The 57671-nt window shown below is 62.7% G+C and carries 51 protein-coding genes, 1 tRNA gene, 1 rRNA gene and 1 pseudogene (1 of these 54 running past the window's edge); 31 read left to right on the top strand and 23 right to left on the bottom strand.

What is annotated here, in order from left to right; all coding sequences use genetic code 11:
* From GM676_RS21930 to hutC, 7 genes are all read right to left on the bottom strand, one after another.
* Positions 1-550 carry the start of an ArnT family glycosyltransferase gene (locus GM676_RS21930; protein ID WP_155466073.1) on the bottom strand. Its footprint begins 1175 nt before the window's first position, so 550 of the gene's 1725 nt are visible here — the first part of the coding sequence; the start codon lies at positions 548-550; its stop codon lies off the left edge, out of view.
* Positions 551-644: 94 nt separating this feature from the next.
* Positions 645-914: a type B 50S ribosomal protein L31 gene (locus GM676_RS21925; protein ID WP_155466071.1), complete on the bottom strand. Its 270-nt coding sequence runs from the start codon at positions 912-914 to the stop codon at positions 645-647.
* Positions 915-1084: 170 nt separating this feature from the next.
* The gene (rho, locus tag GM676_RS21920; RefSeq protein ID WP_155466069.1) at positions 1085-2347 is read right to left on the bottom strand and encodes a transcription termination factor Rho; all 1263 of its coding nucleotides are present in this window, start codon (positions 2345-2347) and stop codon (positions 1085-1087) included.
* A gap of 120 nt (positions 2348-2467) precedes the next feature.
* Complete coding sequence (gene trxA, locus GM676_RS21915) at positions 2468-2794, bottom strand: thioredoxin TrxA (RefSeq protein ID WP_154380018.1); 327 nt, start codon at positions 2792-2794, stop codon at positions 2468-2470.
* Positions 2795-2988: 194 nt separating this feature from the next.
* Positions 2989-3405, bottom strand: a complete 417-nt coding sequence (locus GM676_RS21910) for a response regulator (RefSeq protein WP_155466067.1) — start codon at positions 3403-3405, stop codon at positions 2989-2991.
* A 1-nt stretch (position 3406) separates the two neighbouring features.
* Positions 3407-7612, bottom strand: a complete 4206-nt coding sequence (locus GM676_RS21905; protein WP_371866339.1) for a PAS domain S-box protein — start codon at positions 7610-7612, stop codon at positions 3407-3409.
* Positions 7613-7878: 266 nt separating this feature from the next.
* Entirely contained in the window at positions 7879-8601 is a 723-nt protein-coding gene (gene hutC, locus GM676_RS21900; RefSeq protein ID WP_155466063.1) for a histidine utilization transcriptional repressor HutC, read from the bottom strand.
* Positions 8602-8730: 129 nt separating this feature from the next.
* Between hutC and ada the strand changes: the two genes are divergently transcribed.
* The 4 genes from ada to GM676_RS21880 all read left to right on the top strand — a co-directional run bounded on the left by ada (position 8731) and on the right by GM676_RS21880 (position 12018).
* Positions 8731-9786: a bifunctional DNA-binding transcriptional regulator/O6-methylguanine-DNA methyltransferase Ada gene (ada, locus tag GM676_RS21895; RefSeq protein WP_155466061.1), complete on the top strand. Its 1056-nt coding sequence runs from the start codon at positions 8731-8733 to the stop codon at positions 9784-9786.
* Positions 9787-9796: 10 nt separating this feature from the next.
* Positions 9797-10597 carry a 2OG-Fe(II) oxygenase gene (locus GM676_RS21890; RefSeq protein WP_371866340.1) on the top strand — a complete coding sequence of 267 codons (801 nt, stop codon included), beginning with the start codon at positions 9797-9799 and terminating at the stop codon, positions 10595-10597.
* A 13-nt stretch (positions 10598-10610) separates the two neighbouring features.
* A complete protein-coding gene (locus GM676_RS21885) occupies positions 10611-11189 on the top strand; it encodes a TetR/AcrR family transcriptional regulator (protein WP_371866338.1) in 579 nt (192 codons plus the stop codon).
* A 103-nt stretch (positions 11190-11292) separates the two neighbouring features.
* Positions 11293-12018, top strand: coding sequence for a 3-oxoacyl-ACP reductase family protein (locus tag GM676_RS21880; RefSeq protein ID WP_155466059.1), 726 nt, complete (start codon positions 11293-11295; stop codon positions 12016-12018).
* Here the strand turns inward: GM676_RS21880 and msbA are convergent.
* Positions 12006-13850: a lipid A export permease/ATP-binding protein MsbA gene (gene msbA / locus GM676_RS21875; protein ID WP_371866337.1), complete on the bottom strand. Its 1845-nt coding sequence runs from the start codon at positions 13848-13850 to the stop codon at positions 12006-12008. The two genes, GM676_RS21880 and msbA, sit on opposite strands and share 13 nt — an antisense overlap.
* A 95-nt stretch (positions 13851-13945) precedes the next feature.
* Between msbA and GM676_RS21870 the strand changes: the two genes are divergently transcribed.
* The 9 genes from GM676_RS21870 to GM676_RS21830 all read left to right on the top strand — a co-directional run bounded on the left by GM676_RS21870 (position 13946) and on the right by GM676_RS21830 (position 27335).
* Positions 13946-15595, top strand: coding sequence for an amidohydrolase (locus GM676_RS21870; RefSeq protein WP_371866336.1), 1650 nt, complete (start codon positions 13946-13948; stop codon positions 15593-15595).
* Between the two features lie 82 nt (positions 15596-15677).
* The gene (gene hutU / locus GM676_RS21865) at positions 15678-17381 is read left to right on the top strand and encodes a urocanate hydratase (RefSeq protein WP_155466055.1); all 1704 of its coding nucleotides are present in this window, start codon (positions 15678-15680) and stop codon (positions 17379-17381) included.
* Positions 17382-17476: 95 nt separating this feature from the next.
* Complete coding sequence (gene hutH, locus GM676_RS21860; protein WP_371866335.1) at positions 17477-19015, top strand: histidine ammonia-lyase; 1539 nt, start codon at positions 17477-17479, stop codon at positions 19013-19015.
* 11 nt (positions 19016-19026) lie between these two features.
* The gene (hutG, locus tag GM676_RS21855) at positions 19027-19809 is read left to right on the top strand and encodes an N-formylglutamate deformylase (protein ID WP_155466051.1); all 783 of its coding nucleotides are present in this window, start codon (positions 19027-19029) and stop codon (positions 19807-19809) included.
* A complete protein-coding gene (locus GM676_RS21850) occupies positions 19806-21236 on the top strand; it encodes a formimidoylglutamate deiminase (protein ID WP_155466049.1) in 1431 nt (476 codons plus the stop codon). The genes hutG and GM676_RS21850 overlap by 4 nt, the downstream gene beginning before the upstream one ends.
* The gene (locus tag GM676_RS21845) at positions 21233-21808 is read left to right on the top strand and encodes a HutD/Ves family protein (RefSeq protein ID WP_155466047.1); all 576 of its coding nucleotides are present in this window, start codon (positions 21233-21235) and stop codon (positions 21806-21808) included. Before GM676_RS21850 ends, GM676_RS21845 begins: the two co-directional genes overlap by 4 nt.
* A 10-nt stretch (positions 21809-21818) precedes the next feature.
* The gene (hutI, locus tag GM676_RS21840; protein ID WP_155466045.1) at positions 21819-23027 is read left to right on the top strand and encodes an imidazolonepropionase; all 1209 of its coding nucleotides are present in this window, start codon (positions 21819-21821) and stop codon (positions 23025-23027) included.
* A gap of 61 nt (positions 23028-23088) precedes the next feature.
* Positions 23089-25740 (top strand): zinc-dependent metalloprotease, encoded by a 2652-nt coding sequence (locus tag GM676_RS21835; RefSeq protein WP_155466043.1) that lies wholly within the window; start codon positions 23089-23091, stop codon positions 25738-25740.
* Positions 25740-27335 carry a glycine betaine ABC transporter substrate-binding protein gene (locus tag GM676_RS21830; RefSeq protein WP_155466042.1) on the top strand — a complete coding sequence of 532 codons (1596 nt, stop codon included), beginning with the start codon at positions 25740-25742 and terminating at the stop codon, positions 27333-27335. The genes GM676_RS21835 and GM676_RS21830 overlap by 1 nt, the downstream gene beginning before the upstream one ends.
* A 126-nt stretch (positions 27336-27461) precedes the next feature.
* Here GM676_RS21830 and GM676_RS21825 read toward each other — a convergent pair whose 3' ends face one another.
* The 3 genes from GM676_RS21825 to GM676_RS21815 form a co-directional block, all read right to left on the bottom strand.
* Positions 27462-28421, bottom strand: a complete 960-nt coding sequence (locus GM676_RS21825; RefSeq protein ID WP_170304338.1) for a DUF4351 domain-containing protein — start codon at positions 28419-28421, stop codon at positions 27462-27464.
* Positions 28422-28482: 61 nt separating this feature from the next.
* Positions 28483-28974 (bottom strand): GNAT family N-acetyltransferase, encoded by a 492-nt coding sequence (locus tag GM676_RS21820; protein ID WP_155466040.1) that lies wholly within the window; start codon positions 28972-28974, stop codon positions 28483-28485.
* Positions 28971-29882: a DMT family transporter gene (locus GM676_RS21815; protein ID WP_155466039.1), complete on the bottom strand. Its 912-nt coding sequence runs from the start codon at positions 29880-29882 to the stop codon at positions 28971-28973. Before GM676_RS21815 ends, GM676_RS21820 begins: the two co-directional genes overlap by 4 nt.
* Positions 29883-30045: 163 nt before the next feature.
* Here GM676_RS21815 and GM676_RS31610 point away from each other — a divergent pair, with 163 nt between their 5' ends.
* Positions 30046-30183, top strand: coding sequence for a hypothetical protein (locus GM676_RS31610; protein WP_170304337.1), 138 nt, complete (start codon positions 30046-30048; stop codon positions 30181-30183).
* Here the strand turns inward: GM676_RS31610 and GM676_RS21810 are convergent.
* Entirely contained in the window at positions 30180-30617 is a 438-nt protein-coding gene (locus tag GM676_RS21810) for an Mpo1 family 2-hydroxy fatty acid dioxygenase (RefSeq protein ID WP_155466038.1), read from the bottom strand. The two genes, GM676_RS31610 and GM676_RS21810, sit on opposite strands and share 4 nt — an antisense overlap.
* Positions 30618-30673: 56 nt before the next feature.
* On the opposite strand from GM676_RS21810, the gene GM676_RS21805 reads away from it, so the two are divergent.
* From GM676_RS21805 to GM676_RS21795, 3 genes and pseudogenes are all read left to right on the top strand, one after another.
* On the top strand, positions 30674-31204 hold the full coding sequence (locus tag GM676_RS21805) for a DNA-deoxyinosine glycosylase (RefSeq protein WP_155466037.1): 531 nt from the start codon (positions 30674-30676) through the stop codon (positions 31202-31204).
* Between the two features lie 199 nt (positions 31205-31403).
* Positions 31404-31663: pseudogene (locus GM676_RS21800) on the top strand (helix-turn-helix domain-containing protein); the annotation flags it as partial.
* Between the two features lie 504 nt (positions 31664-32167).
* The gene (locus GM676_RS21795) at positions 32168-32572 is read left to right on the top strand and encodes a hypothetical protein (RefSeq protein ID WP_155466036.1); all 405 of its coding nucleotides are present in this window, start codon (positions 32168-32170) and stop codon (positions 32570-32572) included.
* Positions 32573-33060: 488 nt separating this feature from the next.
* Here GM676_RS21795 and GM676_RS21790 read toward each other — a convergent pair whose 3' ends face one another.
* Positions 33061-33537, bottom strand: coding sequence for an IS66 family transposase (locus tag GM676_RS21790; protein ID WP_229262817.1), 477 nt, complete (start codon positions 33535-33537; stop codon positions 33061-33063).
* On the opposite strand from GM676_RS21790, the gene GM676_RS21785 reads away from it, so the two are divergent.
* Entirely contained in the window at positions 33499-35091 is a 1593-nt protein-coding gene (locus GM676_RS21785; protein WP_229262814.1) for an RHS repeat-associated core domain-containing protein, read from the top strand. The genes GM676_RS21790 and GM676_RS21785 overlap by 39 nt on opposite strands.
* Positions 35082-35525, top strand: coding sequence for a hypothetical protein (locus GM676_RS21780; protein ID WP_155466034.1), 444 nt, complete (start codon positions 35082-35084; stop codon positions 35523-35525). Before GM676_RS21785 ends, GM676_RS21780 begins: the two co-directional genes overlap by 10 nt.
* A 313-nt stretch (positions 35526-35838) precedes the next feature.
* Here GM676_RS21780 and GM676_RS21775 read toward each other — a convergent pair.
* A tRNA-Phe gene (locus GM676_RS21775) sits at positions 35839-35914 on the bottom strand.
* Between the two features lie 77 nt (positions 35915-35991).
* Between GM676_RS21775 and GM676_RS21770 the strand changes: the two genes are divergently transcribed.
* The 7 genes from GM676_RS21770 (at position 35992) to GM676_RS21740 (ending at position 44358) form a co-directional block, all read left to right on the top strand.
* Positions 35992-37212: an FAD-dependent monooxygenase gene (locus GM676_RS21770; RefSeq protein WP_155466033.1), complete on the top strand. Its 1221-nt coding sequence runs from the start codon at positions 35992-35994 to the stop codon at positions 37210-37212.
* Between the two features lie 21 nt (positions 37213-37233).
* Positions 37234-37962: a DsbC family protein gene (locus tag GM676_RS21765; protein WP_155466032.1), complete on the top strand. Its 729-nt coding sequence runs from the start codon at positions 37234-37236 to the stop codon at positions 37960-37962.
* A gap of 29 nt (positions 37963-37991) precedes the next feature.
* Positions 37992-38450, top strand: a complete 459-nt coding sequence (locus GM676_RS21760) for a (2Fe-2S)-binding protein (protein ID WP_154383347.1) — start codon at positions 37992-37994, stop codon at positions 38448-38450.
* A 14-nt stretch (positions 38451-38464) separates the two neighbouring features.
* Positions 38465-40681, top strand: a complete 2217-nt coding sequence (locus tag GM676_RS21755) for a xanthine dehydrogenase family protein molybdopterin-binding subunit (RefSeq protein ID WP_155466031.1) — start codon at positions 38465-38467, stop codon at positions 40679-40681.
* A 4-nt stretch (positions 40682-40685) separates the two neighbouring features.
* On the top strand, positions 40686-41252 hold the full coding sequence (locus GM676_RS21750) for a nucleotidyltransferase family protein (RefSeq protein ID WP_155466030.1): 567 nt from the start codon (positions 40686-40688) through the stop codon (positions 41250-41252).
* Positions 41252-43063 (top strand): M61 family metallopeptidase, encoded by a 1812-nt coding sequence (locus GM676_RS21745; RefSeq protein WP_371866334.1) that lies wholly within the window; start codon positions 41252-41254, stop codon positions 43061-43063. The genes GM676_RS21750 and GM676_RS21745 overlap by 1 nt, the downstream gene beginning before the upstream one ends.
* Positions 43064-43161: 98 nt before the next feature.
* Entirely contained in the window at positions 43162-44358 is a 1197-nt protein-coding gene (locus tag GM676_RS21740; protein ID WP_371866333.1) for a GGDEF domain-containing protein, read from the top strand.
* On the opposite strand, the gene trpC is transcribed toward GM676_RS21740, so the two are convergent.
* From trpC to rpe, 7 genes are all read right to left on the bottom strand, one after another.
* On the bottom strand, positions 44309-45109 hold the full coding sequence (gene trpC / locus GM676_RS21735; protein WP_155466028.1) for an indole-3-glycerol phosphate synthase TrpC: 801 nt from the start codon (positions 45107-45109) through the stop codon (positions 44309-44311). The genes GM676_RS21740 and trpC overlap by 50 nt on opposite strands.
* Positions 45110-45111: 2 nt before the next feature.
* Complete coding sequence (locus GM676_RS21730; RefSeq protein ID WP_155466027.1) at positions 45112-45768, bottom strand: LysE family translocator; 657 nt, start codon at positions 45766-45768, stop codon at positions 45112-45114.
* 2 nt (positions 45769-45770) lie between these two features.
* Complete coding sequence (trpD, locus tag GM676_RS21725; RefSeq protein ID WP_155466026.1) at positions 45771-46808, bottom strand: anthranilate phosphoribosyltransferase; 1038 nt, start codon at positions 46806-46808, stop codon at positions 45771-45773.
* Between the two features lie 17 nt (positions 46809-46825).
* Entirely contained in the window at positions 46826-47389 is a 564-nt protein-coding gene (locus GM676_RS21720; RefSeq protein WP_155466025.1) for an anthranilate synthase component II, read from the bottom strand.
* A gap of 1 nt (position 47390) precedes the next feature.
* Positions 47391-48887, bottom strand: coding sequence for an anthranilate synthase component I (trpE, locus tag GM676_RS21715; RefSeq protein WP_155466024.1), 1497 nt, complete (start codon positions 48885-48887; stop codon positions 47391-47393).
* 199 nt (positions 48888-49086) lie between these two features.
* Positions 49087-49779, bottom strand: coding sequence for a phosphoglycolate phosphatase (locus GM676_RS21710; protein WP_155466023.1), 693 nt, complete (start codon positions 49777-49779; stop codon positions 49087-49089).
* Positions 49780-49783: 4 nt separating this feature from the next.
* Entirely contained in the window at positions 49784-50449 is a 666-nt protein-coding gene (gene rpe / locus GM676_RS21705; RefSeq protein WP_155466022.1) for a ribulose-phosphate 3-epimerase, read from the bottom strand.
* Positions 50450-50606: 157 nt separating this feature from the next.
* Here rpe and apaG point away from each other — a divergent pair, with 157 nt between their 5' ends.
* The 3 genes from apaG (at position 50607) to GM676_RS21690 (ending at position 54481) form a co-directional block, all read left to right on the top strand.
* Positions 50607-50981, top strand: a complete 375-nt coding sequence (gene apaG, locus GM676_RS21700; RefSeq protein WP_155466021.1) for a Co2+/Mg2+ efflux facilitator ApaG/CorD — start codon at positions 50607-50609, stop codon at positions 50979-50981.
* Between the two features lie 101 nt (positions 50982-51082).
* The gene (mltA, locus tag GM676_RS21695) at positions 51083-52306 is read left to right on the top strand and encodes a murein transglycosylase A (protein ID WP_155466020.1); all 1224 of its coding nucleotides are present in this window, start codon (positions 51083-51085) and stop codon (positions 52304-52306) included.
* Positions 52307-52453: 147 nt separating this feature from the next.
* Positions 52454-54481 carry a LamG-like jellyroll fold domain-containing protein gene (locus GM676_RS21690; RefSeq protein ID WP_155466019.1) on the top strand — a complete coding sequence of 676 codons (2028 nt, stop codon included), beginning with the start codon at positions 52454-52456 and terminating at the stop codon, positions 54479-54481.
* Here GM676_RS21690 and GM676_RS21685 read toward each other — a convergent pair.
* Together GM676_RS21685 and GM676_RS21680 are read right to left on the bottom strand one after the other, a co-directional pair.
* Entirely contained in the window at positions 54478-54915 is a 438-nt protein-coding gene (locus GM676_RS21685) for a universal stress protein (RefSeq protein WP_155466018.1), read from the bottom strand. The genes GM676_RS21690 and GM676_RS21685 overlap by 4 nt on opposite strands.
* Before the next feature lie 43 nt (positions 54916-54958).
* Positions 54959-56173, bottom strand: coding sequence for an MFS transporter (locus GM676_RS21680; protein ID WP_229262816.1), 1215 nt, complete (start codon positions 56171-56173; stop codon positions 54959-54961).
* 123 nt (positions 56174-56296) lie between these two features.
* Between GM676_RS21680 and GM676_RS21675 the strand changes: the two genes are divergently transcribed.
* Both GM676_RS21675 and GM676_RS21670 read left to right on the top strand, forming a co-directional pair.
* Positions 56297-57073, top strand: coding sequence for an enoyl-CoA hydratase (locus GM676_RS21675; RefSeq protein WP_155466016.1), 777 nt, complete (start codon positions 56297-56299; stop codon positions 57071-57073).
* Positions 57074-57333: 260 nt separating this feature from the next.
* A 16S ribosomal RNA gene (locus tag GM676_RS21670) occupies positions 57334-57671 on the top strand; the annotation flags it as partial.

Here is a 57671-nt window from a genome sequence, read left to right as displayed (position 1 = left end):
CGGTGCGGTACAGCAGGAAGGCGCTCATCGCCACCTGCATGGCTTCGGGCGTGGTTTCGTGGCTGTGCAGCAGCAGGCCGAGGCAGCCGAGGTAGATCAGGACGGCGGCGTCGGCCAGGGTGCGGCCGAAGTCGTCCGGCTCGGGCTGGCCGCCGAAGGCCAGGCGCAGCGGTTGCGCGTCTTGGCGGCGGCCGAGGTGGAAGGTGGCGTACCACAAGGACAATACGCCCAGCAGGAACACGCCGATGGTGCCCACGCGCGCGGCCAGCACGTCGCCCAGCAGCCAGCCGAACAGCTTGATGCCCAGCGCGCCCAGCCAGAAGGCCAGCGGGCCTTCGTCGGGCCAGGACAGGCCGGCGATGTTGGGCCACAGCCAGTCCTGCCAGCTGCCGTGCGCCATGGTCCACATGATGCCGAAGCTGGCGGCGTCGTCGTTCTTCCACGGGTCGCGGCCGATCAGGCCGGGCAGGATGTACAACAGGCCGAGGGCGAACAGCGCCCAGCGCGGCAAGGCCAGGGTGGCGGCGGCAGGAAGACGGACTGGCTTCATCGATCAGTGTGTTTTTATGAGTAGAACCGGAGTATGAGGGACCCAAACAAAAAAAGCAGCCGGAAGGCTGCTTTTTTTATCGAAGCGGCTGAAATTAGCCTGCTGCGACGGCGGTTTTCGAACCGACCGAACCGAACTTCTGGCGGAATTTCTCAACGCGGCCAGCGGTGTCGACGATTTTGTGTTTGCCGGTGTAGAACGGGTGCGATTCAGCCGACACCTCGATCTTCACCAGCGGGTAGTCTTTACCTTCGTGGTTGATGGTTTCGCGGGTCTGGATGGTCGAACGGGTGATGAATTTGAAATCGCACGACAGATCGTGGAAAACAACTTCGCGGTATTCTGGGTGACCTTCTGGTTTCATGTGTAGCCTCGGTTTGTTTGGTAGCCAAACAGCACTTCGTCGGTCTGTACTGCCTCTCGACCCGATTGCTGATCACTTGCCAGGTTAAAAAATAATGCGATCGCGGATTATACGCCCGTAAACGCAAACAGGCAACCGGTGGTTGCCTGTTTGTCATGGTTGATCAGCGATCAACCACCGCGCCGCATCATGTCGAAGAACTCGGTGTTGTTCTTCGTGGCGCGCATCTTGTCGAGGATGAACTCCATCGCCTCGATCTCGTCCATCGAGTACAGCAGCTTGCGCAGGATCCAGATTTTTTGCAGCTGGTCCGGCTTGATCAGCAGTTCCTCGCGGCGGGTGCCCGATTTGTTCAGGTTGATGGCCGGGTAGACGCGTTTCTCGGCCAGGCGGCGCTCCAGGTGCACCTCCATGTTGCCGGTACCCTTGAATTCCTCGTAGATCACGTCGTCCATGCGCGAGCCGGTTTCGATCAGCGCGGTGGCGACGATGGTCAGCGAGCCGCCTTCCTCGACGTTGCGGGCGGCGCCGAAGAAGCGCTTCGGACGTTGCAGCGCGTTGGCGTCGACACCGCCGGTCAGCACCTTGCCCGAGGCCGGGATCACGGTGTTGTAGGCGCGCGCCAGGCGGGTGATCGAGTCCAGCAGGATGACCACGTCTTTCTTCATCTCGACCAGGCGCTTGGCTTTTTCCAGCACCATCTCGGCGACCTGCACGTGGCGGGTGGCCGGCTCGTCGAAGGTGGAGGCCACCACTTCGCCGCGCACCGAGCGTTGCATCTCCGTCACCTCTTCCGGACGTTCGTCGATCAGCAGCACGATCAGGGTCACATCCGGGTGGTTCGCGGTGATGGCGTGGGCGATGTGTTGCAGCATGACCGACTTGCCGGACTTCGGCGACGCCACCAGCAGGCCGCGCTGGCCCTTGCCGATCGGCGAGATCAGGTCGATGATGCGGCCGGTGATGTTTTCCGTGCCGTTGATGTCACGTTCCAGGCGCAGCGGCTCTTGCGGGTGCAGCGGCGTCAGGTTCTCGAACAATATGCGGTGCTTGGAGGCTTCCGGCGACTCGCCGTTGACCTTGTCGACCTTGACCAGCGCGAAATAGCGCTCGCCATCCTTCGGGGTACGCACTTCGCCCTCGATCGAGTCGCCGGTGTGCAGGTTGAAGCGGCGGATCTGCGAAGGGGAAATGTAGATATCGTCGGTGGAGGCCATGTAGCTGGCGTCCGGCGAACGCAGGAAGCCGAAGCCGTCCGGCAGCACTTCCAGGGCGCCGTCGCCGAAGATCTGCTCGCCCGATTTGGCGCGTTTTTTCAGGATCGCGAACATCAGTTCCTGCTTGCGCAGGCGTGCCGCGTTGTCGATATCCAGCCCGATCGCCATCTCCAGCAATGCGGAGACGTGTAAGGCCTTGAGTTCAGATAGATGCATATTGTTGAGTGTCCCGTGACGGGAAAGTAAAGGTAGGGGAGGGAACTGCGTGGGTTGTCTCGTATTATTCAGCGGCGGCCGCGGGCGCGGCGCCGCTGGTACAACGCAGCGATATCTTACTTAGATATTGCTGTCGATGAAAGAGGTCAGCTGGCCTTTTGCCATGGCGCCAACCTTTTGAGCGGCTGCGACGCCGTTCTTGAACAGGATCAGGGTCGGGATGCCGCGGATGCCGAACTTGGCCGGGACGGCCTGGTTCGAATCGACGTCCATCTTGGCGATCTGGATCTTGCCGTCGTATTCCTTGGCGACTTCTTCCAGGATCGGGGCGATGCTCTTGCATGGGCCGCACCATTCGGCCCAGAAGTCGACCAGCACAGGGCGGTCGGATTTCAGCACGTCGGCGTCGAAGGATGCATCGGTAATGTGTTTGATATTTTCGCTCATATTTTCCTCAATCGAGGTCGGTCAGTAATAACGCCTGGGGACGGGCCTCAAACGCTGCCATGAGCAGCAGTTGGGTGCCATTTGCACGATTTCAATGTCTCGGAGGGGATGGCAACAAGGTCGGCAGGCGAGGGATGGCGTAAATAATAACCCATTTTTTGGAAATGTGCGGTTGTTTGTCGCAAGCCTCTAAACTATTTACCAGGATTAGCAGGATGCACGGCCGCCTGCGGCTGGCAGCGGGCGGCCCCGCGCTCCAGCAGGGCGCGCAAAGCGTCCATGCTCATCGGCTTGGGGCAGGCGTCCAAAATGGCCAGGCCCTGGGCCTCGGCCAGGCGGCCGGCGGTTTTCAGCACGGCGCCGTCGACCCCGGACAGCAGCACCACGCAGCCCTTGTATTGCTGCGCCGCCGCAAGACGCAGGAAGTCGATGCCGTCCATGACCGGCATCGACAGGTCGCAGATCAGCAGCGCCGGCGGCCGCAGGCGCAGTTCGATCAGGGCGCGGCGGCCGTCGGTCTCGCGCACCACCGTGTGCTCGCCCAGGGCGGCGATCATATCGGCCAGCAGTTCCAGCATGAAGGCATCGTCATCGAGCAGCAATATCCGCATCTTAGTTGTCGTCGGCGAAAGTAGTGTTGGTCATGATTTGTTCGGTGATCTGCTCCAGCAGCGACCACAGTTTTTGCAGCAGTGCGCCGGCGCGCTGGCGGTTGTCGGCATCGCTGACGGTGACCGGCAACTGCTCCAGTTCCAGCAGCAGCTCGCCCATGCCCAGCGCGCCCACGGTGCGCGCCGGCGATTTGAGGCGGTGGCCCAGCTCGCGCAGCGCCACCAGGTCGCCGCGCTGGAGCGCGCTTTCCATCTGGTTCAGGCCATCTTGCGTATTTTGCAAAAACTTGAAGGCAAACTTGCGCACCTTGTGCGGATGATAGCCCAACAGCTTGGCCAGGATGGACAAATCGATCACCGCCGGATCGCCGCCCAGGGTGGTCTTGAAGGCGGTGCGCGCGGGCCGGGATGGCAGCATGTCGGCGGCGCGCTGGTCGCGCTCGGGCAGCCAGTTGGCGATGGTCTGGTACATCAGTGCCGGCTGGATCGGCTTGGAGATGAAGTCGTCCATGCCGGCCTCGATGCAGCGCACCCGGTCCTCGCTGGTGGCGGTGGCGGTCATGGCCAGCACCCGCATGTCGGCCAGGCGCGGGTCGGCGCGGATGCGGCGCGTGGCTTCCAGGCCGTCCATCAGCGGCATCTGCACGTCCATCAGCACGCAGTCGAAGACGGTCTGGCGCAGCAGCTCCAGCGCCTCCATGCCGTTGGCGGCCAGGCATACCGAGGAGCCCACGTCTTCCAGCATCTCCAGCGCGATCTGCTGGTTGAAGGTGTTGTCCTCCACCAGCAGGATGCGGGCGTTTTTCAACGCCGACATCACGGCGGCGCTGCGCGAGGAGGCCAGCAGCTCGGCGGCGGCATCCTTCACGCGGTCGATCAGGGCCGGCACGGTGGCGCTGCTGATGCCGAGGCGCGCGGTGAACCAGAAAGTGCTGCCTTGTCCCGGGCGGCTGCGCACGCCCACCTCGCCGCCCATCAGCTGCGCCAGCTGCTTGCAGATGGCCAGGCCCAGGCCGGTGCCGCCGTATTCGCGCGTGGTGGAGGTGTCGGCCTGCTGGAATTGCTGGAACAGTTTTTCGATCTCGGCTTCCGACAGGCCGATGCCGCAGTCGCTCACTTCAAAGCGCAGCAGGCAGCCGCTGGCGTCGCCCACCACCTGGCGCACCCGCACTTCGATGCGGCCTTTCTCGCTGAACTTGATGGCGTTGTTGGCGTAGTTGATCAGGACTTGCCCGAGCCGCAGCGGGTCGCCGCGCAGCACCTTGGGCAGGGTCGGATCGAGGTCGTACACCAGTTCCAGCTCGCGGCTGGCGGCTTTCGGCGCCACCACGGTGTTGAGCGTCTGGATGACATGGTCGAGGGCGAAGTCGACCTGCTCGATTTCCAGCTTGCCGGCCTCGATCTTCGAGATGTCGAGGATGTCGTCGATGATGCCCAGCAGGTGCTCGCCGGCGAAGCGGATCTTTTCCAGATAGTCGCGCTGGCGCGGATCGAGCTCGGTCTTCAGCGCCAGGTAGGCCATGCCGATCACGCCATTCATCGGCGTGCGGATTTCGTGGCTCATATTGGCCAGGAACTGGCCCTTGGTCTGGCTGGCCTCCTCGGCCACCAGACGGGCGTGATCGAGTTCGCGCGTGCGCGCCGCCACCCGTTCCTCCAGATGCTCGTTCAATTCGCGCAGCGCGTCCTCGCCGCGTTTGCGGTCGGTGATCTCGGTCAGGCTGGCCACCACCAGGTGCACGGCGCCGCTGTCGTCCGGAATCGGCTCGGCGTTGACCGACAGCCAGCAGCGGCTGCCGTCCGGCTGCGTCAGGCCCATCACCACGTCGCGCACCGACATGCCGGTGATCAGCGCCAGTTGCACCGGGTGGCTGTTGGCGTCGTAGGGCGTGCCGTCCTCGCGCACCCCGGCCCACAGGCCGCCGGCGCTCAGCTCCTCGGTATGCGCCAGCATGCGCGCGGCGGCGGCGTTGCGCTCCAGGATCTGGCCGGCGCCGTCGATCATCACCAGGCCGTTGGTGACGGCGTTGAAGATGGAGGCGATGCGCTGGCTGGATTCGTGCAGCGCGCTTTCGGCTTGGCGGCGCCCGGTGATATCGGTCAGCATGGCCAGCATGCCGGCGTAGTGGCCGGAATCGGCGTTCATCACGGTGGTCGACAACAGGCACCAGACCGTGCTGCCGTCGCTGCGCAGGAAACAGACGTCGCCCTGGCTGGCCTCACCGGACAGGCGGCGCTGCAAGTGCTGCTTGAGCAGGGCGCGGCCGTTGTCGTCCATGAAGTCGGTCATTGCGCGGCCCATCATCTGCTCGATGTCGTAGTCCAGCATGTGCGCCAGCGTCGGATTGACGAAGGTGGTGCGGTCATCGGCGTTGGTCATCCAGATGCCTTCGGCGGCGGTCTGCACGATCTGGCGATAGCGTTCGGAGCTGGCGTGCAGCGCTTCCTCGGCGCGCTGGCGCTGGGTCATGTCGCGCAGCGCCATGATCACCAGCTCCTGACCGCCCAGCTCCACCGGCGACATGTGCACCATGGCCGGGAAGCTGCTGCCGTCGGCGCGCACCGCGCACAGCACGCGGCCCGGCAGGTTGGGACGCGAGAACAGCTCGCGCACGCGGCCATTGGTGCGCATGGCTTCCGGCGCCAGTTGCTCGATCGAGCGCCCGGCCATATTGCCCTCGAAACCGAAGCTGCGCGCGCAGGCCGGGTTGGCGTGGCATACGCGCCCGCTCTTGTCGGCCACCAGCACCGCGCCGGGCGTGGCGTCCACCACCGCGCACATGCGCGCTTCCTCGGCGGCGGCGCGTTCGTTGATGTCGGCCAGGGTGCCGGCGGCGCGCAGCGGCAGGCCGGCTTCATCGCGCTCCAGGATCATGCCGCGCGCCAGTACCCATTTCCAACTGCCGTCCTGGACGCGCATGCGGTGCTCGCTGCGGATATGGCCGGTGGCGTCGCTGGTGCTGGACAGGTAGTCCTGGATTTCGCGCTCCAGCCGCGGGCGGTCGTCCGGGTGCACATACTCCAGCCATTCCGCCAGCGTGGGGCGGAAGGTATCGGCGCTGTAGCCGAGCAGCTCGCAGTAGCGCGGCGACAGGATCAGGGTGCCGGAGTTGAGGCGCCACTCCCAGCTGCCCTCGCCGGAGCCGGCCAGCGCAAAGCTGGCCAGGCGTTCGGCGCTGCCCAGTTGCGCGCGCGCCGCCTCCAGCGCGCGGGCCTGTACGCGCAAGCGCCAGGCGCCGGCCAGCGACACCACCACCAGCAGCGCGCCGACCATCAGGCCGCCGTAGCGCAGCAGGGGATTGCCGTCCGGCGGCTGGTACAGGAAGCCGTCGAGATTGAAGCTGGCCGGCAGCATGCCCTGCCCGGCGTAGGCGCGGGCGATGGCGCGCCAGCGTTCCGGATTGCTGTATCCCGGTTCGATCAGCGGCTGCTCCAGCAGCGGGGCAATGCGCTGCGCTTCGAAGATCAGGTGTTCGCGGCTGTGGCGCTCCGGGTAGCGGGCGCGTATCAGGTCGGCGATCTCGCCCGGGTGCTGCATGGCGTAGACCCAGCCGCGCAGCGTGGCCTCGCGCAGCGCCTGCGCGCGCGCCGGGTGTTCGCGCAATTCGCTCTCGGTGGTGTACAACACGTCGCCGTAGAAATCCAGGCCGTGGCTGCGCGGCGACACCAGTTCGTAGGCCAGGTTCAGGCGGTCCAGCACATACGGGGCCTCGGTCTGGTAGACCGACATGGCGTCGACCCGGCCCTCGGCCAGGTCGTCGTAGTTGTAGCTGTGCGGGATCTGGTAGATGCTTTCCATGCGCACGCCGGATTTTTTCAGGAAGACCGTCAGTTCCTCGTTATTCGGCGCGATCATCAGGCGGCTGCCTTCCCATGGGCGCGGCTTGCCGTTGGCGTCCAGGCGGCGCAGCAGGGTGGCGCCGGAGTGCTGGAAGATGGAGGCCAGCACCACTACCGGCTGGCCGAGATTACGCGCCAGCAGCAAGGTGGTGTTGCCGACGCCGTACTGGGCCTGGCCCTGCATCACCGATTGCAGCGGATCGTTGCCGGGGCGCGCCTCCAGCAGGGTGACATCGAGGCCGGCGTCGCGGTAATAGCCCTGGTCCTGGGCGGCGTAATAGCCGGCGAACTGGAACTGGTGCTGCCATTTGAGCTGGACGGTGACTTTTTCGGCGGCGCCGGCCGGCGTCAGAAAAAGCGCGAGCACGCACGCTGTCAGCTGATGCGACAAACGTTGCCAAGTAGCCTGGCGCAAGCGCGGACGGCAGTGAAACAAGAGTTTCCCTTTCGGTGATCTATGCGTGCTGAGTGTGGGGAACTATAGCATCGAAGCCGGGGCTGTTGGCGGGCGCGTGGCAATCAGCCGATTGCGTCGGGAATGAGGACCAAACAGCCGCGGATTTAACATTCTTGGGCTGTTTTCGTGACAAACGGTGAGAATGCGGCGGGCGGGGTGGCTTGCGCGCTGCTAGCTTATTGGGTGAAGCTGCCGGCGAACTGGTAGCGGTGGCCCGGGTGCCACATGGTGGCCAGGGTGGCGATCATGCCGCCGGAGCGGGTCTGGCGCTTGAGCACCAGGCAGGCCTGCCTGGTGTCGATGGCCAGCATGTCGGCGATGTCGCGCGGGGCGGCCAGCGCCTCGATGCTGTAGCTGGCGCCTTGCAGGGGCGCGGCCTGCATCAGGTATTCGTTGGGGGTGATGTGGGCGAAGTCCTGCTCCATGTAGTCCGGCGCGCACTGCGGATTGACCCAGCGGTCCTCGACCTGGATCGGCACGCCGTTCTCGAAGTGGACGATCACCGAGTGGAACAGCAGGTGGCCGGCCGGCAGGTCGAACTGCTTGGCCATCAATTCGCTGGCCTTGACGCGCTCCAGCTGTTGCAGGCTGCTGCGGTGGGCGTGGCCGCGCGCCCGCACTTCGTCGGCGATGGATTTAATCTCCAGCAGGGTGGCCTGGTATTTTTGCTGGGCCACGTAGGTGCCGGAGCCCTGGCGGCGGGTCAGCACCTGTTCGGCGGTGAGTTCGCGCACGGCGCGGTTGACGGTCATGCGGGAGACGCCGAACTGCTTGACCAGCGCCTGTTCGGACGGGATCACATCGCCTTCCTTCCACGTGCCGGCGGCGATTTCCGCCAGCAGGTAGTCTTTGATGCGCTGGAAAATAGGTGTGCTGTCCTGGGTAACTTGATCGTCCAAACCGCTGTCTCCTGGTAAGAGCGATCATTCTAGCATCGCCTGCTTGTACAATTCAAAAGCAAGAGGCGGAGTGCATGGTTTTTCGGTGCTGGCTACGATGGCCACATTCCACCAATCACGGAGTCTGAGATGGGCAAGTATGGTAACGATGAGAAGCGCTGGACTGCGGTGCAGCAGCGCGACGCCGGCGCCGACGGCGTGTTCTGGTATTCGGTGCGCAGCACCGGCGTGTACTGCCGGCCCTCGTGCGGGGCGCGTCCGGCCTTGCGCAAGAATGTGGCGTTTCACGACAGCCGCGAGGCGGCCGAGCAGGCCGGCTTCCGGCCCTGCCTGCGCTGCAAGCCGGACCAGCCGCCGCTGGCCGAGCGCCAGGCGGCCATCGTGGCGCAGGCCTGCCGTCTGATCGACGAGGCGGAGGAGGCGCCGGATCTGGACAGTCTGGCCGAGGCGGTGGGCGTGAGCCGCTTCCATTTCCATCGCATGTTCAAGGCGGTGACGGGGATTACGCCCAAGGCTTACGCCAACGCGGCGCGGGCGCGGAAGGTGCAGGCCGGCCTGGCGGCGCAGGCCACGGTGACGGATGCGCTGTATGCGGCCGGCTTCAATTCGAGCGGGCGGTTTTATGCGCAGTCGGAGGCGGTGCTGGGCATGAAGCCTTCCACTTTCCGCGCCGGCGGGGCGGGCGAGCAAATCAGGTTTGCGATTGCCGAGTGTTCGCTGGGACCGATACTGGTGGCCAGCACGGAGCAGGGCATTTGCGCGATTCTGATCGATGACGATCCGGATTTTCTGGTGAAGGATTTGCAGGATCGTTTTCCGAAGGCGGAGCTGATCGGGGCGGAGCCGGAGTTCGAACAGGTGGTGTCGCGCGTGGTGGGCATGGTCGAGCAGCCGTCGGTGGGATTGGATTTGCCCTTGGATGTGCGCGGCACGGCGTTCCAGCAGCGCGTGTGGCAGGTGCTGCGGGCGATACCGGCCGGGCGGCGCGTGACCTATGCCGAACTGGCGCAACTGGCCGGCGTGCCGCGTGGGGCGCGGGCGGTGGCTTCGGCCTGCGCGGCCAACGCGATCGCGGTGGCGATACCGTGCCACCGCGTGGTGCGCAACGATGGATCGATCTCCGGCTATCGCTGGGGCGTGGACCGCAAGGCGGAGTTGTTGAACAGGGAGGTGATCAGTGAGTAATGTGAGTAATGTGAGCAATGGCGAGCTCGATTTCGGCGACGCGGCGGCGGAGCGCAAGGCGCGCCCCACGCTCGCCGCCCGCCCGGCCACGGCAGGGGCGGCGGCGGGGATCGCGGTGCACGTCGCCGGCCTCGATTGGCAGGGCATCGCCGATGAGTTGAATGCGCACGGCTACGCCATCCTGCCCGGCATGCTGGGCGCCGAGGAGTGCGCCGCCATGGCCGCGCAGTACGGCCAATCGCAGTTGTTCCGCAGCCGCGTGGTGATGTCGCAGCACGGCTTTGGCAGCGGCGAGTATCAGTACTTCCGCTACCCGCTGCCGTCCATGATCGCCGCCCTGCGCCATGCCCTCTACGGCCCGCTGGCCGCCATTGCCAACCGCTGGCACGAGCTGATGGACCTGCCCGACCGCTTCCCCGCCGAGCACACCGACTTCCTGGCACGTTGCCACGCCGCCGGCCAGACGCGCCCGACGCCGCTGCTGCTCCAGTACACCGCCGGCGATTACAACTGCCTGCATCAGGACCTGTACGGCGACCACGTCTTCCCCCTGCAAGCCGCCGTGCTGCTGTCGCAACCGGGAAAAGACTTCGAGGGCGGCGAATTTGTCCTGACCGAACAACGCCCGCGCATGCAGTCGCGCGTGGAGGTGGTTCCGCTGAAACGCGGCGACATGGTAATCTTCGCCGTCAACCATCGCCCGGTGCAGGGCACGCGCGGCATCTACCGCGTCAACCTGCGGCATGGCGTGAGCCGGCTGCGCGCCGGATCGCGCCACACGCTGGGCATCATCTTCCACGACGCAAACTAACCAAGGAACACCTGTGGCAAGGCAAAGAGAATTCGACCGTGTCGAAACACTGAACAAGGCACTGGAAGTCTTCTGGCAAAAAGGCTACGCGGCCACCTCCACCAGCGACCTGCTGGACGCCATGCGGATCGGCCGCCAAAGCATGTACGACACCTTTGGCGACAAGCGCTCGCTCTACCTCGAAGCGCTACAGCGCTACAATGAGGCCAGCGTCAACGACCTGCTGCGCCACCTGAAAGGCGACAGCGGCCTCGCCGCCATCGGGCATATGCTGCAAGCCTTCGCTTCCCGTCCCAAACGCGACAACGCCAAAGGCTGCATGGGCGTCAACGCCATCGCCGAATTCGGCACCGGCGACGAGGAAGTCAACGCCCTGCGCGACGCCAGCGCCAAACTGCTCAACCACGCCGTGGAAGCACAGTTGCGTGCCGCTGCGGCGGCCGGTGAAATTCCGGCCGATACCGACATCGGCCAGGCCGCGGCCTTTGTCGCCGCCACCCTGTCTGGCATGAAAATCAGTGCCAAGGCCGGTGCCTCCATCGCCACCCTGCGCGCCATCGCCAGCTTCGCCGTGCAGGGGCTGCGCGGTTAACGCATCAGACAAGTATCACAAAACGTTTACTTGACCGTTCGATCCAGAAATTCTACCATGGCCTTGGTTTTTGACTAATTGATCCAAAACGAAAGGAAATATCATGAAAGTAGCTCTGGTAACCGGCGGCGCGCGCGGCATAGGCGCGGCCATCGTCAAACGGCTGGCGCAGGACGGCGCGGCCGTGGCCTTCACCTACGTCTCCTCGCCCGACAAGGCCAACGACCTTGCCGCCACCATCAACGCCAATGGCGGCAAGGCGCTGGCCATCCGCGCCGACAGCGCCGACGCCGTCGCGGTGAAGGCGGCCGTGGCCAAAACGGTGGAACACTTCGGCGCGCTGGACATCCTGGTCACCAACGCCGGCATCCTGAATCTGGCGCCGATTGAGGACTATCCACTGGAAGACTTCGACCGCATGGTCGCCACCAATGTGCGCGGCGTATTCGTCGCCATGCAGGCGGCGGCCAAAGTGATGAAGGAGGGCGGCCGCATTGTGACCATCGGCAGCATCGCCAGCATTCGCGTGGCCTTCCCGACCTCCAGCGTGTACTCGATGACCAAGGGCGCGGTGGCGGCGCTGGTGCGCGGCGCGGCGATTGACCTGGCGCCACGCGGCATCACCGTCAACAACGTCCAGCCGGGGCCGACCGAAACCGATATGAACCCGGCCGACGGTCCGCACGCGCCGGCGCTGCAAACCATGATCCCGGCGCGCCGTTTCGGCAAGGCGGAAGAGGTGGCGGGAATGGTGGCGTATCTGGTGAGTGGTGAAGCCGGCTTCGTAACGGGCGCCAGCTTCACCGTGGACGGCGGCTATACCGCCTGAACGCTTTTCTGCGTTTGATACAGGCGGGCGTAGATGCCGTTCTGCGCCAGCAGCGCATCGTGGCTGCCCGATTCGGCAATGCGGCCGCGATCCAGCACCACGATGCGGTCCGCTTTCTCTATGGTCGACAGGCGGTGGGCGATGACCACCGTGGTGCGGCCTTTCATCAAGACTTCCAAAGCCTGCTGCACCAGGCGCTCGGATTCGGTATCCAGCGCGCTGGTGGCTTCGTCCAGAATCAGGATAGGCGCGTTCTTGTACAGCGCGCGCGCAATCGCCAGACGCTGGCGCTGGCCGCCTGACAGGCGCGTGCCGTTTTCTCCCACCTGCGAGTGGTAGCCCTCCGGCTGGCGCACGATGAATTCATGCGCATGTGCCGCGCGCGCCGCCGCCTCGATGCGCTCCATCGACGGCGCCGGATCGCCGTAAGCGATATTGGCCGCCAGCGTGTCGTTGAACAGCACCACGTCCTGCGACACCAGCGCGATCTGCTGGCGCAATGAGGTCATGGTGTAGTCGCGCAGGTCGACGCCGTCCAGCTGGATGCTGCCGCCGCTGACATCGTAGAAACGCGGCAGCAGGCCGGCCAGCGTGGTCTTGCCGCTGCCCGAACTCCCCACCAGCGCAACCGTCTCGCCGGCGGCGATATCGAGCGATACATGGTCCAGCGCCGGACGCGCATCCGGGTCCAGCGGCGCGCCGTCCGCACCGCGATAGTGGAAGCTCACGTCCCGCACCGACAGGCGGCCCTCGGCGCGGGCGATGGTCTTGGTGCCTTGATCGGCTTCCGACTCCATGTCGATCAGGCCAAACACCGATTCGGCCGCCGCCAGTCCGCGCTGCATCGGCTCGTTAATCTTGGTCAGGTTCTTGATCGGCGACTGCATCGCCATCAGCGACGACATGAAGGCCACGAAGGCGCCCGGCGACAGCGCGCCGGCCTGCGCGCGCAGCAGCGCGAAGTAAATCACCGACGACAGCGTAATCCCGATCAGCATCATGATGATGCCGGAGTTGAGCGCGGACGTCGCCGCGTGCTTCACAGCCAGTTGGCGATTCAGCTTGACCACGTTGTCGAAGCGCTCCTGCTCATATTTCTGGCCGCCGAAAATCTTCACCACGCGCTGGCCGCTGATGCTCTCGTCCAGCACATTGGTCAGATCGCCCATGGCCGCCTGCGCGCTTTTGCTCAACTTGCGCATGCGGCGGCCGGCGAAGGTGACGATGGCCGCCACCAGCGGCAGCAGGCCAAGGCAGAACACCGCCAGCTGCCAGTCGATGGTGAACAGGGTAATCAGGTAGCCGGCGGTGGCCACGGTATCGCGCACCGCCACGTTGACCACCGTGAGGCCGGCCTGCGCCACCTGCGCCGCGTCGAAGGCTACGCGCGACAGGGTGGTGCCGGTGGAGGATTGATCGAAGTAGCCGTTCGGCAGGCGCATGATGCGGGCGAACATGACTTCGCGCAGGTTGGCCTGGACCCGGCTGCTCAGCCACGCGGCGCCGTATTCGCCGGCGAAGCTGGACACCATGCGCATCACCGCCAGCCCGAAGATCACCGCCGGAATGGTCCACAGCGCGGCCTTGGTCGGATCGGCCGGCAGCAGATGGCCCAGCGCCTCCTGCACCCAGGCCAGGATGCCGGTGGCCGGGGCTTTGGCCGGGCCGAAGGTGTGCGAGGGGGCCAGCGCGTCCACCACGTTTTGCAGCTGGCGGATCAACAGCACGTCGGTGGCAGCGGCCAGGCCGACCGCGAACAGCGTGACGACGGCGATCCACGCGTAGGGGCGGAATTCTTTGAGCAGGCGGAGATAAAGTAGGCGGCTGGACACAGGACTATTCGCGAGAGCTAATACTTTTCACATTGTACCCGGCCGGCCGTCAAATTCCGCTACACTCTGAAACTTGCTGCTGAATGGAGAAATCGATGCGTCTTCCCCTTTTAATCGCCGCCGCCCTGGCCCTGCCGGCCCATGCCGACACCATCATCGACCGTGCCAATGGCTACACGCTGAACGCGGCCGGCCAGCTACAGCGCTTTACTTCGCTGGCTTTCGATGACCTGGGCCGTATCGTGGCGGTGGGCAGCGAGGCGCAAACGGCGGCCGCGCTGCCAAAGGCGGAGCATATCGACGTGCAGGGCAAGACCGTGCTGCCAGGCCTGATCGACGCCCACGGCCACGTGTTTGAACTGGGCGAAATCGCCTCCGGCGTGGAGCTCTACAGCCCCACCTCGCTCAACGCGGCGGTGAAAGCGGTGGCGGATTTCGCCCGCACGCACCCGAAAAAGGCCTGGATCGTTGGCTTTGGCTGGAATCAGGAGATCTGGAAACTGGGCCGCTTCCCCACCGCCGCCGAGCTGGATGCGGTGGTCAACGACCGCCCGGTGCTGCTGCACCGCGTCGACGGCCACGCCATCTGGGTCAATACCAAGGCGCTGGAAATGGCCGGCATCGACAAGAGCACGCGCGATCCGGCCGGCGGCAAGATCGAGCGCGACGCCAGCGGCAAGCCGACCGGCGTGCTGGTTGACGCGGCCATGGAGCTGGTCAACCGCGTGGTGCCGTTGCCCACGCCGGCCGAGGCGCGCGCCACGCTGGATGTGGCGCTGGCGCAGTTGTCCAAGGTCGGCCTGACCAGCGTGCACGATGCCGGCATCAAGGTGGTGCAGGACGATATCTACCGCGACTACGCCGATCACGGCAAGCTGACCACCCGCATCTACGCCATGATTGGCGACACCACCGCCGATTTCGACGAGCTGTCCAAGGACGGCCCGCTCAAGTCCTACGCCAACGACGTGTATGCGCTGGCGGCGGTCAAGCTGTATTCGGACGGTGCGCTCGGCAGCCGCGGCGCGGCGCTGCTGGCGCCCTATACCGACATGCCGTCCACCAAAGGCCTGTTGTTCTACCCGGACGCCGAGATGCGCGCCAAGATGAACAAGGCCATGAAGGCCGGCTATCAGGTCAACATCCACGCCATCGGCGATGCCGGCAACCGCCAGATCCTGGACGCCTACGCGGCCCTGATCCCGCAGCACAACAATGTCGGCCTGCGCCATCGCATCGAGCACGCGCAGGTGGTGGCGCTGGAGGATATCCCGCGCTTCAAGCAGCTGGGCATCATCCCGTCGATGCAGCCGACCCACGCCACCTCGGACCAGAATATGGCCGAGCAGCGCGTGGGCCATGAGCGCATCAAGGGCGCGTATGCATGGCGCAGCTTCCTCGACCAGGGCTCGCGGATCGCCTGCGGATCGGACTTCCCGATCGAGTCGCCCAATCCGTTCGAAGGCCTGCACGCGGCGGTCACGCGCCAGAACAACGCCAACGTGCCGCCGGGCGGCTGGTACAAGAATCAGGCCATGACGCTGACCGAAGCCTTCCGCTGCTTCACGCTGGACGCGGCTTATGCGGCGCACCAGGAAAACGTGGTCGGTTCGCTGGAGCCGGGCAAGTGGGCCGACTTCATCGTGGTCGACCGCGACATCTTCAAAATCGTCCCCGAACAGCTGGGCAAGACCACGGTGCTGCAAACCTGGATGGGTGGAAGGCGGGTCTATAGCCGCCGCTGACGCGATAGAAAAAACCTGTTGACTTGGTTGTATATACAACTTATGCTGCGAGGATATTCACAACCTCGCAGCAGGAGATCTTATGAGCAGCCACTTCGACAACGACCCCCGTTACGACGCCAGCCGCGAGATCCGCGCGCCACGCGGCCCTGAGCGCACTTGCAAGAGCTGGGGCGCGGAAGCGGCCTACCGCATGATCCAGAATAATCTGGACAAGGAAGTGGCGGAGAATCCCAGGCATCTGGTGGTCTACGGCGGCATCGGCCGCGCGGCCCGCAACTGGGCGTGCTACGACCAGATCCTGGCTTCGCTGCGCGAGCTGGAAGAGAATCAGACCCTGTTGATCCAGTCCGGCAAGCCGGTGGGCGTGTTCCAGACTCACGAAGACGCGCCGCGCGTGCTGATCGCCAATTCGAATCTGGTGCCGAAGTGGGCCAACTGGGAGCACTTCAATGAACTGGACCGCAAAGGCCTGTTCATGTACGGCCAGATGACGGCCGGTTCGTGGATTTACATCGGCACGCAGGGCATTGTGCAGGGCACTTTCGAGACCTTTGCGGAAGCGGGCCGCCAGCATTTCGGCGGCGATCTGAAAGGCCGCTGGGTGCTGACCGCCGGCCTGGGCGGCATGGGCGGCGCGCAGCCGCTGGCCGCGACCATGGCGGGCGCGGTGTCGCTGACCATCGAGTGCCAGCAGAGCAGCATCGATTTCCGTCTGCGCACCCGTTACCTCGACAAGCAGGCCGCGTCCATCGATGAGGCGCTGGAGATGATCAAGCAGCACAAGGCCAATGGCGACGCGATTTCCATCGGCCTGCTGGGCAACGCGGCCGACGTGCTGCCGGAGCTGGTGCGCCGCGCCAAGGCCGGCGGCATCGTGCCGGATGTGGTGACCGACCAGACCTCGGCGCATGACCTGATCAATGGCTATCTGCCGCAAGGCTGGACCGTCGAGCAGTGGAAGGCGGCGCAGCAGGATGCATCGCGCCATCCGGAGTTGAAGGCCGCCGCCACCGCGTCGTGCGCGGTGCACGTGCAGGCCATGCTGGACTTCCAGTCGCTTGGCGCCAAGGTAGTCGACTATGGCAACAACATCCGTCAGGTGGCGTTTGACCACGGCGTGAAGAATGCTTTCGATTTCCCGGGCTTTGTGCCGGCTTACATCCGTCCGCAGTTCTGCGAGGGCCGTGGCCCGTTCCGTTGGGTGGCGCTGTCCGGCGATCCGGAAGATATCTACAAGACCGATGCCAAGATCAAGGAGCTGTTCCCGCATCACGCGCAGGTGCATCGCTGGCTGGACATGGCGCGCGAGCGCATCGCCTTCCAGGGCCTGCCGGCGCGTATCTGCTGGCTGGGCTTGGGCGAGCGTCACATCGCCGGCCTGGCGTTCAATGAGATGGTGCGCAAGGGCGAGCTGAAAGCGCCGATCGTGATTGGCCGCGACCATCTGGACACCGGCTCGGTGGCCAGCCCTAACCGCGAAACGGAAGCCATGAAGGATGGCACCGACGCCGTTTCCGACTGGCCTCTGCTGAATGCCCTGCTGAATACCGCCGGTGGCGCGACCTGGGTGTCGCTGCACCATGGCGGCGGCGTGGGCATGGGTTATTCGCAGCACTCCGGCGTGGTGATCGTGGCCGATGGCACCGACGCCGCCGCCAAGCGCCTGGCGCGCGTGCTAGTGAACGACAGCGGCTCGGGCGTGATGCGTCACGCCGACGCGGGCTATGAAACCGCGGTCGCTTGCGCCAAGCGTAATGGCCTGAATCTTCCTATGGTCCTGTAAGACGGGAGGGCGCCCTTGCAAAGGCGCCCCGTTCCGCAGGCGGGCGGCGGGCCGCCCGAATTCCCTGCTCCACCTATGATCAAATGAGCTTAACGATGACTTTGACTCTCAAACCGGGCGCCATGACGCTCTCCGAACTGCGCTCCGTGTGGAACGCCGCTGGCCCGCTGTCGCTGGCCGAAGAAGCCTATCCTGTGATTGAAGCCTCGGCCGCCGCTGTGCAGGCCATCGTCGCCAAAGGCGACGCGGCTTACGGCATCAACACCGGCTTCGGCCTGCTGGCCAAGACCCGCATCCCGGACGACAAGCTGGAACAGTTGCAGCGCAATCTGATCCTGTCGCACTCGGTGGGCACCGGTGAGCTGATGTCGGACGCGGTGTGCCGCCTGATTATGCTGATGAAGATCGGCAGCCTGGCGCGCGGTTACTCGGGCGTGCGTCCGCTGATTATCGAGTCGCTGATCGCGATTTACAACGCAGGCATCATGCCGGCCATTCCGGCCAAGGGATCGGTCGGCGCGTCGGGCGACCTGGCGCCGCTGTCGCATATGACGTTGGCGATCATGGGCGTGGGCCAGGTGCGCGTCAAAGGCGAGCTGCAAGATGCCGCCGCCGCGTTGCAAGCGGCCGGCATCGCGCCGGTGGTGCTGGCCGCGAAGGAAGGCCTGGCGCTGATCAACGGCACGCAGGTGTCGACCGCGCTGGCGCTGCATGGCCTGTTCATGGCCGAGCGCCTGCTGGAAGCGGGCATGGTGGCGGGCGCTTTGTCGCTGGACGCGGCCAAGGGTTCGGATTCGCCGTTCGACGCGCGCGTGCACGAGGTGCGCGGCCAGCCGGGTCAGATCGCCGCCGCGTCGATTTATCGTCAGCTGGTGTCGGACAGCGCGATCCGCGCTTCGCACCTGGTCGGCGATGAGCGTGTGCAGGACCCGTACTGCCTGCGCTGCCAGCCGCAAGTCATGGGCGCGTGCTGGGACATCATCAACAACGCCGCGCGCACGCTGCTGATCGAGGCAAACGCGGTGACCGACAATCCGCTGCTGTTCAAGGATGGCGAGCTGTCGGTGGTGGTCTCGGGCGGTAACTTCCACGCCGAACCGGTGGCGTTTGCCGCCGATACGCTGGCGCTGGCGATCGCTGAAATCGGCTCGATTTCGGAGCGCCGCATTTCGCTGCTGATCGATGCGACCTTGTCCGGCCTGCCGCCGTTCCTGGTGCGCGATCCGGGCGTGAACTCGGGCTTCATGATCGCGCACGTTACCGCCGCCGCGCTGGCGTCGGAGAACAAGTCGATTGCGCATCCGGGCAGTGTGGACACGATTCCTACCTCGGCCAATCAGGAGGACCACGTCAGCATGGCGACTTACGCTGCGCGCCGCCTGGAGGATATGGCGCAGAATACCGCGACCATCGTCGGTATCGAGTTGCTGGCGGCGGCGCAGGGCATCGATTTCCATCGCCCGTTGACCACTTCGCCGCATCTGGAACATGTGCATGAGCAGCTGCGCCAGAAGGTGCCGTTCTATGACGTGGACCGCTTCTTTGCGCCCGATATTGAAGCGGCCAAGGGCATGGTGTTGCGCGGCGAGTTGAGCGCGTCGTGCAAGGAGTTGTTCACGGCGCTGCATCCTTAAGGAGAGTCGGCATGGATTATCAGTTCAAAGCAGGCAGTATTCCCTTGCTGGTGTCCATGCCGCACGTGGGCACCGACATTCCGGGCGACGTGCTGGCGGCGATGACGCCGGCCGCTGTCGACAGGCAGGATACGGACTGGCATCTGGTTCGTTTGTATGCGTTTCTGGGCGAGATGGGCGCGTCGGTGCTGTCGGCACGCTGGTCGCGTTATGTGATCGATTTGAACCGGCCGCCGGAGAATACCAATTTGTATCCGGGGCAGGATACGACGGGTTTGTGCCCGGTCGATACCTTTCATCGCGAGCCGCTTTATCTGCCGGGTCGCGCGCCCGACGAAGCTGAGGTTCAGCGCCGCTTGCAGGCGTACTGGAAGCCGTATCACGATCAGCTGCGCGCGGAGCTGGATCGCTTGCTGGCGCTGCACGGGCGCGTGGTGCTGTGGGATGCGCATTCCATCGCCTCGCACGTGCCGCGCTTCTTCGAGGGCAAGCTGCCGGATCTGAACTTTGGCACGGCGGATGGCAAGAGTTGCGCGCCTGGCCTGACCGAGGCCGTGGTGGCGCGCGCGGATGGCGGCTATACCATCGCCGTCAACGGCCGCTTCAAGGGCGGGCATATCACGCGCTTTTACGGCGAGCCGGCAAAGGGCATCCACGCGATTCAGCTGGAGATGTGCCAGTCGACCTATATGGATGAAGATGCGCCGTATGGTTATCGTGAGGATCTGGCGTCGCAGGTGCGGCAGCCGTTGCGCGCGATGATGCAGGCAGCTGCCGATTGGGTGCGCGCATGAGTAAACTGTTTGCGCGCCACGCGCTGCTGCCAGACGGCTGGGCCAAGGATGTGCTGATCGAGTGGGATGCCGCCGGCACCATCACGGCGGTGACGCCGGGTGTTGCCGATGCGGGCGCAGCCAGCGCACGCGCCGTGGCCACCGCGTCCGCGGCGCCCGGCGGTATGCCCGCCGCGTCGGCTGGTGTTGAGTGCGTGGAGTACGCGCTGCCGGGCATGATCAATCTGCACTCGCACAGCTTCCAGCGTGCGCTGGGCGGGCGTACCGAGAAGGCGGGCGACAGCAAGGACAGTTTCTGGACCTGGCGTGACCTGATGTATCGCTTTGCGCGCAACATCACTCCGGAGCATATTGAGGCCATCGCCGCGCAGCTGTTCAGCGAATGCCTGCGCCATGGCTACACCTCGATGTGCGAATTCCACTACGTGCAGCGCACGCCGGACGGCGGCATGTATGCGCGCCCGGCGGAAACGGCGGAACGTGTCATTGCCGCCGCACGTTTGACCGGAATCGGCATAACCATGCTGCCGGTGTTGTATAGTTATTCCGGCTTCGGCGAAAAGGCGTTAAAACCTGAGCAACAACGTTTCCGCACCGATGCGCAGGATGTGTTGCGCATCGTGGAGGCGCTGGAGCCGCTGCGCGATGCGCAGACCGAGGTCGGCGTGGCGCCGCATTCGTTGCGGGCCGCTGCGGTGGGGCAGATACAGGAAGTGCTGGCGACGCTGCCGAAGGCGCGTCCGGTGCACATCCACATCGCCGAGCAGATGGCGGAAGTGCAGCAGTCGCTGGACTGGAGCGGCCGCCGTCCGGTGCAGTGGCTGCTGGAGCATCTGGAAGTGGACCAGCGCTGGTGCCTGATCCACGCCACGCATCTGACGGACGTTGAGGTGAGCGGCATGGCACGCAGCGGCGCGGTGGCGGGCCTGTGCCCGACTACGGAAGCGAATCTCGGCGATGGCCTGTTCCCGCTGGAGAGTTTCCTGGCACAGGGCGGCGTGTTTGGCATCGGCAGCGACAGCCACGTGTCGCAAAGCGCGGTGGAAGAGCTGCGCTGGCTGGAATATGGACAGCGCTTGCAGCACCAGCGCCGCAATATCGCGGTGTCCGATGCGCAGCGCAATGTGGGGGATTTCCTGTGGCAGGGCGCGCTGCGCGGCGGCGCGCAAGCGGCTGGACGGTCGGTCGGCGCCCTGGCGCCCGGCCTGCGCGCGGACATCGTGGTGCTGGATGACGCGCATCCGAATATGTTTGGGTTGGCGCTGGACGAGGTACTCGGCAGCCTGGTCTTCAGCGGCAACGACAATCTGGTCAAGGACGTCATGGTCGGCGGCCAGTGGGTAGTGCGCAATCAGCAGCACGTGGCGCAGCAGGCGATCGCTGCGCGCTTCAAGCAGACTTTGGCCGAACTGAGGGAGTTCCGATGACCCAGCTAATCCAGTATGCAAACCTGCGCTCCGCGCCGTGGAAGAACGGCGGCGGCAGCACCACCGAAATCGCCGTCTCGCCAGCCGGTGCGCATCTCGATGATTTCGAGTGGCGCGTCAGCCTGGCCACTATTGCGCAGGATGGTCCATTCTCCGCCTTCCCCGGCATCGACCGCTCGCTGGCGCTGGTGGACGGCGACGGCGTGCTGCTGGATTTCGGCGACGAGCGCTTTGTGCTCAGTCCCAGCGAGCCGCTGATCGAGTTCGCCGGCGAAGACGCGGTGCATGCCACCGTCACCGGCCAGCACACCACCGATTTCAATGTCATGACGCGGCGCGGCGCGTGCCGCCATCGCCTGGAACTGCGCACTGTGCGCGGCAAGGAAGCGCTCAAGCGCCGCGCCGGCACCACGCTGCTGTTCCTGGCCGAGGGCGAAAGCCTGACGCTGAGCAGCGCGCGCGAACGCATCGCCATGGTGCGCTACGATACGGTGGTGCTGGAAGCCGACGACGATTGGACCATGGAAGCGCAACAGGCCACCGTTCTGGTGGCCGATATTATTTATAACTAGGGCAGCAAGTATGTGGGATGTGTTGTTTACGAACGTGCATCTGGCCACGATGGCCGATGGCTACGGTGAGATTCGGGACGCCGCCATTGCGGTAAAAGACGGCCGCATCGCCTGGCTTGGGCCGCAAGCCGGGATGCCTGCCGCGCAGGCGGTCACTGTGCATGACGGCGGCGGCAGCTGGCTGACGCCCGGCCTGATCGACTGCCACACCCACATCGTCCACGCTGGCAATCGCAGCGATGAATTCGAGGCGCGCCTGAATGGCGCCACATACGAGGACATCGCCCGTGCCGGTGGCGGCATCATGTCCACCGTGCGCGCCACGCGCGCGGCGTCGGAGGATGAGCTGCTGCGGCAAAGCCTGCCGCGCGTGCTGTCGCTGCTGGCCGAAGGCGTAACCACCATCGAAATCAAATCCGGCTATGGCCTGACGCTGGCGTCGGAAGCCGCCATGCTGCGCGCCGCGCGCCGTATCGGTCGCGAACTGCCGGTGAGCGTGGCGACCACCTTCCTGGGCGCGCACGCGCTGCCGCCGGAGTTTGCCGGCCGCGCTGACGATTATGTTGATGAAGTCTGCAAGATGATCGCACCGCTGGCCGCCGAAGGGCTGGTGGATGCGGTGGATGCGTTTTGCGAGCGTATCGGCTTTTCCTATGAACAGACGGAGCGCGTGTTCAAGGCCGCGCAGGCGGCCGGCCTGCCGGTCAAGCTGCATGCGGAGCAGTTGTCCGATCAGCGTGGCGCGGCGCTGACGGCGCGTTACCAAGGTTTGTCGGCGGATCATCTGGAGCATCTGAGCGCCGAAGGCATCGCGGCCATGGCCGCCGCCGGCACGGTGGCGGTGCTGCTGCCCGGCGCTTACTACTTCCTGCGCGACACCACGCCGCCGCCCGTCGCCACCATGCGCGCCGCCGGCGTGAAGATGGCGGTGGCCACCGACTGCAATCCCGGCACCTCGCCGATGACCTCCCTGCTGCTGGCGATGAATATGGCTTGTACCCTGTGGCGATTGACGCCGAAGGAGGCGCTGGCCGGCTGCACGCTGCATGCGGCGCGCGCGCTTGGGCTGCATGACGAAATCGGCAGCCTGGAAGTGGGCAAGCGTGCCGATTTCGCGCTGTGGCGCATTGCGCGTCCGGCCGATCTGTCTTACGCCATCGGCCTGAATCCGTGCCGTGGGGTCGTCAACGCAGGCAAATTGCGCTCTCCGGCCTTGTAAAAATCCGTCGCTTCTTGCGGGCTTTCGGTTACATTATCCGGATGTCATCGAAGGAAGCGTTATGTTCGTCCCGAATTCCCTGCGCGCCGCCGTGCTGGCTGCGCTGAGCGCCCACGCAGTCGCCCAAGAACCTGTACCAACGCCGCCCGTGCCGCATGCGCCGGAGGCGCCCGCCGCCGCAGCGGCCACGCCGCAACCGGCGGTAACCACGCCCACGCCAGCCGCCTTGCCGGTTGCCGCACCCCGGCCTTTTATCGACATCGTACGCGGCGCCCAGCATTTGCCGGGTTTTCTGAGTCTGTACCAGAAAGAGGAAAAGGTCTGGATCGAGCTGCGGCCCGACCAGTTTGACCGTCCGATGTTCATGTCGGTGAACATGCCGAACGGGATCGGCGAGCGTGGCATCTATGGCAGCCAGATGGGATTGAGCCAGGTGGTGGTGTTCCACCGCGTGGGGAATATCGTGCAGATCATCGCCAAGAACACGGACTTTGGCGCCAGGGGCGGCACGCCGCAGGCGCTGGCGGTGCAGCAGGCGTTCTCGGACAGCCTGCTGGCGATTGCGCCGGTGGCCAGCAGCCCGCATCCGCAATCCAAGTCCATTCTGGTGGAAGCCAATATCCTGCTGTTCGGCGACATCCCGTCGATGACCACGCGGCTGGAGGCGGCCTTCCGCATGACGTATGTGATGGATGCGCGCAACAGCAGCTTCCTCACCATCCGCTCGGACGAGAGCATGACCGGCTTGCAGGTCAATGCGCATTACTTCACGCCGCGCATACCGGCCCCGCCGGCGGTGATGCCACCGGTGCCGGCCGCCGTGCCGAATCCGCCGTCAACGCTGCCGGACCCGCGCAGCATGTTCCTCGGTTTTTACTACAGCTTCATGCCGCTGCCGGCGCAGGCCATGCATGGCCGCCGCGCGGACGACCGCATCGGCCATTTCGTCAGCACCAGCCAGGATTATTCGGATGATGTGACGCCGACCACGGCGGTGCACCTGGTGGAGCGTTGGCGGCTGGAGAAGCAGGACCCGGCGGCGGCGCTGTCGGAACCGAAGCAGCCCATCGTCTACTGGATCGACGCCAATGTGCCGGAGAAGTACCGCGAATCGGTGCGACACGGCGTGCTGGCGTGGAACGCGGCGTTTGAGCGCATCGGCTTCAGGAACGCCATCGTGGTAAAGCAGCAGACCGAGAAGGATTCCTTCGATACCATGGACGCACGCCATGCCTCGATCCGCTGGTTCGTCGGCAGCGATGTCGGCTTCGCCATCGGGCCCAGTCAGGTCGATCCGCGCAGCGGCGAGATCCTGGATGCGGATATCGCCATGTCGGACGTGTTTGCGCGCACGGCTCGGCGTGTGATCGGCGAGGACAGCATCTCGCTGCTGCCGACGCAATCGGCGGAGGCCCGCTGCGACTACATGCAGGAGTCGGCGCAGGAGATGGGCTTCGCCATGGATGTGCTGGAGGCGCGCGGCCTGCTGGACATGAGCGGCCCGGAAGCGAATGCGGTGGCGCAGGCGTATGTGAGGTCGGTGGTCATGCACGAAGTCGGGCACACGCTGGGCTTGCGGCATAACTTCCGCGCGTCGACGATCTATACCTTGCAGCAGTTGCAGGACCCGGAGTTCACCAGGAAGAACAGCATGACCGGGTCGGTGATGGATTACACGCCGTTCAACCTGTCGCTGAAAGGCGAGAAGCAGGGCGAGTATGTGGCCTCCACGCTGGGACCTTACGATTACTGGGCGATCGAGTATGCCTACAAGCCTATCGAGCCGGCGCAGGAGAAGGAGGAACTGGCGAAGATCGCCGCGCGCTCGAATGAGCCGCAACTGGCGTTCGGCACCGACCAGGATGCGAACGGCTTCAATCTCGATCCTGACGTGAATGTGTATGACCTGGGTAGCGATCCGCTGGCTTACTTCCAGCGTCGCCTGGCGATTTCACGCGAGTTGTGGGACCGGGTGCAAAACCGCACGCTCAAGCCGGGCGAGAGTTACGAGGTGCTGCGCCGCAGCTTCGATTACGGCTTCCAGCAATTTGTGCGCACCTTGCCGGTGGTGGTGAAGTATGTGGGCGGCGTGACCTATCTGCGCGATCACGCCGGCACTGGCCGCGCGACTTTTACGCCGGTACCGTTGCCGCGCCAGCGCGCGGCCTTGCAGATGCTGACCAATAGCCTGTTCAAGGCGGACAGCTTCCAGTTTTCACCGGCCACCATCAGCCGCCTGGGGGCGGATCATTTCGCCACACGCGGCCGGCCGGATGTGTCGGTCGGCGCGCGCGTGCTGTCCTTGCAGGCGGCGGCACTGGATCAGCTAATGTCGGACGGGGTGGCGATCCGCCTGCTCGATTCGCAGGAGAAGGTGGAGGACCGCAAGCAGGTGCTGAGCCTCGCCGAGCTGTATTCGAATGTGCAGGACGCGGTGTGGAGCGAACTCAAAGCCGGCAAAGATATTAGCGGCATGCGGCGCAATTTGCAGCGCGAGCATTTGAAGCGGCTGGTGGCGGCGCTGTTGCGTGTGTCGGCCGGAACGCCGGCCGATGTGCGGAGCCTGCAACGCGAGAATGCCTTGCAGTTGCAGCGCGAGATGCAGGCGGCGCTGGCGAGGCCGATCAGCCGCGAGGCCAAGGCGCATTTGTCGGAAAGCGTTGAGACGCTGGGGCAGGCGCTGAAAGCGTCGATGCTGCGCGCGGGCGCCTGATGGCGGCGCAGGCGTTGAAGTGGTGGCTGCGCGCCGTGCTGGCTGGCCTGGCGTTGCCGCTTTGCGGTGCAGGAGCGGCGGCGGGCGATACGCTGCATATCGGCTCGAAGCGGTTCACGGAGTCGTATATTCTCGGCGAGATGCTGGCGCAGGTGGCGGCGCCGCATGCGCAGGTCGAGCATCTGCAAGGCCTGGGCAATACGGCGATTGTGCTGGCGGCGTTGCAGACAGGGCGGATCGATGTCTATCCGGAGTATATCGGCACCATCGATCTGGAGATCCTCAAGCACAAGCAGCCATCGTCGATGACGCAGATGCGCAAGGAACTGGCGGCCATGGGCCTGGGCGTGGCGGTGCCGCTGGGCTTTAACAATACCTATGCGCTGGCGATGCGCGGCGGCGGCGATGGACCGCGCAAGCTGAGCGAGCTGGCGGCGCAGGGCGGGTTGCGGTTTGGCTTGTCGCATGAGTTTATCGGGCGCGCGGATGGCTGGCAGGGATTGGCGGCGCGCTATGGCCTGACGCAGCGGCCGGAGGGGCTGGATCATGGCCTGGCTTACGAGGCGCTGAAAGGACGGCAGGTGGATGTCATCGATATCTACTCGACCGAGCCGCGCATCGGGCAGTATGGCTTGCGGGTGCTGGAAGATGATCGCGGCTACTTCCCGCGCTATGACGCGGTGCTGTTGTACCGGCTGGAGGCGGCGCAGCGTTTTCCTGCGGCGTGGAAGGCGATCGGCCAGCTGGAAGGGCGCATCAGCGAGGCGGACATGATTGCGATGAACGCCGCCGCTGAAATCGATGGCAAGAGCTTCACGCGCGTGGCGAGCGACTGGCTGGCGGCGCATCCCTTGCACCCCGCACGCCCCGCCGGTGCGCCGCAACCCTCGCCCGAAGCCGCATCGCCGCCGCTAGCCGCAGGCGGGCCCGCCGCTGTCCCTGCTGCGGGCCGGGGGCTGATGGCGAAAGTCTTCGATGAAAATCTCTGGCGGTTGACGCAGCAGCATCTGACGCTGGTGTTGCTGGCGGTGGCGCTTGCCTGTCTGATCGGCGTCCCGCTGGGCATCCTGGCCGCCGCCTTGCCGCGCCTGCGGCAACTGGTGCTGGGGCTGACAGGCGTGCTGCAAACCGTGCCGTCGCTGGCCTTGCTGGCGCTGCTGATACCGCTGCTGGGCACCATCGGCACCGCGCCGGCGTTGGTGGCGCTGGTGGTGTATGCGCTGCTGCCCATCGTGCGCAACACCTGTATCGGCTTGCTGCAAGTGCGCAAGGGCTTGAAGCTGGCGGCGCAGGCGCTGGGCCTGCGTCCGCTGCAAAGGCTGCTGCACATCGATCTGCCGCTGGCCTTGCCGGTGATGCTGGCCGGTGTGAAAACCGCCGCCGTGATGAGCGTGGGCACGGCCACCATCGCCGCCTTCATCGGCGCCGGCGGCTACGGCGAGCGCATCACCATCGGCCTGGCCCTGAACGACAACGACATGCTGCTGGCCGGCGCTATCCCTGCGGCAATATTGGCATTGCTGACGCAGGGCCTGTTCGAGCTGCTGGAGCGAACAGTAACTAACAGGTATCACCTTTATGTAAAGTCGCCGTAATGATTTGTAAGGCCTGCGGCGCCGGGCGGACCAGGGCGATATAGTGAACCCGTTGATTCAATCTCCCTCCCACTGACAACGGGTTCCGCCCATCCAGCGCTTGCCGCTGGGTGGGATTTTTTTGCATTACTCCCAAATTTGCTTCAATGATTGGGCTTCATCCAGAGCATCGCTCCAGGCCTCTAATTGCGCCAGACTGGCTGTGGCCAGTTTCTTGCGAGTGGTCTGTGACAATGGCCCGAAACGTTTGACGAGCAGCCGTTCCAGAAGCACAACCGCCCCCTCCCTGCGTCCCTGCTCCAGACCTTGTTCCAAACCTTTCTTGATCCCATCGTCAAAAAACATTTGCTCCAAAGGGTTGAGTAACTTCATTTCGTGCTCCTTTCCCAACTTGCGGGCAGCTTGCCAATAGCGTCGTTGATAAGGCTCGGGCAAGGTCATCATCCAATTGATCGCGTCGAATAAAACCAGTATGCGCTTTTTGTTCCAGCCATGCCGAAACAGGAGTGCGGTCAAGTGTAGCTTGGCGGCGTAGAGTTTTTTCGGATCATGGTGGGCCTGCTGCGAACGCCAGTGGGCCAGTGTCAACCAGGCAACCGGATTGCTCGAAGCCTCCAGTGCCTCGATGTCGGTGACGTAATCGAGCAGCTTTGCGCTGCCGAAAGAAAACGCCGTCGCCGTGCCCTCGAACTGCTGGTCGAAGCTGGCTGGGCGCCAGCGAGGATACTCGTCCGCGAGCAGCACCAGACTGGCCAGCGGCAAATCATATGTTTCGCTGATGCGGTAGTTGTAGTCGTGCATGCGCTTTGCCATTGTGGCGTCTCGCTGAGTCTGGATTTCTATGTGCACCAGTCCTTGTCGCCCGTCGCGCATTCGTACCTCTGCCAGTATGTCGGCCACCATGACATTCGGCGCACCGCTAAAGCCCGAGCGAGCAAATTCTTTGTCGCGGAAGCGCGGTCGTTGCCGCCAGTCGATGCGAGCGCTGAAGTCAGGAAAGTAAAAGTCGAGGAAGGCGCGCAAAGCATGCTTTAGCACGGCTTTCCACGGCAAATCGTAACGGGCGGACGGGACGGTATTCGGCATCGGCCCAGTCTGCATTCATACCGTGCCGCGCCGTATGAGGAAGTTCAATCTACGGTTGATTTTATGCCTGCGACGACAGCTGCGTCAGGGCGTCGCCGGTGACGCGGCAGATGCGCCAGTCGGGCATGACGGTGGCGCCCATGTTTTGGTAGAAGGTGATGGCGTTGGCGTTCCAGTCCAGCACCGACCATTCGAAGCGGCCGCAATCGCGCTCCACCGCCAGTTGCGCCAGCGCCACCAGCATTTGCTTGCCGTAACCCTTGCCGCGATGCGCCTGTTGCACGTACAGGTCTTCCAGGTACAGGCCTTTCTTGCACAGGAAGGTGGAGAAGTTGTGGAAGAACAGCGCGAAGGTGACCACCTCGCCACCGGTTTCGCCGACCAGCGCCTCGCACACCGGCTTGTCGCAGAACAGGCTGTCGTGCAGGGCCGCTTCGTTGGCGACCACCATGTGCTCCAGCTTTTCAAACACGGCCAGCTCGAAGATCATGCCAAAGATGGCGGGGACGTCGGCCGGCGTGGCCGGACGGATGGTCAGTTCGGAGGTACTCATCGGGTTTTTGCGGTAGTGGAGGAAGTCGGTTTCAGCACCCAGGCCACGCTGGACAGGCATAGCACCATGCCTATCCATTCCAGCGGACCGGGACGGTAGTGTTCAAGCTGGATCGACAGCAGCACCGAGATCACCGGCGTCACCACGCCGATGTACACGGTCTTGTCGGAGCCGATGCGGTGGATCAGGGTGAAGTAGGCGGCAAACGCGATCACCGAGCCCAGCAGCGACAGGTAGAGCAGGCCGCCCCAGTATCTGGCGGTGGACGGCATGACGAAGGACTGGCCGCTGACCAGCACCCACAGCGCCACCAGCAGGCTGCCCCACAGCATGGACCAGGCCATGGTCAGCAGCACGTTGTCGGATTGCTCGCGCACTTTGATCACCAGCACGTTGCCGACCGAGCTGGCGATGGTGGCGCACAGCGCCAGCACCAGGCCGAGCAGGAAATGACCATTGCCACCGGACGAGATCTCATTCCATGCGTCATGGATGGAGTGGTAGAACAGCAGGGTGACGCCGGCAATGGCGACCCCGCCGGCCGCCCATGTGCGGGGACTGAGCGGGGTGCGGAAGACCAGATGGTTGAGGATGGGGTTCCAGAACACCATCAGCGCGAACAGCACGGCCACCAGCCCGGAGACCAGGTATTGCTCGGAGGTGTAGGTGCAGATGTAGCTGACGGCAAAGGTGGCGCTGCCTTGCAGGATCAGCCAGCGTTGCGCGCGCCATGGCAGCGGCAGCTTGTGGCCGCGCGCGGCGCACCAGGCAAACAGCACGGCCGATGCCAGCGCGAAGCGATATACCACGGACACGGCCGGCGGCACGTCACCGAGTTGCAGCGTAATGGCGAAAAACGTGGAGCCCCAGATCAGACAGGCGGTGATGAATAGCAGTGGAGAAGACATCAAACCAGTATAGCTGGCCGGGGCGTATCTTGCCTAGCGGCCAGCGTTTTGTTGCGGCGCAACGGATTAATGTATAAGTTGTAACGGGAGTGTAAATTCAGCGGTGCTGGCCGAAAGACCAAGTATAGTGAATTCATACTTCTTTTCATTTCGGGAGAGCGCCATGAATACCGCGCTGCAAGTCAAAGTCGTCACGCTGTTGGGCTATGTGGCCCTGAGCACCGCTTTGGTGCTGCTGCTGGCCGACGATGAGATGCAGGGCGCGGCGCAGGCCTTGTTCGCCCATTCCTGGTTCCGTTAATAGGCCCAGTGCAGGCGGCGGTACAGGAAGCTCAGCACGAACAGCGGGCCGATCAGCAGGAAGCGCAGGTCGTCAAAAAAGGACGGCTTCTTGCCCTCGATCTTGTGGCCGATGAACTGGCCTATCCACGCCAGCACGAAAATGATGATCGACAGCGGCAGCACGCTGGCCGGCGGCAGGGCGGCCAGGATGGACAGCATCACGGCCGCCATCAGCAGCATGCCGAGCGCGAACGGCCTGGACAGCTTGAAGTAGTACCACATCGAGGCCACGGTGAAGCCCAGCGCCACCAGCGGATGCAGCGCCCATAGCAGGCCGAGCAAGGTGAACACGATGACCGGCACGCAGACGAAGTGGATCACTTCGTTGGTGGGGTGGAGGTGGCTCTCGCTGTACTTGGCCAGCAGGGTGTCGATGGCGCGGTTGTCCGGCATGGTGGTCTCCTTGGGCGTTTTGTTATCGGCTGATTCTACACCTGTAGAATACGCCCATGACTGATGATTTGCGCAAGCGTTGTTTCGATCCGGTGGTGGATGAACGCACCCGGCTGCTGGTGCTGGGCAGTTTGCCCGGTGAAAAATCGCTGGCCGTCCAGCAATACTATGGCAACCGCCAGAACAAATTCTGGGCGCTGATGTCCGAGGTGCTGGATGTGGCCTTGGTGCCGCTAGCGTATGAGGCGCGGCTGCAAACCTTGCTGGCGCATGGCGTTGGCCTATGGGACGTGGTGGCCGAAGCCCACCGCCCGGGCAGCCTCGACAGCGCAATCCGCGACCGCAACGACAACGACTTGCCGGCGCTGCTGGCGCGTTATCCCAATATTCACACCATCGCCTTCAACGGTGGTACCGCAGCCAGGCTGGGCTTGAAGAGATTGGGCAAGCAGGCGCGGCGTTACCGCATCTTCAATCTCCCCTCGAGCAGCCCGGCATACACGCTGTCCTACGTCGCGAAGCGCGATGCCTGGCTAGCGCTGCGACTCGGCCTTGGCGTGGTTGAGCGGCTGAACAGCGAGCCGTAAACCCATGGCTTCAATACTGCTCGCCGGCGTCTTGAGAGAGGGATTGTCTTGCTTCGACAGCGTGCGAGTCGGCCTCCCACGTCGCCATTTGTTGGGAAACTGCCGCGATGGCAAGTGCGGAGGCATACTATGTCTTAATATTTGATAGTAGTTCAGATCTGATCCTACAGTAGGGCCTCGGCAAGGGTACAAGGTCGGTCTGCTAAATTTAGCGACTGAGCTGGGCAATGTATCGCGTGCCTGCAAGGTAATGGCATTTTCCCGTGATACTTTCTATCGATATCAGTCGGCTGTCGAGGGGGGATTGATGCCCTGATCGATGCCAATCGCAAAAAGCCCAACATCAAGAATCGGGTAGACGAGGACACCGAGACTGCGGTTCTGGCCCTCACGTTGGAACAGCCGGTGTACGGCCAGCTGCGGGCCTCTAACGAACTGCGCGGTCGGGGTGTGTTTGTCTAGCCCTCCGGCGTGCGCTCGATCCGGATCACTCAACAATCACGGCCGCTTCACCTCTGGCATTTACTACCTTTGCACCAACAACGGTCCAGTGGCCTTGGCGTTTCTGTAAGACAAGTGGCACATTAGAAGCCGTGCAGTCATTCATGGTGCGTCCGAAGTTTGCACCATACTTCCCTTTACTGGACCGAGTTGCGCTGATGCGTCTGCATACACCCCGTAGCCACCGGTCAAAAGAACCACATCTGCTTCCGCCAAAGACGCATATTGCAAAGACGCCAACTACACCCTGGGCACGCTACGATTTAAGCGGGAACCCTATTACGCCGGAAATGGCGCATCCAGGGAACGAACCGGGAGTCCCCAAACCGGCGGCCCCTCCTGTAGTGCCATCGCCGACTTGGTGGATGCGTCTTGGCGTCGCAATCGGTCTACTGCTTTATTCAGGGGATGTACATTAACATACAGGCAGTAGCTTAAATGACTTCGAAAATTGGAACGGTAATGGACAAGGAACCTGCGTCGTTGGAGGAATCATTTCACAACTGCTTCTTTTATTTTGTACAGGCGGTTGACGTCTTGTCGTTGAGTGCACCAGAGCAATGTGAAGCCATGGGCAACTTCAATGTTGCCCAAGAAATTCAGCAAGATGTTCATGATAACGGCATTGCGCTGATAAATTGGCCTGTCGCCTATCTATCCTTGAATGAAAGAAATGCGATAACGAAATTGTTGAGTTTGTTAATGGAGCTTCCAGAAGCTGCCTTGTCGCGGGGTGACCATAAGAAGGCCATGAGCCACCCTGGATGGACCAATCTTCGTATTGCCGCAAGGGAATTGCATGCACAGCTCGAACATGCCATTAAGAGAAATGGTGATTTCTTTAACACTGTAAAACGTAGTCTGTAAGCAAGGTAACTCTTCTAATTTACCGAACTTCGGCGGCCAGAGCCGATAAAAAATCGCCCCCGGCCGGGATTCCAGACGGGGCGATTTTATTTTTTATTCGCGAGGAGGCTGCATCGTGGGGCTGGGCTACGCTTCTTTTTGAGAATTCTGCTGAAGAGCACCTGTTGCCGGGGGGTGTTTTTTACTTTGTAAGCATGCCCTCGTCTCTTTTGATGGAGATTATCGTTAATGTAATGCCTTCGTTATTAGATAATGTAATTGCATTTCAATCGATATGGACGGCGTTGGGGGCGTTGCAAGTGGCTGCGGTTTGGTTTGTGGCTTTGCGATTTAAATCTCCGGCAACTTGAATCGACCAGACACAAGAACTGTAGGCTCCCCAAACAAAAACGCCAACCTGCATGGGTTGGCGTTTTACTTGCGGTGTTCTTGGTGGCCCGGGGCGGAATCGAACGTAAGCGTTCAACCGCCCCACCTGTTCAGCAGGATCAGGACTGCGTAGAGTTCGGAAATGGCAGCAGCGAGTCGACCTGGCTGTTGGGGCACGTCGGGAGACGTTCCAATACATCGGCCAGCCAGCGTGCCGAATCAAGTCCGTTGAGCTTGGCCGTCGCGAACAAGCTCTGGATGGCGGCTTCCCGGTGGCCTGCGCGTTCGGAGCCGGTAAACAGCCAGTTCTTTTTGCCGATGGCGATGGGACGGATGGCGTTTTCGATAGCATTGTTATCGATCGGCAGCGTGCCCGAGCCGGCATAGCGTTCGAGCGCCGGCCAGCGCTTGAGCGCGTGCTCGACGGCCTTGACCGTGCCGCTGCCGGTGGCCACGGTGCGTTCAGTCGCCAGCAACCAGGCGTGCAGTTCGGCCAGTACCGGTATGGCAAGGCGTTGACGCAGCGCCTGGCGCTGCGGTGGATCAAGTCCTGCACCTTGCTGCTCGATCGCGTACAACGCGCCGATGCGCCGCAGCGCCTCGGCGGCGACCGGACTGCCGCTAGCGGCGTGTGCGTCGAAGAATTTGCGCCGGATGCTACAACGGGGCGCAAAACCACCATGACGTATGCGGGAGGAGTGGCCCTGACGTACGGCTACGACGCCTACGGTCGCGTTTCCGGAATTACCAGCAATATCGCTGGAGCGGCCACGATCGCTGGTTCTTTCTTGCGACAACCAGCAACCAACTTGCTCTATGCTTGGAAATATGGGAACGGCTTATCGCGCTTGATTACGCTTGATGCTGACGGACGTGTCACGAAGCTCGATGGCGGTGCAGTCCACAAGCTCACCTATGGATACACGACCAACGCCGATACGGTTCAATCGATCACGGATGGCATCTATTCCACACAAAGCGAGACCTTGCTTTACGATGCGAATGAGAGGTTGTCCACTGTGACGCGCAGCGGCGACAATCAATCCATTACTTGGGACGCCGCTGGCAACCCGCTGACAATGAGCCGGGCTGGCGTGTCCAGTACGGTGACGGTGTCGCCATCAAGCAACCGCCTGGTTTCAGTCAGCGGAGGCATCTCTCGATCCTTCACTTACGATAACGTTGGTAAGGTGACGGCCGATGGGGTGCATAACATCACCTATGACAACTTCAACCGTACTCAGACGATGACCGTCTCCGGCGTGACGACGACCTATACCAGTAATTTGCTGAATCAACGTGTTTTGAAGGGGACTACGCGCTATATCTACGATGACGAAGGGCGATTGATTTACGAAACTGGAACCACGCCCACCAGCTATATCTGGCTGGAGTCAAACCTCATCGGGATTGCACGCGGCGGTACGTTCTATGCGCTGCATGCTGACCACCTTGGCCGTCCTGAGGTGCTGACCAATACGTCCGGTACGATTGTCTGGCGTGCAAATAACACGGCGTTTGATCGTACCGTAGCAGTCGATACGATTGGGGGGCTCAATATAGGCTTCCCTGGTCAATACTACGATGTGGAGTCTGGGCTCTGGTACAACTGGAATCGATACTATGACCCCGCGACTAAGCGTTATATGCAAAGCGACCCGATTGGGCTCTCAGGCGGCATAAACACATATGCATATGTGAGAGGCAACCCCCTCTCAATGATTGATTTGGCGGGATTGGCCCCCGGTGACGTGTATGCGACGTTGGATATGGCGGCAATCGCTTTCGCTGCGGAATACAATCCTCAATCAATCAGCGAGGGAAAAGAATATTTCTCATATTTGTACAAGGTCGACAACGGTTTTACGTATGAGAAGGGCACTCCACTAGGCTCTCATGGCGGCGCTATAGGGAGCCCGAGCTGGTTCAAAACAGACGTTGGGATGATACATACACATGGTAAATTTCTTTCAAGCTCCGATAATTACTTCTCCGAGGGTGACATGATTACAGGAAATGCATTGCAGTATCCCATCTACGTGGCCACGCCCAATCTGTCACTGCTGAAGTATTACCCGAACAAAAACAAGAAATTACGCGGTCGTGTTGAAATGATCTTGCTTCCTGGAGGAGGGAAACCATGTCCTTAATTTTGCGGCGCTCTTTTCGGCATGTGATTGGCGGAATGCTTCTCGCGCTCGGTATGTTGCTCGTGCCAGCCGCAGGGCGTGCGTCGTCTGAGCAGCCGCTAGTCTTGTCTAGCTTCTCGCTGGTAACGACGAGTCCTACTGACGCGCGACCTATCAAGGTGTGGGGAACGCAGTCAGCCTCTGGGGTCGAGGCGCTTAACATCGAGGCGTTTGATCGCAAGTTTCGTCTTAGTGCAGCACAGTTGAGTGAACTGCGCGGGCTGACTGTCAACAATGTTCAGCTTTCTTTCGATAGCGCGATGATCAAACGGCTGCCCGATCGTTTGTTGGTACAGCTAGCGCTGGGCCGCATTGCTGATGGGTTGATCAAAACCAAGGTTGTGTACGTGCATTCCAATGGCGAGTTGTCGATGCGCAGCCCTTTCGAGCAATAGTAGCATGTAGGCGGAGGTGATATGATAGCCGACACTTTGCGCGAATGCCCACGGCTACCGCCATGGGCTGCATCCATTACGAATGTTGGCTGCTTCTTTCCGAAAACGCGTGCGGAGCGCGCCAGAGTGCTGGGGGCTTGGCTTTGTCGCGCCAGCCCCATCGCCAGGTCATATTGACCTGGCGATGGCGTAACCGGTATTTGGTCGGTTGAGTAGGGGACGGATCGGGAATAGATCTGTAGCTTAGGAAATTTTTACACCCAAAGCAAAAACGCCGATCTGCACGGATCGGCGTTTTTGCTTTGGGTGTTCTTGGTGGCCCGGGGCGGAATCGAACCACCGACACAAGGATTTTCAATCCTCTGCTCTACCAACTGAGCTACCAGGCCAAGGAGCAGAATTATAGCATGCGGCTGGCAAAGCGCAAGGGGCAATTTCCATTTCCTACAAACGCTATAATGGCCGGATGAATAAGCCCACCTCTCCCGCCGCGCCGCGCGTGACCGAAAGTGATATTTGCATCGTTGGCAATGGCGCGATTGCCAAGACCGCGGCGCTGGGCTTGGCCCAGGCCGGCCTGAGTGTGACGCTGCTCGGTCCTCCGGCCCCGCCGCCGGCGCCGCCAGCGGCCGATCCGGGGTGGGACGCGCGCGTTTACGCGCTCAATCACACCGCCCACAAGCTGTTGTCCTCCCTGCGCGTGTGGGATGCGCTGGACCACGCCCGCGTGGCGCCGGTCGACGCCATGATCGTGCAGGGCGATGGTCCGCAAGCCGGCGGCCTGGCTTTCGACGCCTACGGCGCCCACGCCGACACGCTGACCTGGATACTTGAAGACCGCAATCTGAATCAGGCGCTGGACGCGGCGCTGCGCTTCGCCCAGAACGTGAAGATGGTCAGTGGCCGCGCCACCGGCTTGCTGCGCGCCGCCGACAGCGCCAGCGTACATCTCGACGACGGCGGCAGCATCAAGGCCGCGCTGGTGGTCGGCGCCGACGGCGCGCAGTCCTGGGTGCGCGGCCAGTGCGACATCGGCCTCGATTACCGCAGCTACAACCAGTGCGCCGTGGTCACCAATTTTGAATGCGAATTGCCACACCACGGCGCGGCCTATCAATGGTTCACCGGCGCCGAAGGCATCGTGGCCTTGCTGCCACTGCCCGGCAACAAGGTATCGCTGGTATGGTCCGCGCCCGAGCAACTGGCCGATACGCTGCGCGCCGAATCGGCGCAGCAGATCGCCGACCGCCTCGCCGTCTATGCCCGCGAGAAGCTGGGCGCCCTGACGCCGCTGCAACCGGAGCTGGTGCGCGACTTCCCACTGCGCCTGGTGCGCCCGCACGCGATGATTGCACCGCGCGTGGCCCTGATCGGCGACGCCGCCCACGTGGTCCATCCGCTGGCCGGCCATGGCATGAACCTGGGCTTCGCCGATGTGGCGCAGCTGGTGAAAACCCTGTCCGAACGCGAGCCGCACCGCGGCATCGGCGACGACCGCGTGCTGGCCCGCTACGAGCGCGCGCGCAAGGAAGATGTGCTGCTGATGCAGCTCACCACCGATGGTCTGGCGCGTCTGTTCGAGGCGGATATCGAGCCTCTGCGCGTGGTTCGTAATTTCGGATTAAACTTGTTGGATAAATTACCTGTGCTGAAGCGCCGCCTCATCTCTCACGCGATGGGCAAGTAATCAGTCGTTACCGGAGAAGTTATGAGAAAGAGTAAGATCGCGTTGCTGTCGTTGTCCGTGTTGATGGCATCCTGCGTCGGCGCGCAAAACCCGCCCAGCACTGAGGCCATCAAGAAGCTGATCGAGCCGCGCCTGGGCGTGAACGTGAAAGTGGATTCGGTCAAGGAGACGCCCTACGCAGGCCTGTATGAAGTGCGTATCGGCAGCGACATCCTGTACACCGACAAAACCGCCACCTATCTGATCAACGGCCACGTATTCAACCTGACCACCGGCGCCGACCTGACGCGCGAGCGCATCGACGAAATTTCGAAGATCAAGTTCTCCGACCTGCCGCTGGATAAAGCCATCAAGACCGTCAAGGGCGACGGCTCGCGCGTGATCGCCGTGTTCGAAGACCCTAACTGCGGCTACTGCAAGCGCCTGCGCCAGACCACGCTCAAGGAAACCGACAACGTCACCATCTACACCTTCCTGTACAACATCCTGTCGGATGATTCGTTCACCAAGTCGAAGAACATCTGGTGCTCGGCCGACCGCAGCAAGGCATGGGATGACTGGATGGTGAGCGGCAAAGCCGCACCGGTGGCCGCCGCATCGTGCGCCACGCCGAACGACGAGGTGCTGGAACTGGGCCGCAAGCTGGGCGTGTCCGGCACGCCGGCGATCTTCTTCGCCGACGGCTCGCGCATTCCGGGCGCCATCGACGCCAAGACGCTGGAGGCGAAACTGGGCAAGGTTAAGCAGTAATCACAACGCAGCGACAACAGGAGACTTGAATGATCACTTTGAACATCAACGGTAAAGATGTGCAGGTAGACGCCGATCCCTCGACGCCGATCCTGTGGGCCTTGCGTGACAACCTGAATATGACCGGCACCAAATTCGGCTGCGGCATGGCACTGTGCGGCGCCTGCACCGTGCACCTTGGCGGTCAGCCGATCCGCTCCTGCGTGACGCCGATTTCGGCCGCCGCCGGCCAGAAGATCACCACCATCGAGGCCATGGAAACCGACAAGGTGGGCAAAGCCGTGCAGGATGCGTGGGTCAAGATCGACGTGCCGCAATGCGGCTACTGCCAGAGTGGCCAGATCATGAGCGCCACCGCGCTGCTGCGCACGAATAAAAATCCGTCGGATGCCGACATCGATAACGCCATGAGCGGCAATATCTGCCGCTGCGGCACGTATCAGCGCATCCGTGCCGCCATCAAAGACGCTGCCAAAGCCATCGCCTGAGGATGGAGACCATTATGCGTATCGAATGGCTTAATCAAGGCACGATCGCCAGCGCTTCGGCATCGGGCATGTCGCGCCGCGTTTTCATGAAAGCCGGCGCCGTGGTCGGCGGCGGTTTTGTGCTGGGCTTCGTGGTGCAGGGCGGCGGACGTTTCGCCAACGCGCAGCAGCCGCCGGCCAAGGTGTATGAACCGAACGCATTCCTGCACATCGCACCGGATAACACGGTGACGGTGCAGGTCAACCGTCTGGAGTTCGGACAGGGCGTGCAAACCGCGCTGCCGATGCTGATCGCGGAAGAACTGGATGCGGATTGGTCGAAAGTGAACGGCGCGCTGGCGCCGGCCGGCGACCAGTACAAGGACCCGGCGTTCGGTATCCAGATCACCGGCGGCTCGGGCAGCGTGGCCCACTCGTACTTGCAGTACCGCGAAATCGGCGCCAAGGCGCGCGCGATGCTGATCGCGGCGGCGGCCGAGCAGTGGAAGGTGCCGGCGGACCAGATCAAGACCGTCAAGGGCACGCTGATCGGTCCTTCGGGCCAGACGGCCACTTACGGCGCGCTGGCAGAAGCGGCCATGAAGCAACCGGTGCCTGCCACCGTCAAGCTGAAAGACCCGAAAGACTTCACCATCATTGGCAAGCCGGTGAAGCGCCTCGACGCGCGCGCCAAGTCCAGCGGCAAGCAGCAGTTCGGCATGGACTTCAAGGCGCCGGACAGCAAAGTCGCGGTGGTGGCGCGTCCACCGGTATTCGGCGCCAAGGTCGCCAAATTCGACGCCAGCAAGGCCAAGGCCATCAAAGGCGTGATCGATGTGCTGGAAGTGAAGACTGATCGCGGCGGCAGCGGCGTGGTGGTGATCGCCGAGGGCTACTGGCCGGCCAAGACCGGCCGCGAAGCGCTGGCCATCGACTGGGATACCAGCGGCGTGGAGAAAGTCAGCAGCGACAAGCAGCTGGCCGAGTTCAAGACGCTGTCGCAAAAGCCGGGCAATCCGGTGCGCAAGGCCGATACTTCCAAGCTGGCTGGCGCGGCGAAGAAAATCTCCGCTGTGTATGAATTCCCGTATCTGGCGCACGCGCCGATGGAGCCGCTGAACTGCGTGGTCGATCTGCGCAAGGATGGCTGCACGGTGTGGGCTGGCTCGCAGTTCCAGACCATGGACCAGGGTGCGATTGCCGCCACCGCCGGCTTGAAGCCGGAGCAGGTGACGTTGAATACCATGATGGCGGGCGGTGGCTTTGGCCGCCGCGCGGTGCCGACTTCCGACTATCTCGTTGAAGCGGTCAACATCGCCAAGGTATGGCAGGCCGCGGGACACAAGGAACCGGTTAAAGTCATCTGGAGCCGCGAGGACGACGTCAAGGGCGGCTACTACCGTCCATCCCACGTGCACCGCGCCGATATCGGCGTCGATGCCAAGGGCGAGATCGTGGCGTGGAATCATGTCATCGTCGGCCAGTCCATCCTGACCGGCACGCCATTCGAGCCGATGATGATCAAGGATGGCGTCGACGCGACCATGGTCGAAGGCATGGGGGAGCCGTACGAAGTGCCGCTCAATCTGAGTGCACACTCGGTCAAGGCCAATGTGCCGGTGCTGTGGTGGCGTTCGGTCGGTTCGACCCACACCGCCTTTGTGATGGAGACCCTGATCGACGAAGCCGCGCACGCGGCCAAAATGGATCCGGTGGCCTATCGCAAAAAGCTGATGGGTGAGAAGGGCAAGCGCCACATCGCCGCGCTGGAGCTGGCGGTCGCCAAGTCGGGCTACGGCAAGAAGGCTTTACCTAAAGGCCAGGCTTACGGCGTGGCGGTGCATGAATCGTTCAACACCGTGATCGCCTACGTGGTGGTGGCTTCGGTGAAGAACGGTCAGCCGAAACTGCACTCGGTCACAGCCGGTGTCCACTGCAACACGGCGGTCAATCCATTGACCATTGAAGCGCAGATCCAGGGCGCGGCGCTGATGGGCCTCGGCATGACCTTGCCGGGCGCCGCCATCACGTTGAAAGACGGCGTGGTCGAACAGCAGAACTTCAGCGACTACACCGTGGCGCGCATGACCGACATGCCGAAGATCGCCGTGCACATCGTGCCTTCCAACGATCCGCCGACCGGCATGGGCGAGCCAGGCCTGCCGCCGCTGGCGCCCGCATTCGCCAACGCGCTGTTCAAGTTGACCGGCAAGCGCCTGCGCAAGCTGCCGTTCGACCTGGCCAGCGCCTGACCGGATGGCTTTAGTCGGCATCCTGCTTGCAGCCGGACGTGGTCGACGTTTCGACCCGTCCGGCGTGGAAAACAAACTGCTGCAAACGCTGGCCGACGGCGAAATCGTCGTCGCCGCCAGCGCGAAGAATATGCTGGCCGTGCTGCCGCGCGTGCTGGCCGTGGTGCGCGAGGGCGACGACAAGCTCGCCGCGCTGCTGGGCCGCCTCGGTTGCGAGGTGCGCGTCTGCGCCACCGCCGATCTGGGCATGGCCGAATCCCTTACCACCGCAATCGATTACACCAAGGGCGCCGAAGGCTGGCTGATAGGACTGGGCGACATGCCGCACGTCCGGCCGGATACCATGCGCGCGTTGGTCGCTACAATAGAACGCGGGGCGCGCATCGCGGCGCCCGTGTTTGAGGGACGGCGCGGCAATCCGGTCGCCTTCAGTGCATATCACCTGCCGTTGCTGCTGGCGCTGGAAGGCGATCAGGGCGCGCGCGCAATTTTAAAAAGCCACTCGGTAAGCGAAGTGGTCGTCGACGATGAAGGCGTGGTGCGCGACATCGACACAAAACAGGATTTATGATGAAAAAAAATCAACCGGCTATCGCCTATACCATCGTCGGCCATGATCTGGCGGCGCACTTGTTCCATGTTTCGGTGACGGTGGCCGCGCCGGCCGAAGGCGGACAGATTTTCGCGCTGCCGGCGTGGATCCCCGGCAGCTACATGATCCGTGAGTTTTCTCGCAATATTGTGCGCATCCGGGCCGAATCGAAAGGCCAGCCGGTCGAGCTGACCAAGCTGGATAAGCACTCGTGGCAGGCCGCCCCGCTGGCCGACCGCGCGGCGCCGCTGACGCTGCACTATGAAGTCTACGCCTGGGATTTGTCGGTGCGCGCAGCGCATCTGGACCAGAACCATGGCTTCTTCAACGGCACCAGCGTGTTCCTGCGCGTGCTGGGACAGGAAGAACAGGCGCACGTGGTGGACATCCAGCGTCCGGCCGACGAGGCGGCGGCGGCGTGGCGCGTCGCCACCTCGCTGCCGGAACTGAAAGCGAAACGTTATGGTTTTGGCACTTACATCGCCTCCAACTATGATGAACTGATCGATCATCCGGTGGAGCAGGGCGACTTTGCGCTGGCCACCTTCAAGGCGCATGGCGTCCCGCACGACATCGTCATCACCGGCCGGGTGCCGAATCTGGACCTGGCGCGCCTGAGCGTCGACCTGAAAAAAATCTGCGAGACCCAGATCGCCTTCTTCGAGCCCAAGACCAAAAAAGCGCCAATGGACCGCTATGTGTTCATGACGATGGCGGTGGGGGACGGTTACGGCGGGCTGGAACACCGCGCCTCGACCGCGCTGATCTGCAACCGCAACGACCTGCCGACCGCCTCGGCCAAGGGCAAGGAAATCAGCGACGGTTACCTGCAATACCTCGGCCTGTGCAGCCACGAATACTTCCATACCTGGAATGTGAAGCGCATTAAGCCGGCCGCGTTTGCCCCTTATAACCTGCAAGTCGAGAATTACTCGCCGCTATTGTGGCTGTTCGAAGGTTTCACCAGTTATTACGACGATTTGATGTTGGTGCGCGCCGGCCTGATCACTGAGCCGGCTTATTTCAAATTGCTGGGCAAGACCGTAGGCAGCGTATTGCGCGGCAGCGGACGTACCAAGCAAAGCGTGGCCGATTCCAGTTTTGACGCTTGGGGTAAATATTATCGCCAGGATGAAAATGCACCGAATGCGATTATCAGCTATTACACCAAGGGGTCTTTAATTGGCTTGGCGCTGGATTTAAGCATACGTGCTAAAACCGGTGGAAAAAAATCGCTGGACGATGTCATGCGCGCGTTATGGCAGCGTTATGGCCGCGATTTCTATAACGGCGGTGGCCGTGGCGTTACGCCGGCCGAAGCGGAAGCCTTATTCGATGAAATTAGTGGCGGCCGATTCAAGCCCTTCTTCGATAAATACATTCGCGGCACCGAAGACTTGCCGCTGGCTAAATTGCTGGCGCCATTTGGCGTTAAATATAATGACGAGCGTAAATCATCAAAGCCGAGTTTCGATGCGAATCTCGGCCGCGATGGAAATGACTGCAAACTGTCTGCCGTCCATGAAAATGGCGCTGCTCACCGCGCCGGATTATCGGCCGGCGATATTCTGATTGCAGTCGATGGCTTGCGCGTAACTGCCACCAATCTGGATAATCTGCTGTCGCGCTATGTTGTTGGCGATGCGGTGGAAGTCCATGCCTTCCGCCGCGACGAATTAATGGTCTTCGATTTAACTCTGCAAGGCGAGCGCGTTCCCGGCATTACCCTGAGTCTGGAAGCGTCGGCCAGGAAATCGACTGGCCCGCTTCGACCAAGTGCAAGCCGGTAAATTTTTCTCAAAACAGCCGCGCCCCTATGGCGCGGCTTTTTTTTACGTTACACTCATGCTAATTTTTAGCACGTAAAAGCTCAAAACTGGCATACATAGTGATTTTGCTCGACCCCTCCACCGTCATCGTGATGGCGACCCTGATGGCCGGCGCCATGAGTGTCGTGCTGTATTCCGCGCACCTGAGTTTCCCCAAGGAGATTCAAGGCATGCGCGAATGGTCATTCGGCTTGTTGTTGCTAGTGGCCGGGGCCATGTTTTATAACCTGGGTGACAGCACGTATATCCCCAAAATGTGTGCGAATTCGGTGCTGATCTGGGCACTGGGGTTTATGCTGATCGGTACAGAAAAGTTTTACGAGCTGCGCCCATCGTGGATGCTATTTCACGGCATTTGGCTGGTGAGCATGCTGACGATCGGCTATTGGCTGATCTTCGTGCCGAATTTCAGTTATCGGGTAGCGGCGTTCTCTTATCTGGCGTCGATATTCTACTTGCGCCTGATTTATCTAATCTGGAAGCACGGCGAGCCGCATTTTTCAACCCGATTTTTCCGGGCATTAATGATAGTGCAGGCTTTGGTGGTATTAACACGCGGCGTGTTAGCTTCAATAAATGGTGAGGCCCATATTAATTTGCTGGCGATTGGCCCATTTCAGAGTATTTACCTGGCCACCGGTCATTTCATGATTCTGCTGATGACGGTGGGATTCATGACGGTGTGCACGCGCCGTCTGCAAACCATATTGGAAAGACGTTCCACGCTCGATCCATTAACCGAGGTATTAAATCGCCGTGGGTTCGCCGATATCTATGCCAAAGAGCATGCCTTGATGCGTCGCGAAGGCACATTCATGACCATGCTGAATATCGATATCGATTACTTTAAAAAAATCAACGACTGCCACGGCCATGCCGTTGGCGACCGCGTATTAATCGATGTGGCGCAGGTAATCGCCAAGGCCTTGCGCGCGTCCGATCATCTGGCGCGTTTTGGCGGCGAGGAATTTGTGGTGCTGCTGCCGGCCACCGGCCTGGACCGGGCGCTGCATATCACCGAGCGCATCCAGACGGCGCTGCGTGCGCCGCGTCCGGACGTGCCGTCGTACACGGTCAGCGTCGGCGTGGCCTGCCAGACCAGCGCGGAGGAAAGCCTGGATGGCATCCTGGTCCGCGCCGACAAGGCGTTATATTGCGCTAAGGAAAGAGGGCGCGACCGCTATGAGATCGCGCCGGATGCGGCTTTTACTGGAACAGGCGTGCCAGCTCGGCACCAGGATCGGGCGCGCGCATAAACGCTTCGCCGACCAGGAAGGCATGCACGTTGGCGTCGCGCATGGTTTTGACATCGGCCGGAGTCAGGATGCCGGATTCGGTGATCACCAGCTTATCGACTGGCATGCGGTCCAGCAGGCCGAGGGTGTTTTGCAGCGATACCTCGAAAGTGCGCAGATTGCGGTTGTTGACGCCCACCAGACGGGTTTTCAGCTTCAGCGCGGCAGTCAGCTCGTCGCCATCGTGGGTTTCCACCAGCACGTCCATCCCCAGTTCGTGGGCCACGGCTTCCATTTCCGCCATCAGGCCGTGATCCAGCGCCGACACGATCAGCAGAATGGCATCGGCGCCCATCGCCCGCGCTTCGTAGATCTGGTAGATGTCGATCATGAAGTCCTTGCGCAGCACCGGCAGCGAGCAGGCGCCGCGCGCCTGCTGCAAGTACGCCACCGAACCCTGGAAGAACTGCTCGTCGGTCAGCACCGACAGGCACGCGGAGCCATTGGCTTCGTAGGTGGCGGCGATTTCTGCCGGGCGGAAGTCGGCGCGGATCACGCCTTTCGATGGCGACGCCTTCTTGATTTCGGTGATCACGCCCGGCTTGCCGGCGTTGATTTTGGCGCGCAGGCTGGCTTCAAAGCCGCGCAGGCCGGCGCGCAGTTCGGTGTTGGATTCCACCTCGTCGCGCAGGCTGGCGAAGCTGCGGTGTTTTTTGGCGGCGGCGACTTCGTCGGCTTTCACCGCGAGGATTTTATTCAGAATGTCAGACATGATTAACGTTGCTCCGAGAGTGCAAGGCGCACGCCGAGGGCCAGGAACAGGCCGCCCATGGTGCGGTTCAGCCACAGCGACACCAGCGGCTTGATGTTCAGGCGCGTGCTGGCGAAGGCGGTGAAGAGGGCAAGGCCGTGGCAATACAGCATGCCGTTAAAATTAAAGATCGCGCCCAGGATGATGAAGGCCAGCGGCTTGTTGCTGGAGTCCGCCGCGATAAACTGCGGCACAAACGCCAGGAAGAACAGCGCCACTTTGGGATTCAGCACATTGGTCAGAAAGCCCTGGAAGAAGATTTTGCGCCAGGCCAGCGGCTGGGCGGCGCGTGCGACGACATCGGCGTCCGCATCAGCGGCGCTGCCGTCGCGCAGTTTGGCGCGCAGCATGCCGACGCCCATGTAGACGATGTAGGCCGCGCCTATCCATTTCACCACCGTGAAAGCGGCGGCGGAGGTGGACAGCACGGCCGACAGGCCCAGCGCCGCCGCGAAGATGTGCACCATGGTGCCGGCGCCGATGCCCAGCGCGGCGGCCGAACCGGCGCGCCAGCCCTGGGTGGCGCTGCGCGTCATGATCAGCAGCGAATCGGGACCGGGCATGATGTTCAGCAGCAGGCCCGAGATGATAAACAGCGTCAGGTCATGGATGCCGAACATGGTCAGCTCCCCTTGCCGAGCGACTGGGTGACTTCGACGAATTGCTCGATCTTGCGCAGCGCGGCGCCGGAATGAATCGCTTCGCGTGCGCGCTTCAAGCCATCTTCAATCGAACTGGCCACACCGGCTGCGTACAGCGCCGTGCCGGCATTCAGCGAGACGATATCGTAGGCCGCACCCGGCTCGCCGCGCAGCGCTTCCATCATGCGCTGTTTGGACTCGGCCGCATCGGCCACGCGCAGATTGCGGCTGGCGATCATCGACATGCCGAAATCTTCCGGATGGATTTCATACTCGCGGATCTCGCCGTCGATCAGCTCACCGACCATGGTGGAGGCGCCCAGCGACACCTCGTCCATATTGTCCTTGCCGTAGACGACGATGGCATGCTGCGCGCCCAGGCGTTGCAGCACGCGCACCTGAATACCAACCAGATCGGCGTGGAATACGCCCATCAGAATATTCGGTGCGCCGGCCGGATTGGTCAGCGGACCCAGAATATTGAAGATGGAACGCACGCCTAGTTCCTTGCGCACCGGCGCCACGTGCTTCATGGCGGCATGGTGGTTGGGCGCGAACATGAAGCCGATGCCGGTCTGCGCGATCGATTGCGCGATCTGCTCCGGCTTCAGATTGATATTCGCGCCCAGCGATTCAATCACGTCCGCACTGCCGGACGACGACGACACGCTGCGGCCGCCGTGCTTGGCGACGCGCGCGCCCGCCGCCGCCGCCACGAACATGGCCGTGGTGGAGATATTGAATGTGTGCGCGCCGTCGCCGCCGGTGCCGACGATGTCGAGCAGGCCGGTGGTGTCGGCCATCGGCACCTTGGTGGAGAACTCGCGCATCACGGTGGCGGCGGCGGCGATTTCGCCGATGGTTTCTTTTTTCACGCGCAGGCCCATGGTCAGGGCGGCCACCATGGTCGGCGACATTTCGCCCGACATGATCTGGCGGAACAGGTGCAGCATCTCGTCGTGGAAAATCTCGCGGTGTTCGATGCAGCGCAGCAGTGCTTCTTGATGGGTGATAGGCATGGCTTTTCCTTCTTTAATCAGCGTACGAGGAAGTTCTTCAACAGTTGGTGGCCGTGTTCCGACAGGATCGACTCGGGGTGGAACTGCACGCCCTCGATGTCGTATTCCTTGTGGCGCACGCCCATGATTTCACCGTCGTCGGTCCATGCCGTCACTTCGAGGCAGGACGGCAGCGAGCTACGCTCGATGGCCAACGAGTGATACCGGATCACTGTGAAGGGAGAGGGGATGTCCTTGAAGACGCCCACGCCCGTATGCGCGATTAAAGAAGTTTTGCCATGCATGACCTGCTTGGCGCGGATGATTTTGCCGCCGAACGCCTCGCCGATGGCCTGGTGGCCAAGGCACACGCCCAGAATCGGCTTCTTGCCGGCGAAGTGCCTGAGCACTTCGATGGAGATACCGGCTTGCGACGGGTCTTTCGGTCCCGGCGAAATGCAGATGTGGTCCGGATTCAGCGCCTCGATCTCCGCGATGGTGATTTCATCATTGCGGTAGACGCGCACGTCTTCACCCAGCTCGCCGAAGTACTGCACGATGTTGTAGGTGAAGGAGTCGTAGTTGTCGATCATCAGCAGCATATTAGAACTCCCCATCCAGACCATCTTGCACTTGCTCGGCGGCGCGCAGCACGGCGCGCGCCTTATGTTCAGTTTCCTGCCATTCCATCTCGGCGATGGAGTCGGCGACGATGCCGGCGGCGGCCTGCACGTACAGGTTGCCGTCCTTGATCACGCCGGTGCGGATCGCGATCGCCACGTCCATCTCGCCGCCGAACGACAGATAGCCGCAGGCGCCGCCATAGATGCCGCGCTTGGAGATTTCCAGCTCGTCGATGATTTCCATCGCGCGCACTTTCGGCGCGCCGGTCAGCGTGCCGGCCGGGAAGGTGGCGCGCAGCACGTCCAGATTCGACAGGCCGTCTTTCAGCTTGCCCTCGACGTTGGAGACGATGTGCTGCACGTGCGAATATTTTTCGATGATCAGGCGGTCGGTCACTTTGATGCTGCCGATTTCCGAGATGCGGCCCAGGTCATTGCGCGCCAGGTCGATCAGCATCACGTGTTCGGCGATTTCCTTCTGGTCGGCCAGCAGTTCCTTGGCCAGTTCGGCGTCGCGTTCCGGCGTCGCACCGCGCGGGCGGGTGCCGGCGATAGGGCGCAGCGTGACTTTTTTCTGGCCGTCCGGCGCGGTCTCGTTGCGCACCAAAATCTCCGGCGAGGCGCCGACGATCTGCATGTCGCCGAAATTGTAGAAGTACATATATGGCGACGGGTTCAGCGAACGCAGCGCACGGTACAGGCTCAGTGGCGAATCGACATACGGCTTGCGGATGCGCTGGCCGATCTGCACCTGCATCAAGTCGCCGGCCAGCACGTATTCGTGGGCGCGGGCCACCGCTTTCAGATAGTCTTCCTTGGCGAATTCGCGCACGGCTTCGGTGCGTACCGAGGCGCTGGCCACCGGTACTTCCACGCCACGGCGCAGCATCACGCGCAGCTCTTTCAGGCGCTGCTTGGCCTTGGTGTAGGACTCCGGCTGGGTGGTGTCGGCGTAGACGATCAGATACAGCTTGCCGCTCAGGTTATCGATGACCGCCAGTTCCTCGGTCACCATCAGCTGGATGTCGGGCAGGCCCAGATCATCCTTCGGCTGCGTGTTCGCCAGCGTTTTCTCGATGTGGCGCACGGTGTCGTAGCCGAAGTAACCGGCCAGGCCGCCGCAGAAGCGCGGCATGCCGGGGCGGATCGCCACTTTAAAGCGTTTTTGATATGCCTCGATGAAATCCAGCGGATTGCCTTCGTGGGTCTCGATCACCGCGCCGTTTTTCACGATCTCGGTGCGGCTGCCGAAGGTGCGCAGCAGGGTGGTCGCCGGCAGGCCAATGAAGGAGAAGCGGCCGAAACGCTCGCCGCCCACCACCGACTCCAGCAGGAAGGTGTTCTTGCCGGCGTTCTGGGTCTGCGCCAGTTTCAGGTACAGCGTGAGGGGCGTTTCGAGATCGGCGAAGGCTTCCGCGATCAGGGGGATACGGTTGTAGCCATCCGTGGCCAACGATTTGAATTCGAGTTCGGTCATGTGTTCTCTCCATGCGCTGGCTGAGGTGTGCCAGCGTAGTGGTGCATCAAAAAACCTGTCGCGCGCAAGCGGGCGGACGACAGCAATCAGTTCGGCTTAGTTTTGCCAGGATTGCCAGCGTCGCCACAGCCAGGCCTCAATCGAGCCTGGTTGGTTGACGATGTGTTTTTTGGTGAGAGACGACATTTTGGTCAGTTGTTCAGCTATTGGTGTGATGTGAACGAATCAGGCTAGCCGCTTCTAGCAGCGTGGCTACTATACCATCGGAATCCGTGTCGTGTATAGACTCTCCGTGGTTATATCCATATGGGACTGTCAAAACCGGGCAACCCGCAGCCCGCGCGGCTTGCGCGTCATTCGAGGAATCGCCGATGGCCACCACCTGGGACGGCGGCAGGTCGAAGTCGGCGCACACGGTTCGCAGGGGCAGCGGGTCCGGTTTCTTGCGCGGCAGCGAGTCGCCGCCATAGACCACCTCGAAGAACTGGTCCAGGCCTTTCAGCTTCAATAAGGGCGTGGTGAAGCTGATTGGCTTGTTGGTCACGCAGGCCAGTCGCAGGCCGTGGGCCTTCATGGCGGCCAGCCCCTCGGTCACTTGCGGGAACAAGGTGCTGTAGTTGCCGTTGATGGCGAGGTAGTGGCGCTGGTAGGCGTCCATCGCTTGCGCAAAAGCGGCCTCGATGCGGTCCGCGTCCCAATTCAGCGCCAGGACGGAGCGGATCAGGTTTTCCGAGCCTTTGCCGACCATCAGGGCGATCTGCTCCTGCGTGATCGGGCCCAAGCCCAGCTCTTCGCGCATGCCGTTGATCGCGACGTGGAAGTCGGGAATCGTGTCCAGCATGGTGCCGTCAAGGTCGATGATCGCGGCGCGCACGCCTGCCAGTACGCTCATCGGCTTATACCTTGGCCAGGTTGGCACGCATGGCGTCGATCACGGCCTTGTAGTCCGGCTGGCCGAAGATGGCCGAACCGGCAACAAAGGTGTCCGCACCGGCTGCCGCGGCGGCGGCGATGTTCTCGATCTTGATGCCGCCGTCCACTTCCAGCAGGATGTCGCGGCCGGATTCGTCGATCAGGCGGCGCGCTTCGGCGATTTTCTTCAGTGCCTGCGGAATGAAGGATTGGCCGCCGAAGCCCGGGTTGACCGACATGATCAGGATCATGTCGACCTTGTCCATCACGTGCTCCAGGTAGCTCAGCGGGGTGGCCGGGTTGAACACCAGGCCGGCCTTGCAGCCGTGGTCGCGGATCAGTTGCAGCGAGCGGTCGATGTGCTCGGACGCTTCCGGGTGGAAGGTGATGATGTTGGCGCCGGCCTTGGCGAAGTCCGGAATGATGCGGTCGACCGGCTTGACCATCAGGTGCACATCGATCGGCACATCCACATGCGGACGGATGGCCTGGCACACCAGCGGGCCGATGGTCAGGTTGGGAACATAATGGTTGTCCATCACGTCAAAGTGGATGATGTCGGCGCCGGCGGATACGACGTTGCGCACCTCTTCGCCCAGGCGGGCGAAATCGGCGGACAGGATGCTGGGAGCGATGCGGTAGGTGGTCATGGCTTGGGCTTGCAATAAAAAAGATGCGCTATTTTACGCTGCTCCGGACGCCAGCGCCCGTTTTCAGGCGCGTCCTCCTTGCACGCGGGACGGATTTGCGGTGCAATGGGTACCTGGCGATATACAATCGCCAAGTTTGCTATTTAGAGGAATGTTGATGTCCAATTATGAATTTACCGTGTCGGTCAGAACCCAGTACCTGCCGGAGCAGTCGGACCCGGAACGCACGAATTTTGTGTTTACGTACTCGATCACGATCAAGAATACCGGCACGGTGGCGGCGCAGCTGATCTCGCGCCATTGGATCATCACCGACGCCAACAACCACATCGAGGAAGTGCGCGGACTGGGCGTGGTCGGCCACCAGCCGCTGCTGCAACCGGGCGAACAATTCGAATACACCAGCGGCGCCGCCCTGCAAACACCGCAGGGCTCGATGGTGGGCGAGTACTTCTGCGTGGCCGAGGACGGCCACCAGTTCGAGGCCAAGATCCCGGAATTCGTGCTGTCGCTGCCGCGCACCCTGCATTGAGCCGCTTACTTCTTGCCCTTCATGGTCCACCAGACGATGAACACCAGCAGGAAGAACGCCACGCCCGCTTCAACCATCAATAGCCACATAGTTATCCTTTTATGTCTCTCACGTCCCGTAGTCTACTCGTTCCGCTGAGCGCCGTCGCGCTGGTCCTGGCCGCCTGTACCTCCACGCCGCTGCCGCCGGAGAAGCCGGCCCAGCCGCCGGTGCAGCCGCAACCGCAGCCGCCGGTCCAGCCGGCGCCGCCAACGCCACCCACTCAGCCGACGCCACCGGCCAAGCTGCAAATGGTCCCGGCCACCTTCGCCGCGCTGCCGGGCTGGGACAAGGACGACCTGCGCGCCGCCTGGCCGGCCTTTACCTCGTCGTGCACGGTGCTGGTGAAGCAGTCGCTGTGGAAAGAGTCCTGCACCATCGCCCGCTCGGTCAACGGCAACGACGAGCGTGCCATCCGCACCTTCTTTGAAACTTTCCTTGAGCCGAATCAGGTCATCGCCCCGGACGGCGCCACCGACGGCCTGATCACCGGCTACTACGAGCCGCTGCTGCACGGCGCCCGCAAGAAGGGCGGCCCGTACCAGACGCCGCTGTACAAGGTGCCGGACGATATGGTCACCATCGACCTGGCCAGCGTCTACCCCGAACTGAAAGGCATGCGCCTGCGCGGCAAGGTGGTGGGCAAGAAGGTGGTGCCGTACGCCACCCGCGCCGATATCGAATCGGCCAGTTTCAGCGGCAAGGAACTGCTGTGGGTGGACGACCCGGTCGAGTCCTTCTTCCTGCAAGTGCAGGGCTCGGGCCGCGTACAGCTGAGCGACACCGGCGAAACCGTGCGCGTGGCGTACGCCGACCAGAATGGCCATCCCTACAAGTCGATCGGCAAATACCTGGTGGAGAAGGGCGAGCTGACGCTGGAGCAGGCTTCGGCGCAGGGCATCAAGGCGTGGATCGCCGGCCACCCGACCCGCATGCAGGAGCTGTTCAATGTGAACCCGAGCTATGTCTTCTTCAAGGAAGAAAAGCTGCCGGACCCGAAAGTGGGGCCGAAAGGCTCGCTGGGCGTGCCGCTGACGCCGCAGCGTTCGGTCGCCATCGACGCCACCCAGCTGCCGCAGGGGGCGCCGGTGTTCCTGTCCACCACCCAGCCGAACAGCGACATCCCGCTGCAACGGCTGGTGATGGCGCAGGATACGGGCGGCGCCATCCGCGGCGCCATCCGGGTCGACTACTTCTTCGGCTTCGGCACCGAGGCGGCCGAGAACGCCGGCCGCATGAAGCAGCGCGGCAGCATCTGGGTGCTGCTGCCCAAACAGGTGAACTGACGCACACGGGGCGGTGACGGGCGCACGGTTCGTCACTTGTCATATGCATGTCATCCCGGGTCGCTACATTGGGCGCTTTCGATCTTACCGAGAGCGACCATGAAGAAACAGCACGATAGCGTACCGTCGGCCCCACAAAGGCGGACGATGTTGAAAATGGGCCTGGCCTCCGCCTCCGGCCTGTCGATGGGCGGGCTGCTGACCGCCTGCGGCGGCGATAGCGGCAGCAGCAGCGTCACCAGCGGCGAGACGGTCGCGCCCAGCACGCAGATTTCCAGCTTCGCGCTGGCGGTTTTGCCGGACACCCAGTTCTACTCCCGCTATGCGACTTCGTCGGAAAGCAATCAGTACGAGCGCCATTACGGCAACGAGCCGTACGCGGCGCAGACCAACTGGGTGGCGCGCAACGCGCAGGCGCTCAACATCCCATTCCTGATCCATCTGGGCGACGTGGTCGACCAGGTCGGCAAGCCGGAGCAGTGGAAAGTGGCGGACAGCGCCATGCAGGTGCTGGAGGTGGCCAAGGTGCCGTACTCCATCCTGGCCGGCAACCACGATGTGCTGAACGATATCGATTACGACAGCGATCCCACCAAAGGCACCGACACCCAGCGCGTGCTGGCCAACGAGCCGTATCTGCAATGGTTCAGCGCCAGGCGCGCGCAACGCCAGGCCACCTTTGGCGCGCGCGACAGCACCGGCTTCCACGAGTACCATATTTTCAAGGCGCAGGATCAGCAATTCCTGGTGTTGTCGCTGTCATGGCGCATTTCCGACGCCGGCATCGCCTGGGCCCGCAAGGTGCTGGCCGACCATCCGACCCTGCCGGCCATCCTGGTCAATCACCAGCTGCTGAATATCGCGCCGGACGCGGTCAGCCCGCTGGAAACCGGCTACGGCAAGATGTTGTGGGAAAAGCTGATACGCGATAACGACCAGATCTTCATGACGCTCAACGGCCACCATCATGGCGGCGCGCGCCTGACCAAGACCAATGACTTCGGCAACGCGGTGGAGGAGATGGTGGTCGATTATCAGATGGCCTACCAGGGCGGCAACGGCCTGATGCGCCTGTATGAGTTCGATCTGACCAATAACCAGATCAAGGTGCTGTCGTTCTCGCCGTGGGTGCCGATGAAACCGGCCGAGACGCTGAACGCCTTCGACCGCGCGGTGCTGACCGAGCCGAATCACAGCTTCACCATCAACATGAATTTCGCCAGGCGCTTCGCCCGTTTCAATCCGGGCTTCAGCGCCGGCAAGGCGACGGTGGCGTCGTCGCTGGTCGACCAGGCCAAGGCGCTGGTGCTCAAGGGTTACACCGAGCCGGCTGTGGTGACGCCGGTCGCGCCCAAGGATGCCGAGGACTATCCGAAGGTCGCCTCCACGGTGGCGCACTGGCGCTTCTACGGCGGCGCGGATGGCGCGCCGGTGGTGCCGGGCACGCGCATCGCGGACGTTACCGGCGCCAATCCGCTCACGCGCGATCAGCTCAACCGTGGCGGCGTGGTCGGCGCCGATGCCGGCGACATCGTCTGGAGCAGCGACCACCACCGGCTGTCCTCGGCGCCGGGATCGGTCAGCTTCCTGAATACCGACAAGAACGCCCCACGCCTCAGCTATTTCCTGACCGACGCGGCGGCCGCCATCAACGCCCAGACCTTTGCCAGCAGCGGCTACACGATCGAAGCCTTCATCAAGATCAACCCGGCGTGGGACAAGGCCAAACACGCCTGGATGAACATCATGACCCGCGACGGCAAGCGCGGCGACCTGCCCGGTTTCATCGGCGGCGACCCGGAATCGCCGCCGCTGCTGTTCGCGATTTCCAGCCTGCGCGAAGTGCAATGGGAAGTGGTGCCGGACATCGGCGGCCAGCGCGACGCCATGGCCAGCTGGTCGGGCGAGATCATCGCCGGCAACTGGGTGCACATCGCCATCGTCAACGATCCGGCGACGCACGACACCGTGATGTATGTGGAGGGCGCGCCGGTGCTGCGCAACAGCAGCAATGTGGCCGGGCTGGCGACCTTGTCGGCCTCGTCGCCGTGGGTGGTGGGCGGCGGCTCGTGGGATGGTCAGCGGGCTGACGGCTTCTTCGGCAATATCGGCGAAATCCGCGTGGCCAGCGGTGCGCTGCCGGCCAGCCAGTGGCTGACCGCGCGCCGCGGCTAGCGCAGCACCAGCACGGGCAGCGTGGTGTGGGAGAGCACGCGCTGCGTCTCGCTGCCCAGGAACAGCTTGTTCAAGCCTTTGCGCCCGTGCGAGGCCATCATGATCAGGTCGCAGCCGTACTTTTTGGCGGCTTCCACAATCTCCTCGCAGGGATTGGGCGACATCGCTATCACCCCTTCAAACGGAATGCCGGCCGCGCTGGCGGCCGCCGCCACCTTGTCGATATGGTGGCGGGCGGCGTTCTGGATTTGCGTTTCGTACTGGCCGGTGTCGATCATGGCGCCGCTATCGCCCAGCGAGGGCAGCAGCATGGGCTGGATCACCGTGACGGCGACGATGCGCGATTGATGCAACTTGGCGAAATCGACCGCGATGGCGGTGGCCTTGTCCGACAGGTCGGAACCGTCGGTGGGCAGCAGGATGGATTTGAACATGACTGGCTCCCATGAGTGGACATGGAACCAGCCTACTGGCTAGTCAGCTTTTCTGGCGCACGGATGGCGACAGGGCCAGCAGCAGGATCAGCACCACGCTGCCGGCCGCCACGCAGGCCAGGCCGGTGCGCACGCCGAAATGCTCGCCGATATAGCCGGCCGTCAGCGCCCCCACCGGGGCGATCGCCACCGTCAGGAAGCGCATGGTGGAGACCATGCGTCCCAGGTACTCGTCCGGCGTGACTTTCTGGCGCATGGTGGTGTAGGGCAGCAGGAACAGCATCACGCCGCAGTCGAGGAACAGCGACATGGCGGCGCAGGCGATCGCGCTGGCCAGCGGGTAGCCGAACAGATTGGCCGGAATCAGCGGATTGACGATGTAGGCGAAAGCACACAGGCCGGCGCCGGTCAGCATGGCGCCGGTGGCGCCAAAGCGCGCGGTCAGCGGCTTGAGCAGCAGGGAACTCATCAGTACCCCGAGCGCGCCGACCATCTGCGCCACCCCCAGCATGCCGGGGCTCATGCCCAGTTCGCGGGTGGCGAAAATCACCTGAAGCGCGGCGAAGCCGTAGAACAGCATATGCCACAGGCCCGAGGCCCAGGCCAGCGTGCGCAGCAGCGGTTGGCTCCAGATGAAGCGGAAACCGTCCAGCACGTCGCGCAGCGGATGCTTGTTGGAGGGCGGCGGCTTGGGATCGTTGGCTTTCACATTGCGCAGCAGGGCGATCGACACCACGAAGCCGAGCGCGTTCAGGATCACCGCGTAGGGCGCGGTCAGCCACTGGATCAGCACGCCGGCGATGCCAGGCGCCAGCAGGCGCGAGGCGGAATCGGTGGCGGTGAACTTGGACTGGGCGTCGGTCAGCTTGTCGCGGCCGATCATATTGGTCAGGAACACCTGCTCGGCGCCGCCGCCCACCACGCCGCAGGCGCCGGTGATAAACGACACCACGTACATCCATTGCACCGACAGCAGGCCCAGCCACCACGCCACCGGAATACTGGCCAGCGATAGCGCCTGGATGGCTTTGCTGGCCAGCAGGATGGGCAGCTTGCGGTTACGGTCGAGGAAAACGCCGGCCGGCAGGGCCAGCAGCGCGAACGGCATGGCGGCCGCCGCGCCCATCATGCCCATCTGCGCGGGCGAGGCTTTCAGCATCAGCACCGCGCACAGCGGCAGCGCCAGCGCGCTGACGTAACTGCCAAAGCCATTGATGATCGCACTGGCCCAGTAGCGGCGGAAGTCGCCGTTGCGCAGCAGTTCGTCGTTACGGAAGTTAAAAATGGGAAGCTCTTTAGTACTAATTGCCGAATTTCAATCATACCAGTGCCGATGATAGGCGCTACAATCGATTGGTAAATTTTCCACCTGGAGGAACACATGCAGTACGAAGACCTGATCGTAGAAGTGCACGACAAAGTAGCCCTGATCCGTCTGAACCGCCCCAAAGCCCTGAATGCGCTGAACGACCACATGATGAACGAGCTGGGCGATGCCTTATATAAGTTCGATGCCGACCCGGCCATCGGCTGCATCGTGCTGACCGGCAGCGAGAAAGCCTTCGCCGCCGGCGCCGACATCGCGGCCATGGTGGACTACACCTATCCGGATACCTACCGCGACAACTACATCGGCCGCAACTGGGAGCACATCCTGCGCGTGCGCAAGCCGGTGATCGGCGCCGTGGCCGGCTTCGCGCTGGGCGGCGGCTGCGAGCTGGCCATGATGTGCGACTTTCTGGTGGCGGCGGACAGCGCCAAGTTCGGCCAGCCGGAAATCAAGGTCGGCGTGGTGCCGGGCGCGGGCGGCACGCAGCGCCTGCCGCGCGCGATCGGCAAGGCCAAGGCGATGGACATGCTGCTGACCGCGCGCACCATCGATGCGGCCGAGGCGGAGCGCATCGGCCTGGTGTCGCGCGTGGTGCCGGCGGATAAGCTGATCGAAGAAGTGCTGGCCATCGGCAAACAGATCGCTTCCATGTCGACCTCGGTGGCCATGCAGATCAAGGATTCCGTGAACCGCGCCTTTGAAACCACGCTGTCCGAAGGTGTGACCTATGAGCGCCGTCTGTTCCAGGCCGCGTTCGGCACACCGGCGCAAAAAGAAGGCATGCAGGCTTTCCTGGAAAAGCGCTTGCCAAACTTCGAAGGTCTTTGATATAGTTCGGTCCCTCGCGAAACGGCGCATGCAAATGTGAAGTAGAAACGAGGGGTTGACGAGATAAACGAAACACTGCATAATCTCGCTTCTCTGCTGCGAACAAAACGCTTCGCAGCGCAAGACAAGATCTTTAAAAAATTACAGTTGATAAGTGTGGGCGTTTGATGCTGCAACAAAAAGCATTAAATGCTCAACAAGAAATACTGTCAGTATTTTGAGTGAGCGAACCTGGTCAGAAATGACCACAAACAGAGATTAAACTAAAGAGTTTGATCCTGGCTCAGATTGAACGCTGGCGGCATGCCTTACACATGCAAGTCGAACGGCAGCACGGACTTCGGTCTGGTGGCGAGTGGCGAACGGGTGAGTAATATATCGGAACGTACCCAAGAGTGGGGGATAACGTAGCGAAAGTTACGCTAATACCGCATACGATCTATGGATGAAAGCAGGGGACCGCAAGGCCTTGTGCTCCTGGAGCGGCCGATATCTGATTAGCTAGTTGGTGGGGTAAAGGCCCACCAAGGCATCGATCAGTAGCTGGTCTGAGAGGACGACCAGCCACACTGGAACTGAGACACGGTCCAGACTCCTA

This window comes from Duganella radicis, from assembly GCF_009720825.1.
Lineage (GTDB): Bacteria > Pseudomonadota > Gammaproteobacteria > Burkholderiales > Burkholderiaceae_D > Rugamonas > Rugamonas radicis.
Note: the sequence above shows the minus strand (reverse complement) of the source record. Positions and strands in the feature narration are given on the sequence as shown.

Excerpts from the sequence above, each read along its gene's own strand:
- GM676_RS21750 (WP_155466030.1), top strand. The coding sequence starts at position 40,686 with ATGGCTTTAGTCGGCATCCTGCTTGCAGCCGGACGTGGTCGACGTTTC.
- GM676_RS31610 (WP_170304337.1), top strand. The coding sequence starts at position 30,046 with ATGAATACCGCGCTGCAAGTCAAAGTCGTCACGCTGTTGGGCTATGTG.
- GM676_RS21825 (WP_170304338.1), bottom strand. The coding sequence starts at position 28,421 with ATGCCGAATACCGTCCCGTCCGCCCGTTACGATTTGCCGTGGAAAGCC.
- GM676_RS21830 (WP_155466042.1), top strand. The coding sequence starts at position 25,740 with ATGGCGGCGCAGGCGTTGAAGTGGTGGCTGCGCGCCGTGCTGGCTGGC.
- trpD (WP_155466026.1), bottom strand. The coding sequence starts at position 46,808 with ATGCCTATCACCCATCAAGAAGCACTGCTGCGCTGCATCGAACACCGC.
- rho (WP_155466069.1), bottom strand. The coding sequence starts at position 2,347 with ATGCATCTATCTGAACTCAAGGCCTTACACGTCTCCGCATTGCTGGAG.
- GM676_RS21835 (WP_155466043.1), top strand. The coding sequence starts at position 23,089 with ATGTTCGTCCCGAATTCCCTGCGCGCCGCCGTGCTGGCTGCGCTGAGC.
- hutG (WP_155466051.1), top strand. The coding sequence starts at position 19,027 with ATGGATTATCAGTTCAAAGCAGGCAGTATTCCCTTGCTGGTGTCCATG.
- trpE (WP_155466024.1), bottom strand. The coding sequence starts at position 48,887 with ATGACCGAACTCGAATTCAAATCGTTGGCCACGGATGGCTACAACCGT.
- GM676_RS21780 (WP_155466034.1), top strand. The coding sequence starts at position 35,082 with ATGTCCTTAATTTTGCGGCGCTCTTTTCGGCATGTGATTGGCGGAATG.
- GM676_RS21760 (WP_154383347.1), top strand. The coding sequence starts at position 37,992 with ATGATCACTTTGAACATCAACGGTAAAGATGTGCAGGTAGACGCCGAT.
- GM676_RS21720 (WP_155466025.1), bottom strand. The coding sequence starts at position 47,389 with ATGCTGCTGATGATCGACAACTACGACTCCTTCACCTACAACATCGTG.
- trpC (WP_155466028.1), bottom strand. The coding sequence starts at position 45,109 with ATGTCTGACATTCTGAATAAAATCCTCGCGGTGAAAGCCGACGAAGTC.
- GM676_RS21815 (WP_155466039.1), bottom strand. The coding sequence starts at position 29,882 with ATGTCTTCTCCACTGCTATTCATCACCGCCTGTCTGATCTGGGGCTCC.
- GM676_RS21745 (WP_371866334.1), top strand. The coding sequence starts at position 41,252 with ATGAAAAAAAATCAACCGGCTATCGCCTATACCATCGTCGGCCATGAT.
- GM676_RS21805 (WP_155466037.1), top strand. The coding sequence starts at position 30,674 with ATGACTGATGATTTGCGCAAGCGTTGTTTCGATCCGGTGGTGGATGAA.
- GM676_RS21845 (WP_155466047.1), top strand. The coding sequence starts at position 21,233 with ATGACCCAGCTAATCCAGTATGCAAACCTGCGCTCCGCGCCGTGGAAG.
- GM676_RS21685 (WP_155466018.1), bottom strand. The coding sequence starts at position 54,915 with ATGTTCAAATCCATCCTGCTGCCCACCGACGGTTCCGACCTGTCGGAC.
- GM676_RS21795 (WP_155466036.1), top strand. The coding sequence starts at position 32,168 with ATGGACAAGGAACCTGCGTCGTTGGAGGAATCATTTCACAACTGCTTC.
- hutH (WP_371866335.1), top strand. The coding sequence starts at position 17,477 with ATGACTTTGACTCTCAAACCGGGCGCCATGACGCTCTCCGAACTGCGC.
- GM676_RS21765 (WP_155466032.1), top strand. The coding sequence starts at position 37,234 with ATGAGAAAGAGTAAGATCGCGTTGCTGTCGTTGTCCGTGTTGATGGCA.
- GM676_RS21770 (WP_155466033.1), top strand. The coding sequence starts at position 35,992 with ATGAATAAGCCCACCTCTCCCGCCGCGCCGCGCGTGACCGAAAGTGAT.
- trxA (WP_154380018.1), bottom strand. The coding sequence starts at position 2,794 with ATGAGCGAAAATATCAAACACATTACCGATGCATCCTTCGACGCCGAC.
- GM676_RS21850 (WP_155466049.1), top strand. The coding sequence starts at position 19,806 with ATGAGTAAACTGTTTGCGCGCCACGCGCTGCTGCCAGACGGCTGGGCC.
- GM676_RS21870 (WP_371866336.1), top strand. The coding sequence starts at position 13,946 with ATGCGTCTTCCCCTTTTAATCGCCGCCGCCCTGGCCCTGCCGGCCCAT.
- ada (WP_155466061.1), top strand. The coding sequence starts at position 8,731 with ATGGGCAAGTATGGTAACGATGAGAAGCGCTGGACTGCGGTGCAGCAG.
- rpe (WP_155466022.1), bottom strand. The coding sequence starts at position 50,449 with ATGACCACCTACCGCATCGCTCCCAGCATCCTGTCCGCCGATTTCGCC.
- apaG (WP_155466021.1), top strand. The coding sequence starts at position 50,607 with ATGTCCAATTATGAATTTACCGTGTCGGTCAGAACCCAGTACCTGCCG.
- GM676_RS21910 (WP_155466067.1), bottom strand. The coding sequence starts at position 3,405 with ATGCGGATATTGCTGCTCGATGACGATGCCTTCATGCTGGAACTGCTG.
- GM676_RS21755 (WP_155466031.1), top strand. The coding sequence starts at position 38,465 with ATGCGTATCGAATGGCTTAATCAAGGCACGATCGCCAGCGCTTCGGCA.
- GM676_RS21675 (WP_155466016.1), top strand. The coding sequence starts at position 56,297 with ATGCAGTACGAAGACCTGATCGTAGAAGTGCACGACAAAGTAGCCCTG.
- GM676_RS21810 (WP_155466038.1), bottom strand. The coding sequence starts at position 30,617 with ATGCCGGACAACCGCGCCATCGACACCCTGCTGGCCAAGTACAGCGAG.
- GM676_RS21880 (WP_155466059.1), top strand. The coding sequence starts at position 11,293 with ATGAAAGTAGCTCTGGTAACCGGCGGCGCGCGCGGCATAGGCGCGGCC.
- hutI (WP_155466045.1), top strand. The coding sequence starts at position 21,819 with ATGTGGGATGTGTTGTTTACGAACGTGCATCTGGCCACGATGGCCGAT.
- GM676_RS21710 (WP_155466023.1), bottom strand. The coding sequence starts at position 49,779 with ATGAGCGTACTGGCAGGCGTGCGCGCCGCGATCATCGACCTTGACGGC.
- GM676_RS21925 (WP_155466071.1), bottom strand. The coding sequence starts at position 914 with ATGAAACCAGAAGGTCACCCAGAATACCGCGAAGTTGTTTTCCACGAT.
- GM676_RS21820 (WP_155466040.1), bottom strand. The coding sequence starts at position 28,974 with ATGAGTACCTCCGAACTGACCATCCGTCCGGCCACGCCGGCCGACGTC.
- GM676_RS21690 (WP_155466019.1), top strand. The coding sequence starts at position 52,454 with ATGTTGAAAATGGGCCTGGCCTCCGCCTCCGGCCTGTCGATGGGCGGG.
- GM676_RS21730 (WP_155466027.1), bottom strand. The coding sequence starts at position 45,768 with ATGTTCGGCATCCATGACCTGACGCTGTTTATCATCTCGGGCCTGCTG.
- mltA (WP_155466020.1), top strand. The coding sequence starts at position 51,083 with ATGTCTCTCACGTCCCGTAGTCTACTCGTTCCGCTGAGCGCCGTCGCG.
- hutU (WP_155466055.1), top strand. The coding sequence starts at position 15,678 with ATGAGCAGCCACTTCGACAACGACCCCCGTTACGACGCCAGCCGCGAG.